Origin of the sequence: Collinsella sp. LCP19S3_A6, assembly GCF_052122015.1 — a bacterium.
Lineage (GTDB): Bacteria > Actinomycetota > Coriobacteriia > Coriobacteriales > Coriobacteriaceae > Collinsella.
Map to the genome: position 1 here is coordinate 230,687 of NZ_JBQKDD010000001.1, position 41,539 is coordinate 272,225.

Consider the following 41,539-nt stretch of genomic DNA (forward strand, 5'->3'; position numbering starts at 1 on the left):
GCGCTTGGAAAAACGCTTGGCGAACATGCCGGACTCTGCGGAGAACTCCTTAGAGAGGTGCTCGACCTTCAGTAGCGGAGTGCGCTCGTTATTGTCTGCCATTTACGCCTCGCCTCCCTTCTTGGAATCCTTACGTGTGCGGGACGTTTCAGGGGCGTTCTTGAGGAACTCGGGGTCACCGGAATAATGACACGCAGAATAGTGGCCGGACTCGGTGACAAAACGCTCGGGGCGCTGCTTGCGGCACCTATCGGTCGCATAGGGGCAACGAGGCGAGAACACACAACCCTCGGGCAGGTTCATGAGCGAAGGCGGGTTGCCGTGAATCGGCGTAAGCGGCTTCTTCTCATCGATGGCCTGCTCCGGGATGGAGCGAATCAGGCCCCAGGTATAAGGGTGACGGCTCTCGTAGAAGATTTCCTCAGCAGTACCGAACTCGACGGGACGGCCGGCGTACATAACCATGATCTTGTCGGCCATATCGGCGACAACACCCAGGTCATGGGTAATCATGATGATGGCGTTGCCGTTCTTCTCCTGCATTTCCTGCATAAGCTCAATAATCTGAGCCTGAATGGTAACGTCCAGGGCAGTCGTGGGCTCGTCGGCAATCAGAATATCGGGATCGCAGGCAAGGGCCATGGCAATCATGACGCGCTGACGCATACCACCAGAAAACTGGTGTGGATACTCATTGACGCGTTTCTCGGGCTCGGGAATGCCAACGAGGTCCAAAAGCTCGGTGGCGCGCTTGAGCGCCTCCTGCTTGGAGTAGCCACGGTGCAGACGAAGGCCCTCACCCACCTGCTTGCCGATCTTATAGACCGGGTTCAAGGAGGTCATAGGATCCTGGAAGATCATCGCGATATCGTTGCCACGAATGTGCTGCATCTCTTCCTCGGTCATCTCGAGGATAGAACGACCGCGATAGCGAACGTCACCGCCTTCAATCTTTCCCGGAGGCATCGAGATAAGACCCATGATGGTCATGGCGGTCACGGACTTACCGGAGCCGGACTCACCGACGACACCCAGGGTCTCGCCACGATCGAGCGTGTAGGACACACCATCGACAGCACGAACGACGCCATCCTCGGTGTGGAAATACATCTTAAGGTCATCAACCTCGAGCAGATGCTGGCCCTCGGGAACCGGCTGGTCCTTCAGGTCCACATAGTTCTTGTTCTTCTTCATCCTTATGCGTCCTTCATCTTGACGTCGAGGGCGTCGCGCAGACCGTCACCCAGCAGGGTGAAGGCGAGCACCGTCGAGAGAATTGCCAGACCGGGCATGATCATCATCCAGGGAGCAGTCAGAAGATACTGCTGGCCGTCCTGAATCATGGAGCCCCACGAAGGCGTAGGCGGAATAACGCCCATGCCGAGGAAGGACAGAGCGGACTCGGTCAGAATGGCGCCACCAATGTTCATAGTCGCGTAGACCACGATGGAGGCAACGGAGTTCGGGAAGATGTGACGCACGACGATACGAGCATCAGATGCACCCATCGCGCGCGCAGCGTCAACATAGTCGTTTTCCTTGACCGTCAAGATCGCGGATCGGAAGACGCGCGCAATCGAAGGCCAGCCAAGAATACCGATGGCGATAAAGACGTTCTGAAGACCACGGCCGATAACGGCGATCATGGCGACAACGAACAGCACGTACGGGAACGCAAGGAAGATGTCCGCACAGCGCATGATGATCGTATCCCAGATGCCGCCGTAGAAACCGGCCAGAGCGCCCATGACCAGACCAATCACCGTGGAGATCGCAGTGGCCATAATGCCGACGGACAGCGAAACGCGTGCACCGTAGATAACGCGGACGAGAATGTCACGGCCAAGGGAGTCGGTGCCAAACGGGTGCTCTGCACACGGAGCCAGCAGCGACGTCTCGGCCATGGTGGTCGAATCGGAAGCCGTCGGCGAACCGAGCCAGGGCTTAGCCCACAGATCTGCGGTCAAGGCAACCACAACGACGATAATGATCCAGCAGACACCGATAACGGCGAGCTTGTTCTTACGAAGACGCTTAAAAGCGTCGCCCCACAGCGTGCGAGACTTGGCGGGAGCAGATGCGGCCATGGTGGCGGCAGCCTGCTCCTGAGACTGAGAATCAGTTTCCTGCATGAGACGTACCTCCCTTAGGCCTTATCCGACGGACCGCCAAGGCGGATGCGCGGGTCGAGGAATGCATAGCTAATGTCGACGAGCAGGTTGATCACCATGACGACGACGACGATGAGCGTAACGCCGCCCATAACGATGGGCCAGTCACGCATGCTAATGGCGCGATAGACCTCATAGCCGATACCGGGCCAGTTAAAAACCGTCTCGGTCAGGATGGCGCCCGAAAGCATGGCACCGAAGTCGACACCAATATAGGTAACGACGGGGATGAGTGCATTCTTAAGCGCATGCTTGATGATGATCGCGCGATTGGAGAGACCCTTGGCCTTTGCCGTACGGATGTAATCCTGGCTCATGACGTCAAGCAGCTGCGAGCGCATAATGCGGGCGGAATAAGCGGTCGAAACCGAAGCCAGCGTAATGGTCGGAAGCACATAGTGCATCCAATCCTGATACTGAGAACTGGAACCACCGGCACCCGAGATCGGCATGGAGAATGCACCGCCCGTGGCGTCCTTGAGAATGACGCCAAAGAACAGCTGCAGCAACATACCGAGCCAGAAGGCCGGGACGGCAACGAGGATCGACGTGGTGAGCGTTACCAAAATATCCCAGAAGGAATAACGCTTTACCGCCGAAATGATACCCGCACCGATACCCATGATTGCCTCGAGTACGATGGCGCATGCGGCAAGTTTGACCGTATACGGATACTTCTGGGCAAAGATTTCCGTAACCGGCAGCTTGCGCTGATATGAATTACCCAGATCGCCATGAAGCAGGCCGTTCATGTAATACAAGTAACGGTCCACGAGCGACGTTTGAACGGGGTCGCCGTTCTCGTCAAGGATCGCGTTGCCGTCCTCGTCCGATTGGACCAGGTGATAGCGGACGCGAAGCTGAAGCTCCACCTCGGGGGACAGAGCCTTGTCTCCACCGATCAGCTTGATCGGATCTCCCGGCACGATATTCTGGAGGGCGAACAGAATCAGCGTAACGCCCAAAAATACCGGGATGAACTGAAGCACACGTTTAACGATGTACTTACCCATACCACTCCCCTATCTAGGGATTAACTTAAATGGGATGCCGATCGCCAGACCGGCATCCCAAAATTACCATCAGCCAGTTTACCCCAGGTTAGGGAGAACTGTATGTTTCCCATGAGGTCTACGTAAATACTTGACCCTCACGGAAGTTGCAAAACTCTTAGGCGAGCTCAGCGGTACCCAGATCGGCGTGCTTCTGCGGATCGACATAGAGGTACTTGATGCGATCGGAGCCGGCGATGGTGTGCGTGTAGAACATCAGCGGGATGACCGGGCAGTCAGCAGCGACCATTGCGTCGGCCTCCTGCATCTTAGCGACGCGCTCTTCGTCGTCAATCGTGGTACGGGCCTCGTCGACCTTGGCGTCGAACTCGGGGTTGTTGTAACCAGAACGGTTGTCGCCACCGAGGGAGTCGGAGTGGAACAGCGGATACAGGAAGTTGTCCATGATCGGATAGTCGGCAATCCAGCCCAGACGACCGAACTGATAGTTGAGGTTCTGGTACTGCTCGAGCAGGGCAGACCACTCGGGGGTATCGGAGACGGCGGTAATGCCAACCTTGGCAAGGTCACCGATGATGGACTCCATGATCTCCTTGTGGCCACCGTCCTGGTTGTAGGACAGAGTCACGTTAATGCCACGATCGCCGTTGGCGTCAGCGGGAGCAACCTTGTCGAGATACTCGTTAGCCTTGTCGACGTCGTAGGCGCAGAACTCCCATGCGCCCTCCTTGTAGCCATCGATGCCCGGAGGAACAATGCCGTCAGCGGGGGTGCGGGTACCCTTGAAGATGGTCTTGCAGATGGCCTCACGGTTGATGGCCAGGGAGATGCCCCTGCGCAGATCGGCGTTGTTGAACGGCTCGGCCGTGGTGTTGCAGGTCAGGTAGTAGGTGGAAGGCTCGGCGCCGAGCAGCATGCGCTCGCCGTCGCCCATGGTGTAGCCGTCCTTGGACTCGCCGCGATCCTTCTTGGCGGCGTCGATCTGAGCAACGGGAACGTCGCAGATGTCAAGGTTACCGGCCTGGAACTCCTTGTAAGCGGTCTCCACGTCCTTGATGACCTGGAAGTGGATGCTATCGATCTTGGCCTTGTCGCCATAGTAATCGTCGAACTTCTTGAGGTTGATCTCCTGACCATCCTCCCACTTGCCGTCCATCATGAACGGGCCGTTACCGATCGGGGCAAGGTAGAAGCTCTTGACATCGGACTCGGCGCACTCGGGAACCGGGGACAGAGCCGGATGAGAGGCGACGAAGGGGAAGTCGGCGTAAGCGGAAGTCAGCTTGACGACGAGGGTCTCATCGTCAGGGCAGGTAACACCGCTGAGCTCAGTAGTGTTACCGGCAAGCAGATCGTCATAGCCCTCGACCATGGAAAGGTGATAGGAGACCTCGGAAGGACCATACTCTTTAGCGACAGCGGACTTGGTGCTGACCAGACGCTCCCAACCGAGCTTGAAGGACTTGGAGGTAACGTCATCACCGTTGTGGAACTTGGCCTTCTTGATCTTGAAGGTAAACTCGGTGGCGTCGTCGTTGGCCTCGAAGGACTCGCAAGCCAGCGGAACGATCTCGCCCTTCTCGGCGTCATAAGAGGTCAGAGCGTCAAAGAGCTGGTACTCGACCTGAGTGCCCTGGTCCTCCTGGACATTGTAGGGGTCGATGCAGACCGGGTTATTGATGTAGAAGTTCAGCGTCGAACCGGACTCAGAACCGGAAGCGTCGCCGCCCTTCTTGCCGCATGCGGCAAGAAAAGCCATGGAGCTCGCAGCAAGGGTACCGCCGACAAAGGCGCGACGACCCATAACGGGCTGGTGGAACATAGAATCAGCCATGCCATCCTCCTTATGAGATAGGACAAAGAAATGTTCAGTCGGACATATGTCGAGACAATCCGATCCGAACTATCGAAACGCCGCCCGTTGCTATGGCTGGTTATGCACAACAGGCCATCGTTTTCAATACAGTAGCGCATTTTATGCACGATTTGGGGCTAATTCCGGTTAACGGTCGAGAATTTCTTTAGTTGGGCGCAGTATGTGGTGATATTCTGGCTCTGTTACAAGTCTTTAAACAAAAAGGGTCCCGCACTTGCGGAACCCTTTTCAATTTTTTTATGCGGCTCGTGCTTAGTAGCCCACGATGCCCTGCGGGAAGAAGAACATGCACAGCACGACGCACACGGCAAACACGACAGCCATGATGACGGTCAGGCGGTCAAGGTTCTGCTCCATAACGCCCGTGGCAGAGCTGGAGTTATACAGCGAGCTGGCGATCATATCCGAAACGCCGGTGCCCTTACCGGAATGCATCAGGACGAGAATCGTCAGCGCCACGGCAGAGACAGCCCAAACTACAAACAGCAGAATCTGAAACGGACCCATAGAGAAGCTCCTTAATAGAACAATTCAAACTCTAGTACTGTACCACAACCCCCGACACTCCCCACCTGCCATTTGGGGACGAGGTAGAAATGGCAGAAATACCAAAAAGGGGGTTGCCCGAATATGGTCAACCCCCTTGCAAAGAAACGCTTGGCGTTTTCTCTTAGGCCTCGGTCGCGAGCACGCGGCCCGTCATCTCGGCGGAAGGCTCCAGACCAGCCATGGTGAGCATAGTCGGGGCGATATCGGAAAGTCGACCGTCCTCGATACCGGTGAGCTGTGCCTTCTCATCAACGATGATGAACGGCACGCGGTTGGTGGTGTGAGCCGTAAACGGATGCTTGGAACCGTCGGAAGCAACGTCAAACATGTGATCGGCGTTGCCGTGGTCGGCGGTAATCAGCGCAAAGCCGCCCTTAGCGAGAATCGCCGGGACAACCTTGGACAGGGCATCGTCAACAGCCTCGACGGCCTTAACGGCCGCGTCAAAGACACCGGTGTGACCAACCATATCGCAGTTCGCGAAGTTCACGATGTAGAAATCAGCGCGATCCTCGTTGATGGCAGCGACGAGCTTCTCGGTAACCTCGGGAGCGCTCATCTCGGGCTGCAAATCGTAGGTAGCAACCTTGGGGGAAGCGACGAGCACGCGCTCCTCGCCTTCCTTGGGCTCCTCGATGCCGCCGTTAAGGAAGAACGTCACGTGGGCGTACTTCTCGGTCTCGGCGGTGTGCAGCTGCTTCAGGCCATTGGCTGCGATAACGTCGGCCAGAACGTTCTCGGGGAACGTCTTGGGGAAGGCGACCTCGACGTCAAACGTCGGATCGTATTCGGTCATCGTCACAAAGTGCGAGAGCTTGATCTGCTCGCGCTCAAAGCCGTCGAACTCCTTGTCCGTGAACACGCGGGTCATCTGACGAGCGCGGTCGGGACGGAAGTTGAAGAAGATGGCCGCGTCGCCCTCGTGGATGCCCTCGTTGTGGGCAGCGAACGGCTCAACGAACTCATCGCCGCGCGGATCCTTCTCGTAGTAGGCCTTGATACCGGCAACGGGGTCGGTATCGGCATCGGACGCATTGACCATGACGTCGTAGGCGCGCTCGATGCGCTCCCAACGGTTGTCGCGGTCCATGGCCCAATAACGGCCCGAGACGGTAGCAACGCGAGCGTCGCAACCAGTCTCCTCGGAGATCTTGGCCAGGAAGGCGCAGAACTCGCTCATGTAGCCGGCACCGGACTGCGGATCGACGTCGCGGCCATCCATAAAGGCGTGAACGCGAACGGTCTTAATGCCATACTGGGCAGCCATCTTGACCAGGGCCTCGACATGGTTCATGTGAGAATGAACACCGCCGGGGCTCATGAGGCCCATGAGGTGCAGGGTCTTGCCCTCGGCCTTGACGTCATCCATAGCCTTGACGAAAACCTCGTTCTTGGCGATGGAGCCGTCCTTGATGGCGTTGTTGATGCGCGAAAGCTCCTGAAACACGATGCGGCCGGCACCGATGTTGAGGTGACCCACCTCGGAGTTGCCCATCTGGCCGTCGGGAAGGCCCACGTCCTCGCCCGAAGCACCGAGCGTGGTGTGAGGATACTTCTCGTACAGGCTATCGAGGAAGGGCGTCTTGGCGGCAGCGACGGCGTTCTCGCCGTCGGCCGGAGCCAAGCCGCAGCCATCCATGATGATTAGGAGTGCAGGAAGATGACGCTGTGCCATATACCCTACTCGCCTGCCTTGACGACCATAGAGGCGAAGTCGGCAGCCTTGAGCGAAGCGCCGCCCACGAGGGCGCCGTCAACGTCGGGCTTGGCAACAAGCTCAGCGATGTTGGCGGGCTTGGCGGAGCCACCATAAAGAACGCGGATGCCGTTGGCGAGCTCCTCGCCGAACATCTCCTTGAGGGTCTCACGGATAGCGCCGCAGACCTCCTGAGCGTCCTCGGCGGTAGCGGTCTTGCCGGTGCCGATGGCCCAGATGGGCTCGTAGGCGACGACGACCTGCTTGGGGCAGGTGATCTCAAGACCCTCGAGACCAGCCTTGACCTGGTTCACGACATGCTCGACATAGGTGCCGGCCTCGCGAACCTCAAGGGACTCACCGCAGCAGAAGACGGGAACAAGACCGGCGGCAACGAGAGCCTTAGCCTTCTTGTTCTGGTCCTCATCGGTCTCGTGGAAGTAGTCACGACGCTCGGAGTGGCCGATGATGCAGTAGGTGCAGCCAGCGGACTTGAGCATGTCGCAAGAGGACTCACCGGTGAAGGCACCCTTGGCCTCCCAGTACACGTTCTGTGCACCGAGGGCGATGGGGGCAGCCTGAATGCGGTCATGAACCGTAGTAATGTCGATGGTCGGAGGGCAGACGAGCACCTCGACGCCAGCCGGAACCTCGGGCAGAGCCTGGGCCAGCTCGTCGGCGAGCTTGGCAGCCTCGGCGACGTCGTTGTTCATCTTCCAGTTACCAGCGATAAGAAGGGTGCGATTAGGCATCGAGAAGCGCCTCCACTCCGGGCAGGGCCTTACCCTCGACGAGCTCCATGGAAGCGCCACCGCCGGTGGAGATCCAGCTCATCTTGTCGGCCAGGTTAAACTTGTTGACGGCTGCGACGGAATCGCCACCACCGATGATCGAGGTGCAATCAGCCTCGGCGACGGCCTCGGCGATAGCCTGGGTGCCGTGAGCGAAGTTGTCGAACTCAAAGACGCCCATGGGGCCATTCCAGAATACGGTCTTGGCGCCCTTGACGGCCTCGGCGTAGAGCTCCTCGGTCTTGGGGCCGATGTCCATGCCCTCACGGTCGTCGGGGATAGCGTCGGAAGCGACAACCTCGGGGACAGCGTCCTCGCCAAAGTGGTCGGCAACACGGTTGTCGATGGGGAGCAGGATCTTGACGCCCTTCTCCTCGGCCTTCTTGAGCATCTCGCCAGCGCGCTCGACCCAGTCCTCTTCCTTGAGGGACTGACCGACGGTCATGCCCTGAGCCAGGAAGAAGGTATAAGCCATGCCGCCACCGATAATCAGGGTGTCGGCGGAGTCGATAAGGTGATCGAGAACGCCGATCTTGGAGGAAACCTTGGAACCGCCGACGATGGCGACGAAGGGACGCTCGGGCTCGGCGAAGATACCGGTCAGCGTGTCGACCTCCTTCTCCAGAAGGAAGCCAGCGACTGCGGGCAGGTAAGCGGCGGGACCCACGACGGAACCCTGGGCGCGGTGAGCGGTACCGAAGGCGTCGAGGACGAAGACGTCGCCATAGGAAGCGAGGGTCTTGGCGATCTCAGGATCGTTCTTCTTCTCACGCTTGTCAAAACGGACGTTCTCGAGAACGAGGACCTTGCCCGGCTCGACGGCGGCGACGGCCTCGGCGGCCTTCTCGCCATAAGTGTCGGCGACAAAAGCAACATCGAGACCAGAGAGCTCGGCGAGCTTCTTGGCGACGGGCTCGAGGGAAAGCTCGGGCTGGAAGCCGGTGCCCTCAGGACGGCCAAGGTGGCTCATGAGGATAACGCGAGCATTGTGCTCAACGAGATAGTTGATGGTGGGCAGGGCAGCCTTGATACGGGTGGTGTCGCCAACGACGCCATCCTTGATAGGCACGTTGAAGTCAACGCGGACGAGAACGCGCTTGCCGTCGACATCGATGTCGCGGACGGTCTTCTTGGTAAAGGCCATGTTTGCTTCTACCTTTCGTACGTGTCTGCCTCCCATTACGGCAGACGATTTCTTATAAAAAGGGCGCGACCTTAGGGTGTAAGCCCTATAAGGCCGCGCCCTTTTTTAGACGCTCAACGAGCTATTCGCTAAAAGCCAAATTAAGCAACGAACTTCTCGAAGTACTTGATGGTGCGGACCATCTGAGAGGTGTAGGAGTTCTCGTTGTCGTACCAAGAGGTAACCTGAACGAGGGTCTGGCCGTTGCCGAGGTCAGAGCACATGGTCTGAGTGGCGTCGAAGATGGAGCCATGGGTCTCGCCGATGATATCGGTGGAGACGATGTCGTCCTCGTTGTAAGCGAAGGTCTCGGAGATGGTGGCAGCGTAGGCCTTCATAGCGGCGTTGACCTCGTCGGCGGTAACCTTCTTGTCAACGACAGCGTAGAGGTTGGTGAGGGAGCCGGTCGGCGTCGGGACGCGCTGGGCGGCACCGATGAGCTTACCGTTGAGCTCGGGGAGAACCAGGCCGATAGCCTTGGCAGCACCGGTGGTGTTGGGGACGATGTTGACGGCGCAGGCGCGGCTACGACGCTTGTTGCCCTTGCGCTGCGGGCCGTCGAGCGGCATCTGGTCGCCAGTCCAGGCGTGAATGGTGGTCATGATGCCGGACACGATGGGAGCGAAGTCGTTCAGACCCTTGGCCATCGGGGCGAGGCAGTTGGTGGTGCAGGAAGCAGCGGAGATGATGTTGTCCTCAGCGGTCAGCGTCTCATGGTTGACGTTGTACACGATGGTGGGCAGATCGCTGCCGGCCGGAGCGGAGATGACGACCTTCTTGGCACCAGCGTTGATGTGGGCCTGAGCCTTAGCCTTGCTGGTGTAGAAGCCAGTGCACTCGAGAACGACGTCGACGTCGAGGTCGCCCCAAGGCAGGTTGTTGGCGTCGGCCTCCTTGTAGATCTTGATCTCCTTGCCGTCAACGGTGATGGAATCCTCGCCAGCGACGACCTCGTGATCGCGAGCATAGTTGCCCTGCGTGGAGTCGTACTTCAGCAGGTAAGCGAGCATATCGGGAGAGGTGAGGTCGTTGATAGCGACGATCTCGGAGCCCTCATGACCGAACATCTGACGGAAGGCCAGACGACCGATGCGACCGAAGCCGTTAATAGCAACCTTTACTGCCATTGTGTCTCCTTTCGTAAGGCCCCCGCAAGCTACAGCGCCCGCCGTTGAGGCCCACAAACTAACCACTCGCCTAATATACCTTTTTTTTGACTTGAATTTCACGAGAATGCTCGAAATTGAAAATCAAATTTGCTTTAAAACGTTTTAAAGCATAAAACAGCAGTTCAAGTACTATATAAACTGCCGCTTTAAACTACCTGTTCGCTTCAATGAGCTTTTCAAGACGCAAAACACGGTGATATAGGGCCGACTTTGACAAAGGAGGGTCGGCCATCTCCCCCAAATCTCGCAGTGAGAGATCGGGATAGCGCTCACGTAAGTCACAAAAGGCCGCCAAGGCATCCGGGAGCACATCGCGCATGCCGCGTCGCTCAAGCTCCTCGATAAGCGCGAGCTGATGTTGGGCAGCGCCGGCGCTTCTCGTCTGGTTGGCCAGCTCAGCATTCACGCGACGATTTACGTCGTTTTTCACCAACTTGACCGCACGGGCTTCCTCGATTTCGGCAACGCTGCGCTTGGCGCCAATCAATTTGAGCAAATGCTCAATCTCCTCGGCGCTCTTGATGTACACGGCATATGATCCTCGCCGGGCGTTGACGCGTGCATGAACCCCGACCTGCTCCAACAGGTCGCAAAGCCCCTTGGCGTATTGTTCGCCCTGCACCGCAATCTCCAGGTGAAAATCGCCACGCGGGTCTGCCACAAAGCCGCCGGCAATCAAAGCGCCGCGAATGTAGGCGAGCCTGCAGCAGGGCCGGGCGACGATATGGCGCGGCACACCGGCGACGAGTCCTCCCCTGCGGTCGAGAATGCCCAGCAGAACCAAAGCCTTATCGAGGTCGGGCTGGTCGGGCAAGGTGATGAGATAGTTTCGCACCTTATGCAAGACCGACTTGCGAACGGTAAACTCCGTTTTGAGCTTGAGGATGCGGTGCGTCAGCGTAATCATCGTGCGTGCAACGGCACCCGTCTCGGTCGCAACCGTCAAACGGTACCGACCAGAGCCCGCCAGCGAAAGCGTGCCACTCACACGTGTAAGAGCGGCAAGTGTCGACAGATCGCAATATTCACATTCGGGTTCGCAGCGCGCAAGCTCGTCACGCACCTCGGCGGTAAACGACATTCAAACCTATGCTTTCGTGTTGGCACGCGACAAGTCGCGGTGAGAAATGCTCACGTGATACTGAGCACCTTCCAGGTATCGGGCCGTAGCCTCTGCAATGGCAACGCTGCGGTGCTGGCCGCCCGTACAGCCGATGGCAATGGAAAGCTGCGGCTTGCCCTCCGCGATATAACCCGGCATGACCGTATCGAGCAACTGCGTCCAAACCTTCCAGAACTCCTGCGTCTTGGGATGGTCCAGGACAAAGTCGGAGACCTTCTTATCGAGGCCGGTCAACGTGCGCATCTCGGGGTCGTAGAATGGATTAGGCAGGAAGCGAACATCGATCATGATGTCTGCCTCGACGGGCATACCATGCTTAAAGCCAAATGAGAAGACGTGGACGTCCATGAGCTGCTGGTCGGACAGCTCTGAAAAAGCCGCACGCAGCTTATTGCGTAAAGCAGAGGTACGAAGGCGGCTCGTATCGATGATCATATCGGCTCGGTCGCGCACGCCCTGGAGTTGTAAACGCTCGCGCTGGATGGCGTCGGCCGTGGTCTCCCCCGGCTTCGCAATGGGATGGCGGCGGCGGTTTTCGCTGTAGCGGCGAATCAGCACCTCATCAGATGCATCGAGAAACACAATGTCACAGCTCATCTCGCGCTCTTCCAAGGCGGCAACGGCGTCAAGCAGCTCATCAAACAGGCCTTGGCTGCGAAGGTCACAGGTAACAGCAAGATGTCTACCCACACCCGTATTGATGCCAACAAGCTCTGCGAGCTGCGCAATCAGGCGCGGAGGCAGGTTGTCGATACAAAAATAGCCCATGTCCTCAAACACATGCATGGCTTGCGTTCGGCCCGATCCGGACATTCCGGTGATGATGACGATATCGGGAATGCGCTCCGTGCGCTCCGCCGCATCCATGGCATCTCCCTTTTGCATGTGCTGCCTCCTAAAATAAGCGCAGGACCCGGCCAGCGGATCCCGCGCGATCAATTGCCTTAGTTGAGTATACCGCCCCAAGCGGATACGAGGCCCGTCTTACGCCTCAAGCGCAGCCTTGAACCAACTCGTAATACTTGTGGGGTGCGTAATGGCAGTGCCAACGACAACGGCCCAGGCGCCGGCGTCAATCGCGGCGCGAGCCTCCTCGGGCGTATGCACACGGCCCTCGCAAATAATGGGAAGACCGGGGAACTCCTCGGTTGCCTGGCGCAAAAGCGGCAGGTCGGGGCCGTCTGCCATGGTGCAATCGATGGCGGCGACGCCATGCGAAAGCGTAGTGGAAACCAAATCGAAGCCCATGTCGACCGCGCGGCGGATATCCTCGATCGTGGCGCAGTCCGCCATCAGAAGCACGCCCTCCTCGTGCAGCGGACGAAAAGTGTCCTCGAGCGACTTGCCATCGGGGCGCGGACGATCGGTGGCGTCAATCGCCACGATGTCAGCACCGGCAGCAACGCAGGCGCGGGCGTGACGCAGCGTCGGCGTGATGTAAACGCCCTCGTGTCCATCCTTCCACAGGCCGATAACAGGAACCTCACAACGACCCTTAATGGCAGCAATGTCGGCAAGGCCCTGGCAACGAATGGCGGCGGCGCCACCGAGTTCGCAAGCGCGAGACATTTGAGCCATGGTCTCGGGCGTACGAAGCGGCTCGCCCATATACGCCTGAACGCTCACGATGAGCTTACCCTTCAGGGATTGAATTAAAGGATCGACGGTCATAAGGCTATAACCTTTCTCAGAACAGCCTCCCGAGGCGTGTCATCTCGGGAGGCTCCTACAGCAGATACGTTTACTTTAACGAGGCAAGAAGATGCTCGGCGGCACCGATAAGCGGTGCGTCGCCCTCCAGAGAACCGATGAGGATCGGCGTGTCCTGAAGCGGATCGAGCGCTTGGCTGGCATAGCCCTCGTGTACCGAATCCTTCCACGTCTGCGAACGCCAATCGGGTCCCTGGTGAATTACGCCACCCGAAAGCACGATGACCTCTGGATCCAGAATGTTGGCGAGCGAGCCCAAGCTAGCGCCCAATGCAAAGCCGGCATCGTGGATGACCTCGGTCGCCTTTGCGTCACCCGCGCGGCACAGGTCGTTCACGTCGCGGCCAACCGAGGGACGGCTGGGGTCAACACGACCGAAGCGCTCGTCGTACATGCGCCCAATCGACGTACCCGAAGCCACCGACTCCAGATGGCCGGAACGCCCGCAGGCGCAGGGAATGCCGGCGGCAGCCGAGCACTCGATGTGGCCCATATGGCCGGCAGCGCCATGGAAGCCCTGCATCACGCGGCCGTTCTCGACATATGCGCCTCCGATACCCGTACCGATGCCCAGACACAAGACGGAGAACTTGCCCTTGCCGACGCCCCAATGGGCCTCACCCAGAGCATGAGCCTGCACGTCGCCTACAACGGCAACGGGAAGACCGAGGTCCTCGCGCAGACGCGGCCCCAACTGAACGCCGGACCAGCCGGGCATGATCTCGTTGGCATACGCGATGGCGCCCGTCTTGGGATCGACGACGCCAGCGGCACCGATACCGACGCCAAGGACCTCGACATCGGGATTCGCCTCGAGAGCGGCCTTGATGGACGCCTCGATACGCTGGAAGACGGCCTCACCGCCCTCTTGGGCCTCGGTGGGAACCTCAGCCTCAAATACGGGATGGGGCACGCCGCCATCAGCCGGATATTCCATAATGGCGGTCGCAATCTTGGTGCCACCGATATCAACGGAGCAGATGTACTTGTTCTCCATGTCGCTCTCCTTAGGAGATAAAAACAACTACAGGAAATAAAGGCGGTGTTATCGCCGCAGCTTGCTAAAGGCTTCCCGAGTGCCCGGGGTTGGGGTGAAAGCGGTCGGGCATTGACCTAATGGGTCACGCTCGATCGCTTGAGCCCCAAGATCGGGTGCCCGGGAAAGCTTTACAGGAGACCGTTGTCCTGGAGGACCTTCCTAATCGCCTCGACGTTCTCGCCGGTCATGGCCTTCACCGGGCGCGGCATGGTCGGGCTGTCGAAAATGCCCATGAGGTTCATAGCGGTCTTGAAGGCGCCAACGCCACCGGCATAGCCCTGGACGCCCGAGGTGACGTCCCAGATGTGCGAAATCTCATTGAGGCGATCCTGCTCGGCTTTGACGGTAGCCCAGTCACCAGCCTGAGCGGCCTTCCACTGACGCACGTAGCCCTCGGGCTCAACGTTGGCGAGACCCGGGACAGAGCCGTCGGCGCCACCAAGGTAGGCACCGTCGACGACGACCTCATGGCCGGTGAGGATGCTCATCGGATGGCCGTTCTTCTCGTTCTCCTGAACGAGGTAGCGGAACGAGACGTCGTCACCCGAGGAATCCTTGACGCCAGCAAGGACGCCCTCGGCGCCGAGCTTTGCAAGGAGCTTCCAGGGGAGCTTGGTGTGAACGCACACGGGAATGTCATAGGCAAAGATGGGCAGGTCGAGCTCCTCGTGCAGGATGCGGAAATGCTCCTCGACCTCGGTCATGCCCTGCAGGGCATAGAACGGGCAGGTGGCAACGAGCGCATCGGCGCCCAGCTCCTGAGCAACCTTACCGTGCTCAATCATGCGCTCGGTCTCGGTATCGATGATGCCGACCAGAACAGGAACGCGGTGGTCGACGATTCGAACGGCCTCGGCGATGATCTGTCGACGACGCTCGTCGGTGGAGAAAACGACCTCACCCGAAGAGCCCAGGAAGAACAGGCCATCGACGCCGGCGTCGATCATGCGGTTGATGCTGCGCTCAAAGGAGGCAACGTCGAGCTGGTGATCTTCGGTATCGGGAACAACGACGGGAGGAATAACACCGGTGAATTTCTGAGTTGCCACAAGAATCTCCTTAGTTGTCTGGCGGGTGGCCCTATGCCGCCCACTCTTGTTGGCAGTGTCCAGGCCGTCTAGGCCAAAGAACACAGGTAGAACGCTTGGTTAAAGAAGTCGACGACTTCGTTTTCGAACGCATTGATGCGTTCGTGAGCATATTTGGCATAGATAATATGCCTCCGGTCACACTCAAGACCGTTGAATACGGCAAACTGGCTCTTGGGATCGCTCACGGCATCCATGAGCGATGTACCCATGAGTACCGATCCGCGCACCCGAGACGACAGCGCTTCGAGGCCGCCGGGAAGCGGATTGGCAACCGCCGTGCAGGCAAGGCCCCGCTCGTCCAGAGCAGAAACCGCCAGCGCGACTCCACCGCCAAGGCCCTCGCCCCATGCAAAGATGCGGTCGGGGTCCATGCCGTCAAGATTGCGCGCGACCTTTGCCATTGCACAGCCCCAGCGGACGCGTTCAACAAAAACGGGCGAGGTAACCCCCTGCTTCAGCTCGCTGAGCCCAATCACATCGTCGTCCAGCGCAAGCACGGCATATCCCATGGCGGCAAACCTCGTCATGTGATGCCATCCACGTACGGGTCGGTCGATGTCATGAAACATCAGGCATAGCGGCACAAGCTCGGATGCCCGGGCACAACCTGAGGGCTCAATCAAACGGCCGTGTACGACTTCCCCGGCAAGTTCAAAGGAAACCTCGGAGTAGCGCGCGCACGGATTGGCGAAATCAATCGCCGTGACAGTCAGTCCGCAAACCTCAAGGTCCGAAGCGGCTGCCTCCAACTCGGAAACATCCGCCAAGGCATCGCCGCGCCAATCACGGAAATCGGAGAGCCTTGACGAAACCGTCCCAGAGATCCCCGCAAGCTCGGGGTCAATCAGCTCATTGACATTGCTCTCGCACTTAGACATGAGCCTCCCCTTCCTTGCAGAAAAACGGAATGATCAGATCGTCAAAATCCTGAATCTCCTCGTGGCCAAAGCCCTCAAAGAACTCATGGCGCTTCTCACAGGTCAGGTTATTGTAGACCGCAAACTGCGTCGCCGGTGGACAGACGATATCAGCCGTTCCCGTGCCAAACAGCACGGGGCATTTGACCATGGGGGCAAAGTTCTTGGAATCGAAATACGCCAGCTTGGCATAGGCCTCGTCAATACGAGTCGAGTCCTCGTCAAACCAGCGAGACCAATAGCGCAGGCCCTCGTAGGCAATGTCGTCGGCATCCAAATCCCAGACCAGGCGGAAATCCGACAGGAAAGGATAGAGGATGGCGGCACGATTGATAAGCTCGCTGTTAAGCGCGCAGGTCGCAATGCCCAAGCCACCGCCCTGCGACGCACCGTTCACAAAAACACGGGCAAGATCGATGCCCTCGAGCTCGCGAACAATGCGGCACAGAATGCGGATATCCTGATGCAAGCGTACGTAGTAGAGATTGGCCGGGTCGCCGTCGATACCGGCAACGATATGCCCGGCAACCGTTGTGCCTTCAAATCCACCAATATCCTCGGAGGGGCCACCCTGACCGGGGCAGTCGAGGGCGACAAGTGCCATGCCCATACCCGCAAACGACGCCTGCTCGAACCAGCTGCGGCTTGCGCCCGGATAGCCGTGGAACTGTAGCACCAGCGGCACGGACTCGTCCGAAACCGGCTTGAGATACTTGGCATGCAGGCGGGCGCCACACATGCCGGTATACCAGAGGTCAAAAAACTGGCAGGTCGCAGCATCGGCAATCGATGCCGCCTCGACCGAATAGTCGATCTCGACGGCGTCAGCCTCGGCCATGCGGTCGTTCCAAAAGAGATCGAAATCTGATGGACGAGGCATGGCGCCCCGATAACCACCAAATTGCTGTTGTAGCTCCTGAGCGCTTGGCATGGCTCGTGAACCCAACCTTTCGAAATCGCAACGAGGGTGCGCCCGGCAAGGGAGCCGGGCGCACAGGAGGGAAAGCGAACCTACTCGCCAAGCTTGGGGTGCAGCAGCGACGGCGCAGCACCGAGCAGCATCTTGGTGTAGGGGTCCTGCGGGTTCTGGAAGACCTGCTTGGCCTCGCCCTGCTCGACGATCTTGCCGCCGTTCATGACGATGATGTCGTCAGAGATGTAGCGGACCGTCTGGATGTCATGGCTAATGAACACCATAGCCAGGCCGAGCTCCTTCTTAAGATCGGTCAACAGGTTGAGGATCTGCGCGCGGACCGAAACGTCCAGAGCCGAGGTGGGCTCGTCGGCGATGATGGCGTCAGGGTTCAACGACAGGGCACGGGCAATTGCCACGCGCTGGCGCTGACCGCCCGAAAGCTGGCCGGGAAGAACCTCGGCGGCAGAGCTGGGCAGACCGGTGAGCTCCAGGAGTTCCTTGACGCGCTTCTCCTGCTCGGCCTCGGTACCCAGGTTGTGGACGCGCATGGGGTCGAGCAGCTGCTCGCGAACGACCATGCGAGGGTTGAGTGCCGTCGCGGGGTTCTGGAACACGACCGAGATGACGCGGCCCATGTGACGACGATCCTCGGCAGTACGCTTGGTGACGTCCTTGCCCTTAAAGTAGACCTTGCCACTCGTGGGGGCCTGCAGGCCGCACATGACATTAGCAGTGGTGGACTTGCCGCAACCGGACTCGCCGACGATGCCGATCGTCTGACCGGGCATGAGCTTAATGGTCACGCCTTGGACGGCATGAACCAGATTGGGGTGCAGGATCGAACCGGTACGGGTCCTAAAGGTGACGTGGACATCGTCAAGGAAGATAATCGGCTCGACGCCGTTGACCGCAGTCTCGCTCATCTACATCACCTCCGCATGAGGGGTCAAACCATTTGCCTTGAGCACCTCATCGGGGAGCTCGGAATAGAAGTGCTCGGTGCCGGGCACGCGCTTGAAGACCGGACGGGTGTCCAGGCCGATGTGCGGATGGCTTGAGCGGGGCGCGAAGCGATCGCCCTTGGGGAAATCGCGCGGGCTGGGGACGGCGCCGGGCACCTGGTGCAGGCGGCCCGAACCGCTCTCGATGGACAGAACGGAACCCAGAAGACCGCGGGTGTACTCGTGAATCGGGTTGGTGAGCAGCTCCTTGGTGGGCGCCTGCTCGATAACCTGACCGGCGTACATAACCGTGATGTTATGGGCGACCTCGGCGACCAACGCCAGGTCATGCGAGACGAAGATCATGGCAAAGCCGAGCTTGGCCTGAAGATCGTTGAGCAGCTTAATGACCTGCTTTTGGACGGTAACGTCCAGAGCGGTCGTGGGCTCGTCGCAGATGACCAGCTTGGGGTCGCGGGTAAGGGCCATAGCGATCAGAACGCGCTGACGCTGTCCACCGGAAAGCTCGTGCGGATAGCTCTCGAGCGTGCGCTTGGGATCGAGGCCGACGAGCTCCAGGAGCTCCTCGGCGCTGCGGGTGCCGCCGCGCTTGGTGAGCTGCTTCATCTGGGCGGAGATGAGCATAGAGGGGTTGAGCGAGGACAGGGCGTCCTGATAGACCATGGCGATATCGGTACCGCGCAGGCCGAACCACTCCTTCTTGCTCATCTTGAGCAGGTCACGACCCTCCCAGAGGACCTCGCCGGAAAGATGCTCGTCCTCATCGGTCAGGCCCATGATGGCCAGCGTGGTGATGGACTTACCGCAGCCGGACTCGCCTACCAGGCCCATGGTCTGGCCGGGACGGACGTCAAAGTTGACATGGTCGACGACGTTGATATCGCCGTGGTGCTCAAACTGGATGCAGAAATCGCGGACCGAAAGAATCGGCTCAACGGACTCATCGGGCACATGGCGGTCGTTACGCTTGAGCTCGACATCGCGCAGGGCGCCAAGACGGGCGGACAGGGACTGGGCCTGCTCCTTGTAGGCGCGAACGGGGTCGGAGACCAGCAGGTCGGCCTCGCGGCGCTTGGAGGAATCGGTCGGATCCAGGGCGGCGGAAGGAGCAGCGGCCATAGCGTCGGTAATGCCCTCGGAGAGGATGTTGAGCGCCAGGCAGGTGATCATGATGGCCAGACCCGGGAACAGCGCCTGCCACCAACGACCGGCGAGCACGCCACCGCGGGCGTCGGCGAGGATGTTGCCCCACGTAGCAGTGGGCTCCTGGATGCCAGCGCCGATAAAGGTCAGCGAAGCCTCGAAGATGATGGCATCGGCGACCAGGGTAACGGTGAAGACCATGATCGGGGCAATGCAGTTACGAAGAACGTGCTTGATCAGAATCCACGGAGCCTTGGCGCCGGAGACGATGACCGCGCGGACATAGTCCTCACCGTACTCGGATACGATGTTGGCACGCACGATACGGGCGATCTGCGGGGTGTACATAAAGCCGATCGCAAAGATAATCGACGGCACGGAGTTGCCCAGGATGGAAACGAAGACGGCTGCGAGGGCGATACCCGGGACAGACATGATGATGTCCAGGATGCGCATAATCGTCTCGGAGACGGCCTTGCGCGAAACCGCAGCAAGAGCACCGACAACGGAGCCACAGACCAGAGCCATAGCGGTAGCACCAAAGCCGATGATCAGCGAGTAACGACCACCGTAGAGCATACGCGAAAGGATGTCACGGCCCTTGTCGTCGGTTCCGAAGATAAACCCGTTGCCGGGAGCCTGGCGAGCCGTAAAGATCTCGACCGGGCTATAGGGGGCAAGAACGGGGGCAAGAATCGCAGTCAGGGCGACCAGCACCAGCACGATGGCGGCAATCTTAGAAGACAGCGTCATCTTCTTCCAGCCACCGAGCTTGAGCCCCTTGGAGGCAGCCTTCTCGAGCTGCTCGGTTTGCTTCTCTCGAATCTTTACCATAATCTACACCGTCCTGATGCGCGGGTTGATGAGCAGGTAGAGCATGTCAACCACGATGTTGATGATGATGAAGGCAAGAGCAACGACGATGACGACGCCCTGAACCAGGTTCGCCTCGTTGCCCTGAACGCCCTGCAGGATCGCAGTACCCATGCCGGGGAGGTTGAAGATGACCTCGATGACGACGGCGCCGCCCATGAGATAGCCAATCTTAAGACCGAGGGTGGTGACCGGGGTGATCAGCGCGTTGCGGAGAACGTTGATGCCGACGACGACCTTCTCGGGAACGCCGGCGCCGCGAGCCATACGGACATAGTCCTTGTCGAGCTCCTCGACCATGGCGGTACGCACGATACGAGTCATCTGACCCGTCAGCGGAAATGCCAAGGCGATGGCGGGCATGATCATGCGTCCCAGATAGCCAGCCGGATTCGTGGTGAAGTGCGGCAGGGCACCCGATGCCGGGAGTACCTTAAGGTAGGAAGAGAACAGCAGGATCAACAGAACGGCAAGCCAGAACGACGGGGTTGCCAAGCCGGCGATGGAAAAGACGCGGATCACTTGGTCCGGCCATTTATCGCGATACAGTGCCGCGATGACGCCGAGCAAAAACGATACGACCGCACCGATGGCAAGACCGATGAAGGTCAGCTGCATCGTGACGGGTAGGGCCGTGGAGATGCGCTTGGCAACGGAGTTGCGAGCAGCACCATAGGTGCCCATGTCGCCATGGATCAAATTGCCCATATAGCGCACGTAGCGCACGGGCCAGGGGTCGTCCAGACCATACTTCTCATGGTACTCGGCAACCGCCTCGGGCGAGGCACCGTCACCCAACGCCGTGTAGGCGGGGTCGGTCTTGGAGAACGACATAAGGAAGAACACCAGGACGGTGACGCCCAATGCCATGATCGGCAGCGCCACGAGACGCCTTCCAATCAAACGTAGAAAGTTGTTCACGTTCTCTCCCCTTTCTTTTGTCGGTAGGACCAACTGGTATATGAGTACGGACACTCATTACAAGACCCGAGCGACATCGTTGCCGCCCGGGTCTTTGTTTCAACTATGAGGATACGGTCCCAACGGCCGACATCCTGCATATAGACTCAAGCGAGTCTTACGCCTTGACGGTCGCGACACCCTTAAAGGACATGCTCGTCGTGCCGATGCCCTTGAAGCCATCGAGGGCCTCGCCGTTGGGCGCAGTGGACGGGTCGTTCCAGGAAGCGGAGACGGTCTTAACGTGGACAACGGGGTACAGAACGGCGTTGTCGGCGATGATGTCGAAGCACTCGTTCCACTTCTTCTGCTGCTCGTCGCCCTCGGCGGCAAGAGCCTCGTCCATAAGGCCGTGGAGCTTCTGCCACTCAGCGGACTCCTTCCACGGGCAACGGGTCTGCATCCAGACGTTGTCGCCGTACCACCAGTTGAGCAGCAGGTCGGGGTCTGCGCCGAAGCAGGAAGGATCGCCAGGGGCAAGGAGGATATCGTAGGCCTCGCCGCCGTCGATGGCAGCATAGGTGGCCGGCGAGGTATCGGTCTGGATGGTCACATCGAAGCCGAGAGCGTCGAGGTCGTTCTTGACCTGGGCAGCCATGCCCTTGATCTGCTCGTTATCAGTGGTGCGCAGGGTAATGGCGCCCGGGGTGATACCGGACTCCTCGATAAGCTTCTTGGCCTTCTTGGCGTCGGTCTTGTACACCGTGGAGGCCTCATGATAGTTGGTGAAGCTCTTGGGGAGGTAGCAGCTGGCAGCGGTAGCAAGGCCGGCGAAGGTGTTGCTGATCATCTTCTCGGTGTCGAGCGCATACATGACAGCCTGACGGACCTTGACGTCGTTCCAAGGCTCCTTGGCGACGTTGAACATGATGAAGCGGGTGCCGAAGCCCTGGACGTTGTCAATCTTGCAGCCAGCGCCCTCGAGCTGGTCGACGGCGTCAGCGGTAACGAGCTCCATGACGAGCGTGGAGCCTTCCTGCTGAGCGGTGACGCGAGCGGTGGGGTCGGTCAGGATGCTGTACTGGATCTTCTTATCCTCGGCAGCATACTCACCGTTGTACTCGGGGTTGGGAACCAGGGTGATCTCGGTATCGGAGATAGAATCGTACATCCAGGGGCCGGAGCCGATCGGCTGCTTGGCGCGATCCTCCTCGCTCTGGGCGGCAGGAGTAACGCGAATGATGGCCAGACGATCCTTGAGCAGGGAGAAGTTGGGGACCTTGGTCTTGACCGTCACGGTGCTGGCGTCCTTGGCCTCGATGGACTCGAAAGGCTGGAAGAACGGAGCGTAGGTGGCAGAAGCGGCGCAAGCGGTGTAGGAGGCGACGACGTCGTCAGCGGTAACCTCGGTGCCATCGGAGAATTTGGCGCCCTTGCGGATGGTGACCTCGAAGGTGGTGTCGTCCACGGACTTGGGATCATCGGTGGCGAGCTCGTTGAAAGTGCTGTAGTCGTGGTAATCGATGCCGTAGAGGCCCTCGACGACGTGCCAGTTAGCGCCCAGGCCCACGGCGGAGCCGGTGCTGGCGGGGTCGAAGCTGGACGGAGCGTAAGCGGAACCGGCGGTGATCACGCCACCGCCACGGTTGGCGGAATCGGCGGGAGCGGAACCCTCGTCGCTAGAGCTGCCACCGCAGCCAGTGAGACCAAAGCCGGCGACAGCAGCGACGCTGCCGGTGAGGCCAAGGAACGAACGCCTGGACATACCCTTATTGATGATGGCCATGTCTTCTCCTATCAATAGAGAATCTTACCCGGGAGCACCTAAACTTGCCCCCGCGCAACTTGCGGACGATATATACCTTACCTACCGACAAACCCAACTGAGGTGCCGCGCTCGGCGACCGATACATACATACGCTTGAACGGTATTTACTACCGTTCACCGAATTCGTTGACAAACGATACAGCAGACAGTATGTATCGGCGAGGTGAGATATCAGTCTTCGTCAACCCGCAGGATAGCAGGGTTTTCGCTTGGGTTAGTCAAACGTTTTAGCGTTAATAAAACCCGAAACCAGCAGGCAATCATGGCGAAATAAATGGTTGAAAATCACGCAATCATGTATATCAGTTGTTTAGGCTCGTGTTTAGCTATCGGAATGGCCAGCCGCTGCCTCGGCGCGCTCGGCATTCCATGCAACGAGCGCCTCGTGGACCGCCTTGGCAACATCGGCAGGTATGCCGCGAACTTCCGCGATCTCTTGTTCACTCGCCGCGCGCAACCGCTTCATCGAGCCAAAATGGCGCATAATTGCACGTTTTCTAGTGGGTCCCACGCCTGGAACGTCATCGAGTACCGAAACCGTCATGGCTTTATCGCGCAACTCACGATGGAACGTGATGGCAAAACGGTGCGATTCGTCGCGCACCTGCTTGATGAGATAGAGCGACGCAGACCCGGTCGGAAGTACGACAGGAGTCTCGTCCCAAGGCACGAAAACCTCCTCATCGGCCTTTGCCAAACCACAAACTGGTATATCGAGCCCAAGGGCCTCAAGTTGCTTAATTGCAGCCGTCAATTGCGGCTTGCCGCCGTCGACAACGAGCAAATCGGGGCGCGAGCCAAAACGTTCGTCGGTCATCCGCTCGGGAGCATAGCGACGCCCCAAAACCTCGGACATCGAAACGAAGTCGTTCGCCTCGTCCAATTCGGCCTGGATTTTAAAGCGGCGGTACTGGCTCTTGTCGGCATGGCCGTTGGTAAACACCACCATCGAGGCGACCGTAAAGGTGCCATGAAGCGTAGAGATATCGAAGCACTCGATTCGCATTGGCGGCGCAGGTAGCGCCAAGGCGCTCTCAAGCTCCAGGAGCGCTCGATTGGTGCGATCGTCGGCGTATCCCGTGCGCATCATATAACGCATGAGGGCATGACGCGCATTTTTAGATGCCATATCGAGCAACCGGTGTTTTTCGCCGCGCTGAGGCCTATGGAGATGACAGGAACGCTCGCGCTTGTCCGAAAGCCATTCCCCTAGCGCCTCCGCATCCTCAAGCTCGACGGAAAGGTTCACCTCGGCTGGAATATCAGCCGTCTCGTCGTAATAGCGCTTGAGAAAGCCCGACTGAAGCTCCTCTTCATCGACATCCAGGCCCTTATCGAGAATGAACTCACAGGTTCGAACCGTTCGCCCCTCGCGCACAACAAACACGCAGGCGGCCGAAATGGTCTCTTCTCGATAGAAACCAATCACATCGAGATCGACACTCGACGGAAAAACGACCTGCTGTCGGTCGTCCAGGCCCCTAATAACTTCCAAGCGACGCTTGACGCGCGCCGCCCGCTCAAAATCGAGCGCTCCGGCGGCGTCCGTCATCTCGGATGTAAGCTCATCAACGACATCTTTACGATGGCCCGACAAAAATCGCTCGACGCGTTTAACGTTTTTAGCATAGTCGGCTGGAGAGATCGCACCGACGCATGCCCCCGGGCCGCGACCAACATGGAAGTCAAAGCAGGGACGCCCGTTTTGAGCGCAAATCATATTGACGATATCTTCTTCGCCCTTGTGGGACTCGACGATACGGCGGCATCGACGCCATTCCGCACAAGAAGCCGAGCAGATCGGGATTACCTTGCGCAGCGTATCAATGGTCTCGCGCGCCGCGCGGCTGTCGGTATAGGGACCAAAATAACGCGTTCCCGGCTTATGACGCTCACGAGTATATTTAATAGCTGGGAACAGATCGCTCTTGGTGATAGCGATAAAGGGATAGCTCTTATCGTCCTTAAGGTCGACATTAAAGTACGGATGATATTGACCGATCAGGTTGCGCTCGAGCACCAGCGCCTCGTGCTCGTTCTCGACAACGATATAGTCAAAGCTCGCAACCAGCTGCATCATCAGTGGAATCTTTTGGCGCTCGTCCTGCAGCGTCACATATTGACGCATGCGCGAGCGCAGATTTTTAGCCTTGCCAACGTAAATGACATCGCCCTTGGCATCTTTCCAAAGGTAGCAGCCAGGCTGCATGGGCACACGCGAAACCTGTTCGGCAAGCGTTGGAATGTTGTCATGACCTGCCACGACTGCCTACCTGCGGCGAAGAAGCGCGGAGACCTCAGGCATCTTTAGAAGGACGGCAAGGCCAAAAGTCACGGCAAGTGAAACCATGCCCGCGATGCAAACATAGCCCAAGGTAATAAGAATCGATCCGCTAAGCGCTCCGACAAAACTCTCGAGCGCCCACAAAACGCCGGCACCCGCTGCGGCACCCAGGCCGCCGAGCAAAAGGCCATAGAAGCAGCCGTGCAGAATAGATTTGACCTGAAGACCCTGCAGACGACGACGCAGCCACCACAGCGAACAGCCGACCAGAATCACATAGTCGACAACATACGAAATCGCAATCGCAGGCATGCCATAGCCCATCACCACACCAAACAGCAGAACCGAACCAGCCTGACCGATGGCAGAGTATAGGCAATAGCGGCTATAGGGCTTCATGTCGAGCAACGCCGAGAAGCTCTTCTGCATCAACACGACCACGCCGTAGAGCGGCAGGGAGAGCGCCAGATAAACCAGAAACTCGGACACAAGCGCCACACCCGACTCGTCAAACTTGCCGGCGCAATAAATCATGTTGAGCGGACGGGCAAACACAATGAGATATAGCGCGAAAGGAATCAGGAAGAAGAGCATCTGGGCCACGCCGCGCGAGATACCAGCGCGCACGCTGTCATAATCCTTTTCCTGGGCATCGTGCGAAAGCTCGGTATAAAGCGCCGTCGAGAGCGAGGCGGCTATCAAGGCATAAGGCAGTGTGTACCAAAGGCGCGCATAGGCAATTACAGAAGGACCGGTCTCGGGCTGCACCACCAGCGCGGCTGCGTTGGTAATGGAAGTCGACACGAACATGCATACCGTAGCGAGCAACGTCGGGACGCCGAGCGCGAGCGTCTGTCGCAGTGCAGGATCCTTGAAGTCGATATGAATATGAGGCCGGACACCATGCTTACCGAGTGCGGGAATCTGGCACGCCATCTGGACAAAAACGCCAAGCGTCGTGCCGAGCGAAATCAAAACGACGCCCGCTTGCTCACCAAAGCAGGCAGATACGGGAGCGAAGCCCATAAAACTCGCAATGACAATCACATTGTTGAGTACCGGGGCGAACGTCGACCAAAAGTAGTCACGATGCGCGTTAAGAACGCCCGAGAACACCGAGCCCAGGCCGTAGAACAAAATCTGAATGGCAAAGAAACGGAACATGAATGCAGCGGTATCCATGCTTCCGCCATCGCCCGAAAGGAACGACTGCGTCCAGATAAAGCCCGGAGCAAACACGGTGCCCAACACCGAAATGCCGCCCAGCAGCAAAAGCAGGATGCCGAGCAGATTACCTACGTATTCGTTTGAGGCGTCGCGACCCTGCTCACGACGCACGCCCATGTACACCGGCAAAAAGGCGGTAACCAACATACCGCCCATCACGAGCTCATAGAGCATATTGGGCAGGTTGTTGGCGACCTGATAGGAAGACGAGAGCAGCGACATGCCGATGGCGGCAGCCATAGCCCAAGTACGGATAAACCCGGTGACGCGCGACACGATGGTCAGTGCAGTCATGAGGCCGGCAGAACGGCCAACCGTAGAGTAGTCCGACGAGCCCATATCATCTACGTCGTCCTGTGATTGGGGGCTGACTTCAGTGTGTTGTCGAGAATCAACCTCGATATCAGGCTCATCGATTATCGCGAAGGGGTCGTCGACCAAAACGGCATCATCGGCAGAAAAAGCTCCGTCAATAGGCGTGACATCGTTGTCAAACGAAGCGTCATCGTTAGCTACGGCATTATTACCAAACACCGTGTCAACTTCCCTGGCGGCAGCGGTTCGACCAGAAAACGACAATAGATCCCAATCATCGTCCTCAACAGCAACGCCCTCGACCGGATCGGTCGAGCCGAGCGGTGACCACTCGTCATCCAAAAGCAACTGCTCGCCATCACCGTCGGTTGCAGGCCTCGCGGGACGATCGGCTGGGACACCCTGCAGTGCGCCCTTTCCCTGAGCCGCCATCAAAAACACCGCCGTCTCATCGGGACGCGGCGCACGAGACGCCCCGGCGTCAGGCATCCGTCCGGCACGGGATTGAGCCGCGGCCAAAAACACCGCCGTCTCATCGGGACGAGCCGAAGAGAGAATCGTACGGGGAGGCACCGTACCGGCACCGGCGGCACGCAAATACACAGCCGTCTCACCTTGATCTGCAGCAACGGACCAAGCGTTTCGAATCTGGTCATCGACCGAAGAAGCCTCAGGCGCGGGCGTCTGAGAAGCCGAACCCTTTGCAAAGTGAGCTCCGCGCTTCGATTCTTCCTGCGGCATCGCTCAGTCCTCTCTCGTGATCGGGGCAACCATCGCCCCGCAAAATGCAACTAAGTCGTCGGGGGCAAGCTCAAGTTGATAGCCACGCTTACCGCCTGAGATAAAAATGGTATCCCAAAGGACGCATGTCTCATCGATCAGCGTCCGAAAGCGTTTTTTCATGCCGACCGGACTGCAGCCGCCCCGGACATACCCCGTCGCGGCAAGCAAGTCCTTGACATGCATCATGGTCAGCGACTTTTCACCAGCGGCGCGCGCGGCGGCCTTTAGGTCAAGCTCGTCGGCAACGGGAAGACAGCACACAACGTGTTCGTTGGACGGCGTCACGCAAACCAAGGTCTTAAACCCCTGGCCAGGCTCCTCGCCAAGTTGTTCCAAAATTGCAACGCCTAAACCCACCGACTCATCGCCATCGTCTTCATACGTATGGAGAATATAGGAGATGCCGGCGTTTTCCAGCTCGCGCATCGCATTGGTTTTCGGCGTCTTTGCAGCCTTTGCCATGGCATGTCCCTTCCCTCGCATTCGAACGTAACGCCTAAGTATATGTCCAATTTAGCCGCATACGTCATCTCGACACACAGAAGCGCCACCGAATCGAAAGGAATCGGTGGCGCTTCTCGTACGACGGCGTCTCTTTACTGGGCGTCGAGTTGTGCCTGACGCTCGCGGTCGCGCTTGAGCAGCGGTGCCAAGAACTTGCCCGTGTAACTCTGCGAACATGCCGCGACCTGCTCCGGCGTACCCGAGACCACGACGGTTCCGCCGCCATTGCCGCCCTCGGGACCCATATCGATCAGGCGGTCGGCAACCTTGATGACATCAAGGTTGTGTTCAATCACCAGCACCGTGTTGCCCGCATCGACCAAGCGCTGCAGCACATCGAGCAGCTGGCGGACGTCCTCAAAATGAAGGCCGGTCGTCGGCTCGTCCAAAATATAGAACGTCTTGCCCGTCTGGCGTCGATGAAGCTCCTTGGCGAGTTTCACACGCTGCGCCTCGCCGCCCGAAAGCGTCGTGGCAGGCTGCCCCAAACTCACATAGCCCAAGCCAACGTCATACAAAGTCTGAAGCTTGCGCTTAATCTGCGGGATATTCCCAAAGAAGGCCAGCGCCTCGGTGACGCTCATGTCGAGCACGTCCGAGATGGTCTTGCCACGGTAGGTGACCTCGAGTGTCTCACGGTTGTAGCGTTTACCGCCGCAAACTTCGCAGGGAACGTAGATATCGGGAAGGAAGTGCATCTCGATCTTGATCTGTCCGTCGCCCTTGCACGCCTCACAGCGCCCGCCACCCACATTAAAGGAGAAACGGCCCGGCGAGTAGCCGCGCGCCTTCGACTCCGGCGTACTCGCAAACAGCGCGCGAAGATCATCCCACAGGCCAATATAGGTAGCAGGGTTGGAACGCGGTGTGCGGCCAATCGGCGACTGGTCGATATCGATAACCTTATCGATACACTCGATGCCCTCGATTTTCTTATACGGACCCACAGGGCGCGTCGAACGGTGAATAGCATTCGTAAGGGCAGGCGCAATGGTGTCGGTAACCAGGGAGCTCTTGCCCGATCCCGACACGCCGGTAACAACCGTAAGCGTACCAAACTCGATCTTGGCAGTAACGTTTTTGAGGTTGTTAGCTCGAGCACCCGTAATTTTAAGGCAGCCGCGACCGGGCTTGCGCCGTTCATCAGGCACCCGGATCATTCGTTTGCCGGTCAGATAAGCGCCCGTCATCGACTCAGGACACGCCATGATATCGGCAGGCGTTCCCGCCGCGACTACGTGTCCGCCGTTGACGCCGGCGCCGGGCCCCATGTCGATCACGTAGTCGGCGGCACGGATCGTGTCCTCGTCGTGTTCGACGACGATGACGGTATTGCCGATATCGCGCAGACGCTCAAGGGTCTTGATCAGGCGCTCGTTATCGCGCTGATGAAGGCCGATCGATGGCTCGTCCAAAATGTACAGGACACCCATGAGGCCGGCGCCGATCTGTGTTGCCAGGCGAATACGCTGCGACTCGCCACCAGAAAGCGTCGCCGAGGCACGATCGAGCGTCAGATAGTCGAGTCCAACATCGACCAGAAAACGCAAGCGCTCCAGGATTTCCTTGACGATGCGCCCGCCGATAAACTGTTGGCGCTCGGTGAGCTCCAGGCCCTCAAAAAACTCGAGCGACTCACGGCACGACAGGCAACAAACCTCGTAAATGGACTTGCCGCCCACGGTGACGGCGAGCATCTCGGGGCGCAAACGAGCGCCGTGGCAGCTCGAGCACGGTTCCTCGCGAATGTACTTCTCCAAGCGCGCCTTGGTGTTCTCGTTCGTCGTCTCGGTATAGCGTTCGTACAGGATGTTGCGAACGCCCGAAAACTTGGTATCCCACTGGCTACGACGTCCATCGAGCTTTTGGTAGTCAACCGAGATCTTCGTATCGCCCAGGCCATCCAAGAATGCACGACGCACGCGAGGGGGCAAGTCCTCCCACGGCGTATCGGCGCTTACCTTAAAGTGTTTACAGACCGCAGCAAAAATCTGCGGGTAGTAGTTCGAATTGCCAAACAGGCTACCAAAGACTCCGTCGGCAATGGACTTCGAGGGGTCCTCGATCAGCGCCTCGGCATCAACGGTTTTCTTAAAGCCCAGGCCGTCGCACTCAGGACATGCGCCATAGGGAGCGTTAAACGAAAAATCACGCGGCTGAAGATCGTCAATGGAGTGTCCATGCTCCGGGCACGCCAAGGCCAACGAATACTCCAGCAGCTCGCCCTCGGTCCCCTCGGGAGCATCACGATCGGGCAGCATGTACACATTTACATTGCCGTGAGCCAGCGCGGTCGCCTGCTCAACGGACTCGGCGATACGGCCCAGAGAGTTCTCACGGATCACGATGCGATCGACCACGACCTCGATATCGTGCTTGAACTTCTTGTCCAGATCGATTGGATCGTCGAGCGAGCGCACTTCACCGTCGACACGCACGCGGCTAAAGCCCTCGGCGCGAAGGTCCTCAAACAGTTTGGTGTACTCGCCTTTTCGCCCGCGCACCACCGGTGCCAGCACAAACGCGCGGCGACCCTCCCCCGCCGCCAAGACCTTGTCGGCAACCTGGTCGGTCGTCTGGCGCTCAATGACGCGGCCGCATTCGGGACAGTGCGGGGTGCCCACACGGGCGAACAGCAGGCGCAGATAGTCATAAATCTCGGTTACGGTGCCAACCGTCGAGCGAGGGTTTTTAGACGTCGTCTTTTGGTCGATCGACACCGCCGGCGAAAGGCCGTCGATTGAATCCAAGTCGGGTTTGTCCATCTGGCCCAAGAACTGGCGCGCATAGCTCGAAAGGCTCTCGACGTATCGACGCTGGCCCTCGGCATAGATAGTGTCAAATGCCAGCGAGCTCTTGCCCGAGCCAGAAAGACCGGTAATGACCACGAGTTGGTCACGCGGAATGGAAACATCGATATCACGGAGGTTGTGCTCACGAGCGCCGCGAATAACGATAGAAGAATCAGACATGGAAGCTCCTTGCCTCCTATTGCATCGAATCATACTGCCGATGAGTTTAGCGCACTCGACGCGCACAGATGTTCGTAATACAAGATTCGCAGACCTTTAGCTTTGCGTATCGGGCGCTTTGTTTCTCGAAATGCCGTGGAAAGGTTACAGTAATCTAATACTGAACTTAATTTGCTGTAACAGAGGAACGTCCATGACCGAAGATATCCCCCTTGAAATCACTTCGAGTGACATGGCCAATCTGCCCATATTCATCGCCGTCCTTATCGTGGCCACCGTCGTCGTGCGCGTGTATTTTTCAATCAAACACAATGAAAAGCCGCCCATTGCCCGCGTCTTTTGGTGCGCGACGCTCCTCATCCCGCTCGGCATGGTAGCTGCATGGATTACGAATCAATTGCTCGTAAATGAGGACAGTTCCCTATGGATCCTTTCTTATTCGGCGCTCGGTGCTGCCGCCGTCATACTTCTTGTCGAGCCCTTGGTTTCGGGACTTATCGACCAAACCGATCTTGCGACGGGAACGGTTGCCTGTATTTGCCGTGACATCCTTGTCATCGCCGCTGTTTCAGCGCTCTCGTTCGTTTCACTCGAAATTTCCTGCAACGAAACGTTCTATCGCATTCCCGCCAACTCATTCGGATTTTCCGTCGGGCTGCTCGCGACGGTTCTGCTCTCCCTTTATTTGCTGGGACAGCGTCATGGAGGCGTCATGGTCCTCGTGCCCGTCGTCTGTTGCATCCTTGGCATTGCCGAGCACTTCGTCATAACGTTTAAAGGCGAGGCCATCCTGCCAAGCGATATCTTGGCCCTTGGCACCGCAATGGAAGTGAGCGAGGGATACGAGTTTACCTTTACCGCCGGAATCGTAACCTCTCTAGCCCTGCTAGAGATTTCCCTGGGGCTTCTTTCGCTTATCCGACCGAGAAAGCTCCGTACGCCCACCCATGTCTTCCCCGCAATCGCCGCTAACCTCTGCGCTTTTCTGCTAGTGACCGTTGTGGGGCTCTCGGGCTTTTCCAGCATCGACTTGGAGCAGGCGCTGAATTTTGGATTTGACCGTTGGCAGCCCATCACCACGTATGCGTCTCAGGGTTTTATCACTTCGTTCACCGAAATGGTCAACGAGTTGCCCATTGAGAAGCCCGAAGACTATACGCCCGATGAGGCGCAGAGCATCGAGCAGGAGCTCGCCGCCACCTACGACAGCACGTATGGCTCGAGCGAGCAGCGCGCGGCGGCCGTTGCCCAGTTCAATGAAATCAAGCCGACGATTGTTGCCGTCATGAACGAGAGTTTTAGCGACCTTTCGTGCTTTGAGCAGCTCCAGGCGGCCGGGTACACCGGCCCCGCATTCTACAACTCGCTTCCCGACACACTTGTTCGCGGCACCATGCTCGCTTCGGTCGCCGGTGGCGGAACGGCGAACTCCGAATTCGAATTTTTGACCGGAGCGACAACGGCCTTTGTCGGATTAGGCAAAATCCCCTATCAGCTGTATCAGATGAATGGCGTCAACAGCCTGGCAAAGGACCTTAAAGAGCTTGGGTATACCGCTACCGCTATGCACCCGCAAAACCCCGTCAACTACCATCGAGATAAAATCTATCAGCAGCTGGGGTTTGGAGACTTTCTTTCAATCGGCGATTTCGAAGGTGCGCCCTGCTACCATGCCGGCGTATGCGACTACGCCACCTACGACAAGATACTCGACCTGCTTAGAACCGACGAAGCCCCGCAGTTCATCTTTGACGTCACGATGCAAAATCACGGCGGCTACGACTATGGCACCGTTCCCGCCGAGGAGCTGACAAACTATTGGGTCGAGGGAGCCAGCGAGGGCGCCAATAGCGCGCTCAACACCTATCTTACCTGCATCAACGCATCCGACCGGGACCTCGAGTACTTTATCAACGAGCTCCGCAATATCGGCAGACCGGTTGTTCTTGTCTTTTTTGGCGACCATCAGCCGAGCGCCGCAACGACTCTCAACGACGAGCTGTACCCTCAGGAAGATACGGCAAGCCACGCTTTCCGTATCTATCAGTCGACCTATTTCGTCTGGGCTAACTATGAAATCGCCGGCAATACCGAGCTCAACGTCTACGACACCGTCGGGGCAAACGAGATTGCAGCCATTACCCTTAATAAGATCGGCGCCCCGCTCACCGACTATCAAAAGGCTCTGCTTGCAACAAGGTCAGATGTGCCCACCATCAATGTCGCCGGCTATCTTGGTGCCGACGGGCTGCGCTACGACTTGGAATCTGAAGACAGCCCATACGCCTCGACGATCGACAAGCTGCAGCGCATCCAATACCTCGAGTTCGCCAGCAAAGTTCAGTAAACCCGCTCATTCGCTTGGGCCCATCGCATTGCAAGCACGCTCGGCCCAAATGCATCACAAATGACTCCCGCTCGCAAACGAGGGTACAATGACGCTCGTGTCACATCACGGGGCCCCGGCCCCAACATATACAAAGGAGTCATACATGGGTTGCGAGCACGCACAGGCCGCCGGCGGACAAACGTCGCCGTCGCAATTTGAGGAGAACACGCTGTCCGAGGTCAAACGCGTCATCGCCGTGCTTTCCGGCAAGGGCGGTGTCGGCAAGTCGTTTGTCACCGGTGCCATCGCCACCGAGCTTGCCCGTCACGGCCACAAGGTCGGCGTCCTCGATGCCGACATCACCGGTCCCTCTATCCCCAAGATGTTCGGTATGAGCGGACGCCACGTCCATGCCCTTGGCAACCTTATGCTGCCCGAAATCTCCGAGCACGGCGTCAAGGTCATGAGCTCCAACCTGCTGCTCCAAAACGAGACCGACCCCGTCCTTTGGCGCGGTCCGGTCATCGCAGGCGCCATTAGGCAGTTCTGGAGCGAGACCTCGTGGGGCCCCATCGACTACCTGCTGGTCGACATGCCTCCGGGAACAGGCGACGTCGCGCTCACCGTCTTCCAGTCACTGCCCGTCGACGGCATCGTCATCGTCACGAGCCCGCAGGATCTGGTCTCGATGATCGTCGCCAAGGCGGTTAACATGGCCGAGAAGATGAACGTCCCCATTCTGGGCATTGTCGAGAACATGAGCTATATTGAGTGCCCCGACTGCGGCAAGAAGATCGAGGTCTTTGGCAAGAGCAAGCTCCCCGAGGTCGCAGAGCGCTATAACCTCGACATCTTGGGCCAGCTTCCCATTAATCCGGCACTCGCCGAGGCCTGCGATAAGGGCGAGGTCGAGACCGCGCTGCCCGACGGCATGTTGCCTCAGGCAGTCTCTGCCGTCGAGGCCATTGCCCCGCACGAGACCGACGAGGCCTAAGTGAACACGAGCGCCTTCTATGACGTCCTGGTAATCGGCGGCGGGGCTTCAGGCCTCGCCGCCGCCATTACGGCCGCACGCGCTGGCAAAAGCGTCTGCATCGTTGAGCGCGATGTCGCCTGCGGCCTTAAGCTCCTTGCGACCGGCAACGGTCGCTGCAACCTCTCCAACGAATCGATTGATCCACAGCGGTATAACCACCCCGCATTCGTCGAATCCGTCATGGGCCCCCAGCCCGAACAAGAGCTTATGGGTTTCTTCTCCTCGCTGGGCATCATGACAACCTCCGAGGAAGGCCGGCTGTACCCGCGCTCCCTTCGCGCCGAATCGGTACGCGACGCGCTTCTCAACGTTTGCGACCGCCTAGGTATCACCTTAATCTGCGGAGCCAACGTTGCCTCGGCGCACAAAGCTTCCGAAGGCTGGGCACTCCAAATAAACCGTCCAGCGCGGGCGCTCAAGGCAAAAAAGCACGACGACCGAAAATCGGAGCTCCGCTCGCTTCGGAAAGCACTCGCCGATGTCCCTCGCAAGAACGAGGCCCTGGAGGCACATGCCGTAATTATCGCCACGGGTGGCAACCCCACCGGTATCGCCGATACGTTTAGCCTCCCCCTCACTTCGCTGCGCCCCATCCTCTGCCCCGTATCGGCAACGGTCGTCGGCGATCGGGCGGCACTCAAGACGTTGGATGGTCTGCGCGTCCGCGCCCGCTTGGCGCTCACCCGTAACCATAGTGAGCTCTGGCACGAAGACGGTGAAGTACTGTTTCGAACCTTCGGTATCTCGGGCGTCGCTGTCTTCAACCTCTCCCGTCGTATCCAGCGCGGCGATACGATCCTGCTCGACGTTTTCCCCGACCTCTCTAAAGACGAGTTGCTCGATATGCTTAACAGGCGCGTTAAGCTGCTCGGCGGCTTTTCGCCCCGCGATCCCCGTTGGCTCGACGGCATGCTCGCCCCGCAACTCTCCCGCGTCGTCTGCACAGCGTTCGAGCAGTGCCATCCAGGCTCCAACGATGTCGTCCACCTGGTCTCGATCCTCAAGCACTTTAAGTTGCTCGTCGAGGGAACAGCCGAGGAGCGCTCGGCGCAGGTCACGCGTGGTGGCGTATCTGTCGAGAGCATCTCAACACCCAGTCTACACGCGTGCAGCGTTGTCGACGCCCCGCTATACGTCTGCGGCGAAGCGCTCGACATCGACGCCGATTGCGGAGGCTTTAACCTTGCGTGGGCCTGGATCTCGGGCATTCGCGCTGCAAGCAGCCTGTAGCCGCACAGTCTATAATCAAAAACGCATTCGGGCCGTCTGGGATACCGGACGGCCTCTTTCTTGCCTCTAAGGAGACCTCGATGATCGAAATCACCCAAGTCAACGCGTCACTCGATGAAGCCGGCGATGAAAATGCCTGCCTCATTGTTGGCAAGCGATTCGCCAAGCGCGTCCTACGTTGCAAGGACTCCGAGATCAAGTCCATCGAGCTCCACCGCAAGTCAATCGACGCTCGCAAAAAACGAGACGTCCATTTTATCCTGAGCTTTCGTGTTGAGCTGACTAGTCCCCACCTCGAGCGAGAAGCGGTCGACAGTGTTGCCGAGCGTGACCGCTCGCGCGTACGCGCGATAGAAGACGATGAGCCTTCATTCCCCTCCCCCGTTTCCGGCGCACCCAAAGAGCGCCCCGTCGTCGTCGGTGCCGGATGCGCCGGCCTTTTCGCCGCACTCACCCTTGCCGAAGCAGGTCTTAAGCCCTTGCTCATCGAGCGCGGCGACCCGGCATTTCGCCGCTCGCAGGCGATCGACCTCTTTCTAAAGGAGCGTATCCTCGACCCCGAGAGCAATATCCAGTTTGGTCTGGGCGGCGCGGGGACCTTCTCGGACGGCAAGCTCAATACGGGAACCAAAAATCCCGCCCATCGCCTCATCCTCGAAACCTTCGTCGAGGCGGGTGCGCCCCGCGATATTCTGTGGGATGCCAAGCCGCACATTGGCTCCGACATCCTTCCCACGGTTGTTACCGCTATATCCCAGCGCATCGAGCAGCTCGGAGGTGTCGTCCGTTATCGAACAAAACTCGTCGACATTCGCATCGACGCGTCTGGCGCCATCACCGGTATTGATGTCCAATCGTCCCAAGACGCCGCTTACGAGCCAATTGAGACAAAGCACCTCATCCTCGCCTGCGGGCATTCTGCTCGCGATATTTTTGAACTCCTTAAGGACCACAACGTGGCCCTCGCACAAAAGACCTTTGCCATGGGCGTTCGCATCGAGCATCCGCAGCGCGACATCGACCGAGCCCAATATGGAGCCTCGGCGGGACATCCTGCCCTCGGAGCAGCCCCCTACAAACTCGTCGCTCATCTTCCCAACGGCCGCAGCGTGTTCTCGTTTTGCATGTGCCCCGGCGGGCAGGTTGTCGCCGCCTCTTCCGAGCAGGGCCACCTGTGCGTCAACGGCGCCAGCCTCAATGCCCGCGACGGCCGTAACGCAAATGCCGCCCTGCTCGTTAACGTCACGCCCGAGGACCTTCCCGACGATGACCCGCTCGCCGGCATCGAGCTCCAGCGCGCCTGCGAGGCGGCCGCCTATCGCCTGGGCGGTTCCAACTGGAACGCACCGGCACAACTCGTCGGAGATTTCCTCGCAGGACGCGCCAGCAAGGCGCCCGGAAAGGTAAAGCCCACCTATCCGCTCGGTGTGACCTGGACGGCAATTGACGAAGCCCTGCCGCAGCATATCGTCGAGTCGCTCCGACTGGGACTTCCCCTACTCGGAAAAAAGCTACGGGGCTACGACTGCCCCGATGCCGTTCTTACCGGCGTGGAGACTCGTTCGAGCTCACCGGTCACTGTCACCCGAGACCGAACGTGCCATGCCGTGTCGACCCCGGGCCTCTACCCTTGTGGTGAGGGAGCTGGATATGCCGGAGGCATCATGAGCGCGGCCACCGACGGCATCCGTTGTGCCGAAGCCCTGATCGCAGACCTCTAGCGAACGAATTCCAGCGCGCAAAAGACACAGGCCCCGAGCTCCCTATGGAGCTCGGGGCCTGTTCGCTATTTCTTAAACCGTGCACCCTGGCGTTTTCTACCCGATGCGAACGTGGAACCCTTGCGGGCCTGCGAACGCAAGCGCTCGATCGTCTCGTCCTCAGACGCACCCTCGAGCATCGCCCGAATCTGAACGACAGCATCACGCAGGCGCGCCGCCTCCTCAAAGTCCATGGCGGCAGAAGCGTTACGCATATCCTCTTCCATGGTTTCGACGATCCGCACAAGCTCGTCATGCGGTAGTTCTTCCAACTGTTCCGCAAGTGTCTGCTCGGGCGCCACCGTTTCCGGCACACCGCCCTCGCCCGACTCATCGGGCGTATAGAATGCGCCATGGCCAAGAGAGTCGCCCTTCGAGCGTCCCTTGGAGCCCACAGTTTTTTCGGCCTCGGCAATAAAACTTGAGATGTCGTTGATGGCCTTGCGCACTGTCTTGGGCACAATGCCATGTTCTTCGTTATATGCCATCTGAATCTCGCGACGGCGCTGCGTCTCCTCGATGGCCGCCTTCATCGAATCGGTCACAACGTCTGCATACATGATGACTTCGCCATCGGCGTTACGGGCCGCACGGCCAATCGTCTGAATCAGCGAACGGCGGTTGCGCAAGAAGCCTTCCTTATCGGCATCGAGAATTGCCACCAGTGAGACCTCGGGAAGATCCAAACCCTCGCGAAGCAGGTTGATGCCAACGAGAACATCGATCTTGCCCTCCCGCAGCGTTCGCAGGATCTCGACACGGTCCATTGTCGCCGTATCAGAGTGCATGTAATTGACCTTAATGCCCGCATCAAGTAGATGGTCGGTCAGGTCCTCGGCCATGCGCTTGGTCAACGTGGTCACCAGCACGCGCTCCTTGCGGGCAACGCGCTCGCGAATCTCGTCCTCAAGATCGTCAATCTGACCGCGAACGGGACGCACGTCGATCTTGGGGTCGAGCAGGCCGGTCGGACGAATAATCTGCTCCACGTCGTTTTGGCTCACCCGCAGCTCGTAGTCGCCCGGCGTGGCCGAGACGTAGATGAACTGTGGAATCCTCGCCTCAAACTCATCGAAACGAAGCGGGCGATTGTCGAGCGCCGAGGGCAGGCGAAAGCCGTGCTCCACCAGGGTCACTTTACGCGAACGGTCGCCTTCATGCATGCCACGAATTTGCGGCACCGTCACATGGCTCTCGTCTATGATGCAGAGCATGTCCTTGGGAAAGTAATCGATTAGGGTAAACGGTGGTTCACCCGGCTTACGCCCGTCCAGATGACGCGAGTAGTTCTCGATGCCGTTGCAAAAGCCCATCGTCTCGAGCATCTCGAGGTCATAATCGGTCCGTTGCTGTAGACGTTGCGCCTCGAGCAACTTGTCGGTCGCCTTGAGCTCCGCCACGCGCTTCTCGCACTCTTCGCTGATCGACTTCAAGGCCGCCTTGACCTTGGGCTTCTCGGTCACATAGTGCGATGCCGGCCACACAGGAATAGCCTCATACTCACGAAGCATCTCACCGGTAACCTCATCGATTTCGGCGATAAGCTCGACCTCATCGCCAAAGAACTCAAATCGCAACGGATGCTCGGCATAGGGCGGATACACATCGACAACATCACCACGCACGCGGAAGGTGCCACGCGCCAAGTCATAGTCGTTCCGGTCGTACTGAATGTCGATGAGCGCATGGATAAAGTCATCGCGCTCGAGCGGTACTTTCTTGTCGACATTCGGCGCCAGCCCCGCATAGTCCTCAGGAGAGCCGATGCCATAGATGCAGGACACCGAAGCAACGACAATCACATCGCGTCGAGAAAGCAACGAGGCGGTCGCCTGATGTCGAAGCATCTCGACTTCTTCGTTAATCGAAGCATCCTTCTCGATATACGTATCGCTTTGCGGCACATATGCCTCGGGCTGATAGTAGTCGTAGTACGAGACGAAGTAGACCACGGCGTTGTTGGGAAAGAATTCTTTGAGCTCGCTCGCAAGCTGGGCGGCGAGGGTTTTGTTGGGGGCCATGACCAGCGTTGGCTTACCGAGAGCTTCAATGGTCTTGGCCATGGTAAAGGTCTTGCCCGAGCCGGTCACGCCAAGCAAAACCTGATACCGGTCTCCGTCCCTCACACCCTGCACAAGCGACTCAATGGCCTTAGGCTGTGAACCTGCAGGCTCATAGGGAGACACGACCTCAAACGGTACCTCAGAGCCCTCAACGCCAAAACGTTTGAGCTCTCCGCCAACACGCTCAACTTCAAAATCCGCCATGGATACTCCTAACTCATACATCTGCAGTATACGCAGGCGGCAGGCATAGTCCTATACGAACCGGTCGGGATAGAGGGTCTTATAGCGAATCCAGGCATTATTGACACGAATCAAATAGGCTTGCGTCTCGGGAAAGGCAATCGCGTTATGGAGCGATGTGTTTTGCTGCGCCCACCCATCGACATTGCCCATTCCGGCATTGTAAGCAGCAATAGCGCTATCCGTCGACCCATTGAAATACGTCAACAGGTATGAGAGGTACGCGCACCCAAATTCGATATTCGAAGCAGGGTCATTCAGGTTATCGGCAGAATACTCATCCCCGTCGACAAGGCCCTTAGCGATCATATCCTGAGCGGTTTCGGGCATAAGTTGCATGAGACCTTGGGCGCCCTGGTTTGATTCCGCCTCGGGATCCCAGTTTGATTCCGACTTGATGACGGCACACACCAGATACGGATCGAGATTATGCGAAATACTGGACTGCTTTACATACGCCTCATAGTCAATCGGATAGAACGGTTTAAAGAAAGCGGCGGGAGCACACGAGTAAACGAGCGAGATAAGGCCAAAGACGAAAACGACAACCAGCGGCACAAGGCGATACCACGTAAAGAAACGCGTCTTAGGCATCTGTCGTCTCCTTATCCATAGCATCCATAAGGCCATGGCGAGCAAGCCACGCGTCCAGTTGTTCAAAGAGCGAGCTGTCGCCCGCTGCATTATCAATCACGGTCGTGGCGAGACTGCAAAGCGAAGACTCATCGGGTTGGCAAGCACAGCGAGCATCAAAATCGGATGGCTCCATACCACGGTGAATAGCGCGTTCGCGACGGACCGCTAAAGGAGCGCTAACAACCATAATTTCATCCGCAAGGCCAAAGGCGTCCTCAAAGCCAGTCGGAGCAGATACTTCGACCGCCGCAAAGGGATAGCGGGGGGACGAAACCGTGCAGCAAGCAGGATCGAGAATCCTCAGCGAAAGCTGCTCAATGAGAGCGGGGTGCACAATACTATTGAGCCTTGCAACCGTATCGGGAGAAACAAAAGCTCGAGAAGCGAGAACGTTACGTCGAACACCGCCATCCTCGTCCAAAATATCCCAGCCAAACTCTTCAGCAAGAGCATTGACGATATCCGACCCCGGTACGTACAGCGATTTGGCAAGAACGTCTAAATCGATAAGCAGGGCTCCGCGAGATTCCAGAAAGCGGCAGGCAGTCGATTTACCCGAAGCAATATTGCCCAAAACGAAAACGGTAAACATCAAGCCCTCCCTAACGTCAATGCGAGTAATTATCGCGCAAATACAAAGCGACGGTTCAAAAAACAGCCAAACAGTAAGAGAGTCAAAGGAAGAGTCCGTTCACAAGGCACAGCTTGTATATGGCGCAAAAAAGGGGGAGGCCGCGAGGCCTCCCCCTTCTCGATTCTCGATGACGGCTCGGTGCCGTCCACCGGTCAGCGGCGCCCTGGCCTCCCACGGGCTGGCCCCGCAGTACTCTCGGCGCGATGGGGCTTAGCTTCCGGGTTCGGAACGGGACCGGGCGTGCCCCCCATGCTCTGGCCGCTGACCGGTGGGCGGCGCCCACCGTTACGGTGCCCGGTGTCTCATACACGTGCCCTGGGGGCCGCATGGCGCATAGGAGAGGTCCGACTCGGGGGCATCCTCGTGCCCGGACCGCGCGCAAGCGCTCAGTCCCGCGGGCCGCGAGGTGCGGTTCCGGAAGAGCTCGGGCGATTAGTGCGGCTCGGCTGAGGGCGTCGCCGCCCTTGCACCTGCCGTCTATCGACCAGGTAGTCTACCTGGGCCCTTACCGGAAGGAGAACTAATCCCTGGAACGGCTTCCCGCTTAGATGCCTTCAGCGGTTATCCGCGCCG

32 protein-coding genes and 2 rRNA genes (1 of these 34 only partly in view) are annotated in these 41,539 nt (G+C 58.5%); 4 read left to right on the forward strand and 30 right to left on the reverse strand.

Translation table 11 applies throughout. The features are described from left to right. From ACTQVX_RS01075 to uvrA, 25 genes are all read right to left on the reverse strand, one after another. On the reverse strand, window positions 1-102 hold the beginning of the coding sequence (locus ACTQVX_RS01075) for an ABC transporter ATP-binding protein (RefSeq protein WP_441559981.1). 927 nt of this gene lie to the left of the window's left edge; only the first 102 of its 1,029 coding nucleotides appear in the window; its start codon is at window positions 100-102; its stop codon lies off the left edge, out of view. After that, window positions 103-1,194: an ABC transporter ATP-binding protein gene (locus ACTQVX_RS01080; protein WP_441559983.1), complete on the reverse strand. Its 1,092-nt coding sequence runs from the start codon at window positions 1,192-1,194 to the stop codon at window positions 103-105. Between the two features lie 2 nt (window positions 1,195-1,196). Then, window positions 1,197-2,087, reverse strand: coding sequence for an ABC transporter permease (locus ACTQVX_RS01085; protein ID WP_370450642.1), 891 nt, complete (start codon window positions 2,085-2,087; stop codon window positions 1,197-1,199). Window positions 2,088-2,146: 59 nt separating this feature from the next. Then, window positions 2,147-3,184 (reverse strand): ABC transporter permease, encoded by a 1,038-nt coding sequence (locus ACTQVX_RS01090; protein ID WP_427795959.1) that lies wholly within the window; start codon window positions 3,182-3,184, stop codon window positions 2,147-2,149. 157 nt (window positions 3,185-3,341) lie between these two features. Then, a complete protein-coding gene (locus tag ACTQVX_RS01095; RefSeq protein ID WP_441541202.1) occupies window positions 3,342-5,018 on the reverse strand; it encodes a peptide ABC transporter substrate-binding protein in 1,677 nt (558 codons plus the stop codon). 294 nt (window positions 5,019-5,312) lie between these two features. After that, window positions 5,313-5,567, reverse strand: a complete 255-nt coding sequence (secG, locus tag ACTQVX_RS01100) for a preprotein translocase subunit SecG (RefSeq protein WP_006236144.1) — start codon at window positions 5,565-5,567, stop codon at window positions 5,313-5,315. Window positions 5,568-5,730: 163 nt separating this feature from the next. Continuing rightward, a complete protein-coding gene (gene gpmI / locus ACTQVX_RS01105; protein WP_304212185.1) occupies window positions 5,731-7,284 on the reverse strand; it encodes a 2,3-bisphosphoglycerate-independent phosphoglycerate mutase in 1,554 nt (517 codons plus the stop codon). Between the two features lie 5 nt (window positions 7,285-7,289). Further along, entirely contained in the window at window positions 7,290-8,057 is a 768-nt protein-coding gene (tpiA, locus tag ACTQVX_RS01110) for a triose-phosphate isomerase (RefSeq protein ID WP_154517452.1), read from the reverse strand. Next, window positions 8,050-9,240 (reverse strand): phosphoglycerate kinase, encoded by a 1,191-nt coding sequence (locus tag ACTQVX_RS01115; RefSeq protein WP_304212190.1) that lies wholly within the window; start codon window positions 9,238-9,240, stop codon window positions 8,050-8,052. Before ACTQVX_RS01115 ends, tpiA begins: the two co-directional genes overlap by 8 nt. Before the next feature lie 140 nt (window positions 9,241-9,380). Further along, complete coding sequence (gap, locus tag ACTQVX_RS01120; RefSeq protein WP_154517458.1) at window positions 9,381-10,406, reverse strand: type I glyceraldehyde-3-phosphate dehydrogenase; 1,026 nt, start codon at window positions 10,404-10,406, stop codon at window positions 9,381-9,383. Window positions 10,407-10,599: 193 nt separating this feature from the next. Then, entirely contained in the window at window positions 10,600-11,529 is a 930-nt protein-coding gene (gene whiA / locus ACTQVX_RS01125) for a DNA-binding protein WhiA (protein WP_154517461.1), read from the reverse strand. A gap of 6 nt (window positions 11,530-11,535) precedes the next feature. Then, window positions 11,536-12,456: an RNase adapter RapZ gene (rapZ, locus tag ACTQVX_RS01130; protein WP_427718645.1), complete on the reverse strand. Its 921-nt coding sequence runs from the start codon at window positions 12,454-12,456 to the stop codon at window positions 11,536-11,538. A 99-nt stretch (window positions 12,457-12,555) separates the two neighbouring features. Then, window positions 12,556-13,242 (reverse strand): N-acetylmannosamine-6-phosphate 2-epimerase, encoded by a 687-nt coding sequence (locus ACTQVX_RS01135; RefSeq protein ID WP_154517496.1) that lies wholly within the window; start codon window positions 13,240-13,242, stop codon window positions 12,556-12,558. Window positions 13,243-13,312: 70 nt separating this feature from the next. Next, window positions 13,313-14,278, reverse strand: a complete 966-nt coding sequence (locus tag ACTQVX_RS01140; RefSeq protein WP_427728775.1) for an ROK family protein — start codon at window positions 14,276-14,278, stop codon at window positions 13,313-13,315. 170 nt (window positions 14,279-14,448) lie between these two features. Beyond that, entirely contained in the window at window positions 14,449-15,369 is a 921-nt protein-coding gene (locus tag ACTQVX_RS01145; protein WP_427718650.1) for a dihydrodipicolinate synthase family protein, read from the reverse strand. A 68-nt stretch (window positions 15,370-15,437) separates the two neighbouring features. Next, window positions 15,438-16,289, reverse strand: a complete 852-nt coding sequence (locus ACTQVX_RS01150) for an acetylxylan esterase (protein WP_441541198.1) — start codon at window positions 16,287-16,289, stop codon at window positions 15,438-15,440. Then, a complete protein-coding gene (locus ACTQVX_RS01155; protein ID WP_427728772.1) occupies window positions 16,282-17,259 on the reverse strand; it encodes an acetylxylan esterase in 978 nt (325 codons plus the stop codon). Before ACTQVX_RS01155 ends, ACTQVX_RS01150 begins: the two co-directional genes overlap by 8 nt. Before the next feature lie 80 nt (window positions 17,260-17,339). Then, a complete protein-coding gene (locus ACTQVX_RS01160; protein WP_154517508.1) occupies window positions 17,340-18,167 on the reverse strand; it encodes an ABC transporter ATP-binding protein in 828 nt (275 codons plus the stop codon). Next, complete coding sequence (locus ACTQVX_RS01165) at window positions 18,168-20,183, reverse strand: dipeptide/oligopeptide/nickel ABC transporter permease/ATP-binding protein (protein WP_427728769.1); 2,016 nt, start codon at window positions 20,181-20,183, stop codon at window positions 18,168-18,170. Window positions 20,184-20,186: 3 nt separating this feature from the next. Then, a complete protein-coding gene (locus tag ACTQVX_RS01170) occupies window positions 20,187-21,143 on the reverse strand; it encodes an ABC transporter permease (RefSeq protein WP_370450641.1) in 957 nt (318 codons plus the stop codon). Between the two features lie 157 nt (window positions 21,144-21,300). Next, on the reverse strand, window positions 21,301-22,908 hold the full coding sequence (locus tag ACTQVX_RS01175; RefSeq protein ID WP_427718660.1) for an ABC transporter substrate-binding protein: 1,608 nt from the start codon (window positions 22,906-22,908) through the stop codon (window positions 21,301-21,303). Between the two features lie 364 nt (window positions 22,909-23,272). Next, complete coding sequence (uvrC, locus tag ACTQVX_RS01180; protein ID WP_441559987.1) at window positions 23,273-25,159, reverse strand: excinuclease ABC subunit UvrC; 1,887 nt, start codon at window positions 25,157-25,159, stop codon at window positions 23,273-23,275. A 60-nt stretch (window positions 25,160-25,219) separates the two neighbouring features. After that, window positions 25,220-27,517: a murein biosynthesis integral membrane protein MurJ gene (gene murJ / locus ACTQVX_RS01185; RefSeq protein ID WP_441541193.1), complete on the reverse strand. Its 2,298-nt coding sequence runs from the start codon at window positions 27,515-27,517 to the stop codon at window positions 25,220-25,222. 3 nt (window positions 27,518-27,520) lie between these two features. Beyond that, complete coding sequence (ybaK, locus tag ACTQVX_RS01190; protein ID WP_441541191.1) at window positions 27,521-28,021, reverse strand: Cys-tRNA(Pro) deacylase; 501 nt, start codon at window positions 28,019-28,021, stop codon at window positions 27,521-27,523. A gap of 134 nt (window positions 28,022-28,155) precedes the next feature. Further along, on the reverse strand, window positions 28,156-31,035 hold the full coding sequence (gene uvrA, locus ACTQVX_RS01195; RefSeq protein WP_441541189.1) for an excinuclease ABC subunit UvrA: 2,880 nt from the start codon (window positions 31,033-31,035) through the stop codon (window positions 28,156-28,158). A 193-nt stretch (window positions 31,036-31,228) separates the two neighbouring features. Here uvrA and ACTQVX_RS01200 point away from each other — a divergent pair, with 193 nt between their 5' ends. From ACTQVX_RS01200 to ACTQVX_RS01215, 4 genes are all read left to right on the forward strand, one after another. Continuing rightward, on the forward strand, window positions 31,229-33,382 hold the full coding sequence (locus tag ACTQVX_RS01200) for an LTA synthase family protein (RefSeq protein WP_441541187.1): 2,154 nt from the start codon (window positions 31,229-31,231) through the stop codon (window positions 33,380-33,382). 145 nt (window positions 33,383-33,527) lie between these two features. Beyond that, window positions 33,528-34,358: an Mrp/NBP35 family ATP-binding protein gene (locus ACTQVX_RS01205; protein ID WP_427718672.1), complete on the forward strand. Its 831-nt coding sequence runs from the start codon at window positions 33,528-33,530 to the stop codon at window positions 34,356-34,358. Continuing rightward, entirely contained in the window at window positions 34,359-35,630 is a 1,272-nt protein-coding gene (locus ACTQVX_RS01210; protein WP_441541185.1) for an NAD(P)/FAD-dependent oxidoreductase, read from the forward strand. It begins immediately after the preceding gene. A gap of 80 nt (window positions 35,631-35,710) precedes the next feature. Further along, complete coding sequence (locus tag ACTQVX_RS01215; RefSeq protein WP_441541184.1) at window positions 35,711-37,351, forward strand: NAD(P)/FAD-dependent oxidoreductase; 1,641 nt, start codon at window positions 35,711-35,713, stop codon at window positions 37,349-37,351. A 65-nt stretch (window positions 37,352-37,416) separates the two neighbouring features. Here the strand turns inward: ACTQVX_RS01215 and uvrB are convergent, their stop codons facing one another. The 5 genes from uvrB to ACTQVX_RS01240 form a co-directional block, all read right to left on the reverse strand. Next, the gene (gene uvrB / locus ACTQVX_RS01220) at window positions 37,417-39,657 is read right to left on the reverse strand and encodes an excinuclease ABC subunit UvrB (RefSeq protein ID WP_441541182.1); all 2,241 of its coding nucleotides are present in this window, start codon (window positions 39,655-39,657) and stop codon (window positions 37,417-37,419) included. A gap of 51 nt (window positions 39,658-39,708) precedes the next feature. Beyond that, a complete protein-coding gene (locus ACTQVX_RS01225) occupies window positions 39,709-40,290 on the reverse strand; it encodes a lytic transglycosylase domain-containing protein (protein WP_441032774.1) in 582 nt (193 codons plus the stop codon). Further along, complete coding sequence (gene coaE / locus ACTQVX_RS01230) at window positions 40,283-40,924, reverse strand: dephospho-CoA kinase (protein ID WP_154517538.1); 642 nt, start codon at window positions 40,922-40,924, stop codon at window positions 40,283-40,285. The genes ACTQVX_RS01225 and coaE overlap by 8 nt, the downstream gene beginning before the upstream one ends. 192 nt (window positions 40,925-41,116) lie before the next feature. Beyond that, window positions 41,117-41,232 (reverse strand): 5S ribosomal RNA (rrf, locus tag ACTQVX_RS01235). A gap of 145 nt (window positions 41,233-41,377) precedes the next feature. After that, a 23S ribosomal RNA gene (locus ACTQVX_RS01240) occupies window positions 41,378-41,539 on the reverse strand; the annotation flags it as partial.

What these genes read in the sequence shown, in the direction of transcription:
- ACTQVX_RS01175 (WP_427718660.1), bottom strand. Translation starts at nt 22,908, where the DNA reads ATGGCCATCATCAATAAGGGTATGTCCAGGCGTTCGTTCCTTGGCCTC.
- ACTQVX_RS01200 (WP_441541187.1), top strand. Translation starts at nt 31,229, where the DNA reads ATGACCGAAGATATCCCCCTTGAAATCACTTCGAGTGACATGGCCAAT.
- ACTQVX_RS01225 (WP_441032774.1), bottom strand. Translation starts at nt 40,290, where the DNA reads ATGCCTAAGACGCGTTTCTTTACGTGGTATCGCCTTGTGCCGCTGGTT.
- coaE (WP_154517538.1), bottom strand. Translation starts at nt 40,924, where the DNA reads ATGTTTACCGTTTTCGTTTTGGGCAATATTGCTTCGGGTAAATCGACT.
- rapZ (WP_427718645.1), bottom strand. Translation starts at nt 12,456, where the DNA reads ATGCAAAAGGGAGATGCCATGGATGCGGCGGAGCGCACGGAGCGCATT.
- whiA (WP_154517461.1), bottom strand. Translation starts at nt 11,529, where the DNA reads ATGTCGTTTACCGCCGAGGTGCGTGACGAGCTTGCGCGCTGCGAACCC.
- ACTQVX_RS01205 (WP_427718672.1), top strand. Translation starts at nt 33,528, where the DNA reads ATGGGTTGCGAGCACGCACAGGCCGCCGGCGGACAAACGTCGCCGTCG.
- secG (WP_006236144.1), bottom strand. Translation starts at nt 5,567, where the DNA reads ATGGGTCCGTTTCAGATTCTGCTGTTTGTAGTTTGGGCTGTCTCTGCC.
- ACTQVX_RS01135 (WP_154517496.1), bottom strand. Translation starts at nt 13,242, where the DNA reads ATGACCGTCGATCCTTTAATTCAATCCCTGAAGGGTAAGCTCATCGTG.
- ACTQVX_RS01095 (WP_441541202.1), bottom strand. Translation starts at nt 5,018, where the DNA reads ATGGCTGATTCTATGTTCCACCAGCCCGTTATGGGTCGTCGCGCCTTT.
- ACTQVX_RS01115 (WP_304212190.1), bottom strand. Translation starts at nt 9,240, where the DNA reads ATGGCCTTTACCAAGAAGACCGTCCGCGACATCGATGTCGACGGCAAG.
- gap (WP_154517458.1), bottom strand. Translation starts at nt 10,406, where the DNA reads ATGGCAGTAAAGGTTGCTATTAACGGCTTCGGTCGCATCGGTCGTCTG.
- ACTQVX_RS01165 (WP_427728769.1), bottom strand. Translation starts at nt 20,183, where the DNA reads ATGGTAAAGATTCGAGAGAAGCAAACCGAGCAGCTCGAGAAGGCTGCC.
- ACTQVX_RS01080 (WP_441559983.1), bottom strand. Translation starts at nt 1,194, where the DNA reads ATGAAGAAGAACAAGAACTATGTGGACCTGAAGGACCAGCCGGTTCCC.
- ACTQVX_RS01085 (WP_370450642.1), bottom strand. Translation starts at nt 2,087, where the DNA reads ATGGCCGCATCTGCTCCCGCCAAGTCTCGCACGCTGTGGGGCGACGCT.
- ACTQVX_RS01140 (WP_427728775.1), bottom strand. Translation starts at nt 14,278, where the DNA reads ATGGAGAACAAGTACATCTGCTCCGTTGATATCGGTGGCACCAAGATT.
- ACTQVX_RS01155 (WP_427728772.1), bottom strand. Translation starts at nt 17,259, where the DNA reads ATGCCAAGCGCTCAGGAGCTACAACAGCAATTTGGTGGTTATCGGGGC.
- uvrB (WP_441541182.1), bottom strand. Translation starts at nt 39,657, where the DNA reads ATGGCGGATTTTGAAGTTGAGCGTGTTGGCGGAGAGCTCAAACGTTTT.
- ACTQVX_RS01090 (WP_427795959.1), bottom strand. Translation starts at nt 3,184, where the DNA reads ATGGGTAAGTACATCGTTAAACGTGTGCTTCAGTTCATCCCGGTATTT.
- ybaK (WP_441541191.1), bottom strand. Translation starts at nt 28,021, where the DNA reads ATGGCAAAGGCTGCAAAGACGCCGAAAACCAATGCGATGCGCGAGCTG.
- tpiA (WP_154517452.1), bottom strand. Translation starts at nt 8,057, where the DNA reads ATGCCTAATCGCACCCTTCTTATCGCTGGTAACTGGAAGATGAACAAC.
- ACTQVX_RS01150 (WP_441541198.1), bottom strand. Translation starts at nt 16,289, where the DNA reads ATGTCTAAGTGCGAGAGCAATGTCAATGAGCTGATTGACCCCGAGCTT.
- uvrC (WP_441559987.1), bottom strand. Translation starts at nt 25,159, where the DNA reads ATGCAGCCTGGCTGCTACCTTTGGAAAGATGCCAAGGGCGATGTCATT.
- ACTQVX_RS01215 (WP_441541184.1), top strand. Translation starts at nt 35,711, where the DNA reads ATGATCGAAATCACCCAAGTCAACGCGTCACTCGATGAAGCCGGCGAT.
- murJ (WP_441541193.1), bottom strand. Translation starts at nt 27,517, where the DNA reads ATGCCGCAGGAAGAATCGAAGCGCGGAGCTCACTTTGCAAAGGGTTCG.
- ACTQVX_RS01160 (WP_154517508.1), bottom strand. Translation starts at nt 18,167, where the DNA reads ATGAGCGAGACTGCGGTCAACGGCGTCGAGCCGATTATCTTCCTTGAC.
- uvrA (WP_441541189.1), bottom strand. Translation starts at nt 31,035, where the DNA reads ATGTCTGATTCTTCTATCGTTATTCGCGGCGCTCGTGAGCACAACCTC.
- gpmI (WP_304212185.1), bottom strand. Translation starts at nt 7,284, where the DNA reads ATGGCACAGCGTCATCTTCCTGCACTCCTAATCATCATGGATGGCTGC.